The following is a 56900-nucleotide window of genomic DNA, read 5'->3' as shown; positions in this document are numbered from 1 at the left end:
GGTGATCTTGGCGACCTTGTCATTGGTGCAGAGCTCATTGCCCACGCCCGAGCTGTCGGTGCCGGGGATGACGTTGAACACGCCCGCCGGGATGCCAGCGCGTTCGCCCAGTACGGCCATGGCCAGTGCCGACAGAGGTGTCAACGTTGCGGGACGGGCCACAAAGGTACAGCCCACGGCCAGTGCAGGGCCAACCTTACGGGCGATCATGGCGTTGGGGAAATTCCACGGGGTGATCGAGCCCACCACGCCAACGGGCTGTTTCAGCACCACGATGCGCTTGTCCCGCTGGTGGCCGGGGATAACGTCGCCGTAGACACGCTTGGCCTCTTCCGAGAACCATTCGATGAAGGACGCACCATAGAGGATTTCGCCGCGCGCTTCGGCCCAGGGCTTGCCCATTTCGGCGGTCAGGATGGTGGCCAGATCATCGGCGTTTTCCACCATCAGATCGAACCATTTGCGCAGGATTGCGGCGCGCTCCTTACCGGTTTGCGCGGCCCATTCTTTCTTGGCCGCGTAAGCCGCGTCGATGGTCTGCGCGGTGCCCTCGATGCTGACATCGGTCACGTTGGCGATCAGATCGCCAGTCGCGGGGTTGTACACGGGAAACGTCGCCTCGCCCTCGACCCACTCACCATTGATATAGGCGTGGGTTTCCAGAAGGCTGGGATCTTTCAGCTCCAGCTTGGTCACTTTGGTATCCAGCATGTTCAGGCTCCTTTGACAGCGTCGATCGAGGCTTCGAGGATATCCATCGCCTCGGCGAAGATCTCGTCCTGCACCGTCAGCGGCGCGAGGAAACGGATTACGTTCCCATATACGCCACACGTCAGCAGGATCAATCCGCGCTTGAGCGCCTCGGCACGCACGGCGTTGGCCATCTCGGGGTTCGGAGCGCTGCCGTCGGCGGTGTTGAACTCAGCCGCGATCATGAAGCCGGGGCCACGAATGTCGACAATCTCGGGCGTGTGGGCGCGGATCGATTCCAGACGCTGTTTCAGGCGCGAGCCCATTTCATTGGCGCGGGCGCACAGGTCTTCTTCTTCGATCACATCCATCACCGCATGGGCCGCGGCGATGCCCAGAGGGTTGCCGCCATAGGTGCCGCCCAGACCGCCGGGTTGGGCGGCGTCCATCAAATCGGCGCGACCGGTGACGGCGGCCAGCGGTAGACCGCCTGCCAGACCTTTGGCCATGGTGGTGATGTCGGCGGCGACGTCATAGGCGTCCATAGCAAACAGATTGCCGGTGCGGGCAAAGCCCGTCTGCACTTCGTCGGCGATCAGCACGATGCCGTGTTCGTCGCACAGCGCGCGCAGGCCGCGCATCAGTTCGGCTGGCGCAGGGTAGAAGCCACCTTCACCCTGAACCGGCTCGATGATGATTGCGGCAACGCGGCCCGGGTCCAGATCGGCCTTGAACAGCTTGGTCAGCGCGCCCAGCGAATCTTCGGTCGAGGTGCCGTGCAGCTCAACCGGGAAGGGCACGTGGTAGGTGTCGGGCATCATCGCGCCGAAGCCGGCTTTATAGGGCTGCACCTTGCCAGTCAGCGACATGCCCATAAACGTCCGGCCATGGAAACCACCGCCAAAGGCGATCACGGCGGGGCGGCCCGTAGCGGCGCGGGCAATCTTGACGGCATTTTCCACCGCTTCGGCACCGGTGGTCACAAAGACGGTCTTCTTGGTGAAATCACCCGGGACCTTCTCGTTCAGACGCTCGGCCAGACGGATGTAGTTTTCATAGGGCAGAACCTGATGGCAGGTATGGGTAAAGTTCGCGGCCTGTGTCTGCACTGCCTCCATCACCTTGGGGTGGCAATGCCCGGTGTTCACAACGGCGATGCCTGCGGCGAAATCGATATAGCGCTTGCCTTCGACATCCCACACCTCGGAGTTTGCGGCGCGGTCCACATAGACCTGCGTCTGCATTCCCACGCCCTGCGCGATCGAGGTGTTGCGGCGTTCAGCAATCTGAGCATTCAGCATCTTGCGTCCTTTCGGGTTATCGGGCGTGCGCGCCCGCAAATCTGACCGCGCGAATGTAATGCGCACAGTCTCAGGCGAAAGCCTGTTTCTTGTGAATCGTAACCCCTTGATTTACGGTCCCGGCACCCCTCAAGTGATGCGGATAGTGAACATGAAGAACGCCAATCAGGATGATCTGACCCTTGGATTGCGCCTGCGCACCCTGCGTGAGCGCGCGGGCCTGTCGCAGCGGGCGCTGGCGAAGAAGTCGGATGTGCCGAACTCGACCATCTCGCTGATCGAGTCGGGCAAGATGAACCCCTCGGTCGGGGCGTTGCGGAGGATTTTGCAGGGCATTCCGATCAGTATGTCCGATTTCTTTTCCTTCGAAATCGAAAGCGAACAGACCGTGTTCTACGCCGCCGAAGAGCTGACCGAGATCGGCAAGGGCGGTCTGTCGCTTCGGCAGGTGGGCTCGAATCTCTACGGTCGTTCGATGATGATTCTGCAGGAGACTTATGATCTGGGCGCGGATACGGGCCGAGTCATGTATGGGCACGAGGCCGAAGAGGGCGGTATCGTGATTTCGGGCCGCGTCGAGGTCACGGTGGGCGATCAGCGCAAGGTGCTGGGGCCGGGGGATGCCTATTACTTTGACAGCCGCACACCGCACCGCTTCCGGCAGGTGGGCCCGGAAAAATGCCGGATCGTCAGCGCCTGTACACCCCCGACTTTCTGACCTTCAGCACAGAAATCTCAGCACTATGCATCATAGTGTTGCAATATCCGCCGAGTTGATCCACAGTATGATGCATAGTGCGGGAGATTCCCCGCATGTTCCAACGGGTGCCCCCCGCCCAATTCGGAGATTTGAGTAATGAAAAAGAAGCCTGCCACCCTGCCCCGCGGCTATCGCACCTGCACAGCATCGCTTGCCGTTGCCGACGTACCTGCGGCGCTGAAATTCTATGAAAGCGCCTTTGACGCCAAGATTCAGGACTATGACGCGGAAGAAGCCCCCGGGTTTGCCGCCATCAAGATCGGCAACTCGATGCTGTTCGTCACCGCCGGCTGGGGCGCGCATGTCCCCACCGTTCCCGGCACCGTCATCCCCGTTGGCCATCACATGTATGTTGAAGATGCGGATACAGCGCTGGCGACCGCTCTGGAAAATGGCGCAACCCTGATTGCTGACGCAAACGACACCTACTGGGGTGAACGTTGCGCGACCGTGGCCGATCCGTTCGGCCACATCTGGACGCTGGCGACGCGCACCGAGAACCTGAAATCCGAAGACATCAGCGAGCGCCGCAAAGCGCTGTTCCGCGCGATTCAGGATCAGGATGCCGAAGCCGTCGTCGAAACCGCAGAGCCCGTCGAAGAAACCGAGGCTGCTTGAGGCCGGACGAGGTTGGACAACGGACGGATCGTGAGGTACCGGAGTGGGTGTGTTCTTTAACAGGCTAATCATGAACGATGCACCCCTTCCCACTTTCACGATCCGCCAGAACGATCTGGCCATCCTCGCCGCCGAAAACCGGATTGGTGACTACCCGGTCGCCGTGCGCACCGCGCGCGAGGTGGTCAGCGGTGGTTTTGCCAACCAGTCGGCGCACCCCAACACCTGGACAGTCTATTTTCTGGTCGATGGCCAATGGGCGCTGGTGGAATCCACGCGTGGGCTGCGGCGGGAATGGTCCAGCCTGGACCGATTGGAGAAATGGCTGCGCAGTTGCGGCTTCCGATTCTTCTGGGTGCGTAACGATATCGACTTTGTCGAAACGCCCGGCGAAGAGCTTGCCGAGGACGAGGCCGGATAAATCAACTGCCCGCTGACAGCGGGCTTGCACTAATACGCGGTTTTATGTTCCGATGAAGAACGCCGGACCACCACGGCAGTCGCAATCGGCAAGAAAAAAGAGAAGAAACGAAAAATGACCCCCTTTGCGATAACCGGAATCCAGATGCATGTCGGCGCGCTGCAGTCGAATGTTGAGGCGATGCTGCATCGGATCGATGTTATGATGGCGCGGTTCCCCTGGACCCAGATGGCGCTGTTCAGCGAACTGGCCCCTTACGGCCCGCTCGACCGGTTTGCCCAGCCCTTCCCCAACGACGACCTGTCGCGCTTTCAGGATGCCGCGCGGCGCTATGGTATCTGGCTGATCCCCGGCTCGATGTTCGAAAAGCACGAAGACGGGCGGATTTTCAACACCTCGGTGGTGATCAATCCCGATGGTGAGATCGTCTCGAAATACTCGAAGATGTTCCCGTTCAAGCCGTATGAGCAGAGCATCGCGTCCGGAACGGAATTCTGCATCTTTGACGTGCCGGATGTGGGTCGGTTCGGTCTGTCGATCTGCTATGACATCTGGTTCCCCGAAACCACACGCCACCTGACCAGCCAAGGGGTCGAGGTTCTGCTGCACCCGGTTCTGACCGGCACGACCGACCGCGAGGCCGAGTTGTCGATTGCCAAGGCCACCGCCGCGCAGTTCCAGTGTTACGTATTCGACGTAAACGGGCTGGCTGCCGGTGGCGTGGGCCGTTCGGTGGTGGTCGATCCGTCGGCCACCGTGCTGCACCAGTCGGCCGGGCAAGAGGATATCTTCCCCATCGAGATTGACCTTGATCAGGTCCGCCGCCAGCGTGAAGTCGGGATGAAAGGTCTGGGTCAGGTCCTCAAAAGCTTCCGCGACCGCGAGGCGGATTTCCCGGTTTACGACCGGACCAGTGGGGCGGATGCTTATTTGCGTACGCTGGGCCCGCTGCGCATTCCGCAAAAAGGCGACATTGCGGGCGTCGCCGCGTCCGACCCCAGAACGGCGCTGGGATACACCGAAGCCGCCGCGTCAAAGCCCGACAATCTGTATCTCTACAAAGGGCGTTCAGGCACAGACTGATACCGGTGCAGCTTTTTGGTATCGGCAGAAAGGAAAATCTTCATGCACGGCATTTCCGATGGCGAAAAGCTCCATTCCATCTCGGATTACTACAGCGCCTCACAACTGAGGGCAGACCGATGGAGCGCGCTGCGAGAAACGGCCGAGTCGCTGGATCAGGGCGGTCGCGATAAAGACCGCGACCGCGCCCGGAATTTGCTGCAGGCGCTTGCGCCGATCGAGATGTATTTTGCCTTTCCCGGCGGATCGGCTTTCGACTATCTGCGCCGTTTGCTGGATCATGGTAACTTCGCTGATTTCTCGACCGCTGTGCGGCGGGTCTCGCGGGCACTGACCTCGGGGGCCTATCGCCGCCGCTCGATCCCTTTGATCGCGGATGAAACCGAAGGCGATGAATTCGAGGATGAGGCGGCGCAAAGCCATGAAGCCCGCGCGCTGGGGCGACCGTATTTCGAGGTGATGATCGTCGACAATGTCAACGAGCATCAGGAACGGTTCCTGCAATCCAGCCTGCAACGGATGCGCCGCAGCGAAGACCCGTTCATCTATGAGACGGTCGTGGTGCCCAGCGTCGAAGACGCGCTGATCGGGGTTCTGTTCAACCAGAACGTTCAGGCCGTCATTGTTCGCCCGGGCCTCAGTCTGAAATCCAAGAATGAAACCAACGTGTTGGGGCGCTATATCAGCCTTTATGGCGAAGGGGCCGATCTGGATGCGCTGTCGCCCTCGGAATACGGGCCGGAAACCTGCCGCCGCATCGGCAAGCTGCGCCCGGAACTGGATGCCTATCTGATCACCGACCGATCTGCCGAGGATATCGCGGGCCTTGATCTGGGTCTGTGCCGGCGGGTGTTCTACAATCAGGAAGACTTTCTGGAACTGCACCTGAACATCCTGCGCGGGGTGCAGCGGCGGTATAAGACGCCGTTCTTCACGGCGCTGAAAGAATATTCCAAACAACCCACCGGCGTGTTCCATGCGATGCCGATCAGCCGCGGCAAGTCCATCAGCCGCAGTCACTGGATTCAGGACATGGGGGCGTTCTACGGCTCGAACATCTTCATGGCCGAAACTTCGGCCACGTCTGGCGGGCTGGATTCACTGTTGGAGCCGCGCGGCCCGATCAAAGAGGCGCAAGAGGCCGCCGCACGCGCCTTCGGTTCGCGGCAGACATTCTTTGCCACCAACGGCACCTCGACCTGCAACAAGATCGTGGTGCAGGCGCTGGTACGCCCCGGTGACATCGTGCTGGTCGACCGTGACTGCCATAAGTCGCACCATTACGGCATGGTGCTGGCCGGGGCGAGCGTGGTCTATATGGACAGCTATCCGCTGCATGATTACTCGATGTACGGCGCGGTGCCGATCCGCGAGATCAAGCACAAGCTGCTGGCCCTGAAGGCCGAAGGCAAGCTGGACCGGGTGCGCATGGTGCTGCTGACCAACTGTACCTTTGACGGCATCGTCTACAACGTGCAACGGGTGATGCAGGAATGTCTGGCGATCAAGAAAGACCTGGTATTCCTGTGGGATGAGGCATGGTTCGGCTATGCCCGTTTCGCACCCAATACCCGCGTGCGCACCGCGATGCGCTCGGCCAACATCCTGCGCGATGAGCTTCGCACCGACACCCATGCCCTGGCCTATGCCAACCAGCAGAAGGAACTGGAGGGCGCGGATGACGAGACCCTGCTGAACACCCGCCTGATTGCCCCACCGGATGCGCGGGTTCGGGTCTATGCCACGCAATCGACCCATAAAACGCTGACCGCGCTGCGGCAGGGCTCGATGATCCACGTCAACGACCAGCAGTTCAAAGGCGCGGTCGAAGAGGCCTTTCACGAGGCCTACATGACCCATACCTCGACCTCGCCGAACTATCAGATCATCGCCTCGCTGGATGTGGGCCGCCGACAGGTCGAGATCGAAGGGTATGAGTTCGTTCAGCGGCAGGTCGAAAGTGCGATGGCAATCCGCCGGGCGGTGACAACGCATCCATTGCTGAAGAAATACTTCAAGCTGGTCACGGCGGGCGACATGATCCCCGAGGAATATCGCGAAAGCGGCATGACCAGCTATTTTGACCCCGATCAGGGCTGGGCCGATGTTTGGGATTGCTGGGCCAAGGATGAATTTGTTCTGGATGCCACCCGCATCACCCTGCATGTGGGCGCGACGGGCTGGGACGGCGATACGTTCAAGACCAAGATCCTGATGGATAAATACGGCATCCAGATCAACAAGACCTCGCGCAATACCGTGCTGTTCATGACCAATATCGGCACCACGCGCAGCTCGGTCGCCTATCTCATCGAAGTCCTGGTCGAGATCGCCAAGGAACTGGACGACCTGATGGAGGACGCGTCCAGGATGGAAAAGCGCGCCTTCGAGAAACGCGTCAAAAATCTGAGCGAACACGTCCCGCCGCTACCAGATTTCAGCCGCTTCCACGATGCGTTCCGCTGTGTTGACGGCACCGAGGCGGGTGACATCCGCACTGCGTTCTTTCTGTCCTATGACGAGGACAACTGTGACTATGTCGAGCCCGACAAGGATATGCTGGACCGGCTGGAGGCGGGCGAGGAAATGGTCTCGGCCACCTTCGTGATCCCCTATCCGCCGGGCTTTCCCATTCTGGTGCCGGGGCAGGTGATCAGCCCCGAGATTCTCAAATTCATGCAGGAACTGGACGTGTCGGAAATTCACGGGTTCCGTGCCGATCTGGGCCTGCGTATCTTTACCGAAGACGCTTTGAAATCAGTCAAGAAAACATAAGGGACTGGGAGGAACACATGCCAAAGAAGGTGCTGCAAAATATTTCGGAAATCCGCCGGTATTTCCACACCAACAAGGACCCGATCTATTTTGTATCGGCGACCAATTTCAACCTGTTGGGGCTGGATGAATGGGTGATGAATTTCACCTATATCTGCTACATGGATTGCTTTGACGGGCGGCATCCCAACGTGTTCGTTCCTTCCGAGATGCCGCACGACGAATTCCAGTCGATTGAGGACATCAACAATTATCTGCTGCAGCACAAAGAGGTCATCGACCTAATTAAACGGCGCGGCGGCAAGCCCAAGTTTGTCTTCCTGATGTTCGATGAGACGACCGAGAAACTGGTCAAGGAATTGGGCGGTCAGCTGTGGTTCCCCAAAGCCAAGCTGCGCACCAAATGCGACAACAAGATCGAAACCGTGCGCATCGGCAACAAGGCGGGCGTGCCGTCGGTGCCCAACGCCCTGAGCGTCGTCAAAAGCTATGATCACTTGCAGAAAATCTGCGACAAGGCCGGGCTGGGCCACGATCTGGTGCTGCAATCGGCCTTTGGCGACAGCGGCCACACCACGTTCTTCATCAAGTCCGAGGCTGATTTCAACAAGCACAAGGATGAGATCGTCGGCGAAGGCGAGATCAAGATCATGAAGCGGATCGATTGTCGTGGTGCGGCGATCGAGGCCTGTGCCACGTCCGAAGGCACGATCGTGGGCCCGCTGATGACCGAGCTTGTCGGCTTTAAGGAACTCACGCCCTATCGCGGCGGCTGGTGCGGGAACGAAATCTTCTCGACCGCCTTCCCGCCCAAGGCTCGCGAACAGGCGCGGCAATTGACCTTCCAGTTCGGCGAGGAACTCCGAAAATCCGGCTATCGCGGCTATTTCGAACTCGATTTCCTGATCGACAAGAAGACCGGAGAGCTTTGGCTGGGCGAATTGAACCCCCGCATCACCGGGGCCAGTTCGATGACCAACCACGCCGCTTTTGCCCACGCGGATGCACCGTTGTTCCTGTTCCACCTGCTGGAGTTCTCGAAGAAACCCTTCCAACTGGATGTCGAGGAACTCAATGCCCGCTGGGCCGACCCGGACATGATCGACAGCTGGTCGCAGATGGTGATCAAGCACACCGATGACAGCGTCGACCGCATCACGCAGGCGCCGCAATCGGGCATCTACAAGATGCTGGAAGATGGCCGCGTCGTGTTCGACCGGTTCGATTATCACCGCCGCGCGGTGGGCGAGAACGAGGCGTTCTTCCTGCGTATCTCGAATGTCGGTGATTACCGCTATGAAGGGGCCGATCTGGGTATTCTGGTGACCCGAGGCCGGTCGATGACCAAAGGCTTCAAGCTGACCGAAAACTCGAAAAAGTGGATCCACGGTATCACCTCTGCCTACGCGGCCGAACCGCTGCCCGCGGCGCAACCGATGGAAGACCCCGCGTTCAAAATCATGTAGAAAGCCCCATGGCGCTTGTTTTTCGCTCAATTGACGAGGAGCAGCCCGGCCCCAAGCTGGCCGGGCTGTTTGCCGAATACTGGCCCGCCTACCGTAAGTGGTGGGCGAAAGAGGGGTATTCGGCCCGCCCCACCTATCGCGAATGCCTGCGGGCGCTGGAACGGCACATGCCCGAGATCGTGCCGCTGTATGACGAGGTGGTCGAACTGGTCGGCGGCAGCGACAGTCAGGCGCGGTTTCTCAGCTTCTATTGCCCGCCGAAATACCTGTCGGGCTGCAGTCAGGCGATCTGGCGCGGCAAGACGCCGTTTCTGGTGCGCAACTATGACTATCACCCGAAAACCTTCGATGCGGCGATGCTGAAAACCCGCTGGGACGGGCGCGGTGTAATCGGAATGAGCGACGGCATTCTGGGCCTGCTCGACGGCATCAACGATGCCGGTCTGGCCGTATCCCTGACCTTCGGTGGACGGCGCGAGGTGGGCGACGGGTTCGGCGTGCCCTTGATCCTGCGCTATGTGCTGCAGACCTGCGAGACCACGGCAGAGGCCGTCGATGCGCTCTGCCGCATCCCCTGCCACATGAGTTACAATGTCACCGTTCTGGACGCCAAATATAACCACAGCACGGTATATCTTGCCCCCGACCGCCACCCGCAAATCTCGGACGTACCGGTGGCGACGAACCATCAGGGCCATGTGGAATGGTCCAAACATGCACGTTTCACCGCGACCGTTGAACGCGAACGGTTCCTGCTGAACCGCCTGAACCAGCACCCCGAAAGCGAAAAGCGCTTTATCGACGCCTTCCTGCGCCCGCCGCTCTATTCCACAGCGTTCAAATCGGGTTTCGGCACGCTTTACACTGCCGTCTACCGGCCCGCCAAAAAGCAGCTGCAACTGTTTTGGCCCGGTTCATCATGGGTGCTGTCGCTGGGTGAGTTCACTGAAAGTGAAAGGGTCATTCTACTTCCGGACGCCACTCCGCAAAGTGTTTAGCACGAAATCTGATTTTTGCGTTTCATCGGCACTTGGACTGAAGGTCTCTCGGGGTTGGAATGCGGTTCCAACACAGTCAGCACTCAGGTATGCGCTCTTGGACAGAGAATTCCGTGGGATTCTCGGGTTGGCGAAATCCTTTGTCCAGCAGACCCAGCTTCAATTCGACGGTGTTAAGACTGGGTCGACAGGCACCGCGCTGACCATTGATAAAAGACGCACCGATACGCGAAGCGGTCCCGAACTATTCTTGTTTCAGTTGGGCATGTTAATGGGGGCCAGAACTTCCTCCACGACAGTGGCAAAGTGGGCCGCGCCTACCGGCAGGACTCTATAGTTGAAATCAAAGCGTGGGTTGTGCAGTGGCACGACCGTCTCTCCAGGTTTGTTGGTGCCGATACAGGTAAAGCAACCCCGACGTGCTTGCGCCAGAAAAGCGAAATCCTCGCCACCCTTCGCCGGTGGACGTTTCATCATCACATTGTCCTCGCAACAACGGTGATGACGGCGTGCAAACCGAAATCAGTCGGTGTGCTTGCGTGAAACTGTGGGACCGAAATCACGTCACTTTCCAACGGATCAATGCGACGTGAGAGGATCGTCCGGAGCGACAAGGCAACCTGCGTCCCCGCAAGCAGCGGTCAACGGCGTGGCGCGGACGCGGCGTGCCCGCCCTTGCCCGTTACCTTGATCGAAAACCGACGTGTCTGCGACAGGTATTTCATCGCACCCAGCGGCGTAGCGGTATCTCCGTCATGGCCGCAGCCATGCATGACGCCGGGTACCGTCGAGGCCCATGGCGTCTCTCCCTGGCCTTCCTTTGGCAGCGCGTCCATGTCGGCCCGCAAGGCTACCGCGCGGTTGCCATCGCCGGCGCGCAGAGTTGCGACAATGCCGGTCTCGGTCAGACGTTCGAACGGGCTGCCCCATTCCGTCAGGCGCCGGGCGACGAAGTCCGTGGTTTCGAACTCCTTGTACGCAAGTTCGGGGTTGGCATGGAGACGCCGACGCCAGCTGGTCATCTCATTGGCAAAAGCCGGAATTTCGGCAGGAGGAGGCATAAGAAAACCCCAAGCTTTGAAAAAGCTCCGCCCTTTGCCCGCGCTCAAAATCAGAGGGCAGAAAATGTATCTGGGATTAATCGTCCTGAATGGCTGCAAGCGCCTTGTTCGTCCGGGTTTTTCTGACCCGCATGATGATCATGATCCCCGTCAGGATCAGGATTGTCAGCGAAATCGGGCGTTGGAAAATGATCCAGAGGCCGTGCTTAGCGCGCCAGCCGAAGCTAATTGGCGTTGATAGCGGAGTTGCCGCCATGTCCGTTCAGCTCGAAGATGCTTCTGACGCCATAACGAATGAGGCCATCCACGATTTCTGAAACACCGCCGCTAATGTCTGAGCGGACAAGGCGATTCCCGCAGTCGTATTCTGAAAATAGGCAGTATGACCAAAGGGCAGCGCTGGCACGTTAACGCAACCTGTTTGCTCAGCCAGATGTTTTGCCAGCGCATCTTCCAGTCGGTAGTCTCCCATAGGTGTAAACAACCGAGCGGTTCGGTCGGACCGACCGGGATCAGAAAGGGCTTACCAGCCGCGAAGGCAGCGCATGCATTCAAACTAGTGGATGCCGCAAGCTCGGTCATTGCGCGGTCTCCGCGGTCACGGCGTATTGCGCGACAGATCATCAGCTCCGGACAAAATGCCCAACATGACTCCGGCCTTTATGTCCGCTCGACGTTGGGTACTTGTGTTTCCTTTCGCTGTTGCCGCTTTGACGAGGTCTGCGGTTTCGGCACGGGGTACGCAGATTATTGCGCTATCGTTCGCCATGATCAGATCGCCTGCATGTACCACTACACCACCGTAGCTCACTGGCAGGTTAAGGCTGCCAGAGGGTCCGGTCCGGCGTGTGGTGATGGGTGAAACGCCAAAGGACCACACCGGAAAATCGTGTTTGCGGATTTCGTCGGGATCACAAATCGGGCCATCGACAATGGCACTCGCTGATGAAGTTGCGGAGCTCGGTGAAGGCGCAATTTTCCGAACCAGCTTTAATCGGTCCGAGATTGACACGCAGTCTGGCCGTCACGAGGCAGAGGCGGAAGTCGCGAAACTGGCTGATGGCCCCGTCAGTTGCAGATGCGGGCTATTTGCCGGCGGACAGCAGGACCTTGGCCAATGTGCCCTTCTGAGGTGCAAAGGTATACTCATCATCGTTGCAAGCATCCGCCGCCAGCTATGTGAACCGGCATTCGTGGAACGCCTTGGGCTCAACATTGCTGACTTCAACACCATCGTCGTCAGGTCCCGCGGCCATTTCCGGGCTGGATTCGACGAGTTTTTCACGCCGGACCGTGGTGTCGAAATCGACGGCCCGGGCCTGACCTCACCCCAGTTGTCCCAAAAAGATTTCGAAAAGACCCCACTCCCGATCCATCCGATTGATCCGAGTGTCGAGTGGTCGGCGCAATCAATCGGTTCTGTCTCTGGTGAGAGGAAAAGATTGGCAGGGTTGATCTTTTGCGTCTGAGTTTCGCTTACCCTGCAAAATTGATGAACTCTTTTATCCACGGACACTTCACACAGAAAAACAGCCCGTTCTTGGAAGCGACCCTAGAGCAAATCTTGTCAACATCGTATGTGACGAGCGATCGACTATCCCGCCCGCTCTGTCACCCCGGCCCACCAGGAATCGCAAATTCCGGGCGTCAAACGTGCCGCGAGACCTAATCCGATGAGTTCGGTTTGCACCGGTTGGGAAATCTCACTAACCGCCAGTTCTGACCCGACGATTTGAATCAGGAACCCGGCACCATGCTTGCCGCGAACGTGGCCTTTCAAACGATAAAGCGCCTCCGGTCGACAGTTCAGTACGTGCAACAGTTCCGCTTGCTCAAAGGACTTAGGCCCACTGAATGACCATTTTACATAGGCCGGATGCGTGATTTCGGTTTCGTCTGCAAGGTCTTGTCCTGTCAGCAGAAGCTGCTCGATCCCAATTTGGTCGCTTGCCATAACTTGCGCATCAGGTTTCAAAACCGACATTTCGGTGCGAAGGTCAGCGCTTAACGGCGATTTGCTGACGGCAATCATCTGAGCGCAGGCGATCTGATGTTTGTACTGAGCCGCGATCAGCGGATCGCGTCTCAGAGCTTTGAATTGAAGGCCATCCACAACCGTGACGATTCCAGCATGTATCAGATCGGGCTCAGCATGAGCGACGTTTGCGATACGGGCAGGATCAGCAATGCCGCTGGCTTCGATAATCATGTGGTCTGGTCGGGGGCACCGATCCAAAACATCGCCGACGGCAAGGAACAGGTCCGCGCCCATGGTGCAGCACACGCAACCATTGGACAGCTCCAACGTGTCTTCCGTGGCCGAGACCAGCAATTTGGCGTCAATGTTGATGGCGCCAAAGTCGTTGACCAAAACCAGAATACGCAACCCATGGTTCGATCCCAGAATCCGGTTTATCAGGGTCGTTTTCCCAGCGCCGAGATATCCGCCGATCACTGTCAGAGGCAAACGGTTCATAGGCGATGAACCTCGCCGCCCAGAACAGTGCCCAGAACCTGGATATCTTTCAACTCGCTCGGATGTACAGCCAAAGGATCATCCTTCAGGATCGCAAAATCTGCGCGTTTTCCCGTTTGAATCGAGCCGATCTCGTTATCCATTTTCAAGGTTTGCGCGGCCCCTAGCGTGATTGCATAAAGCGCTTCTTCAACGGTGATGCGCTGTGTCGGACCCAAAGTTTCTCCGCTCATGGTCTGACGGTTGACAGCGCACCATGCGGCGAACAGAGGACCCATCGGCGTGACCGGCGCGTCAGAGTGAATTGCGGTGACAACCCCTGCATCCAGACAGTCCCGCACGGCGTCCATCGCGCGGGCCCGATCCGGACCAATGGTCAACGCGGCATGCTGATCGCCGAAATACCAGATATGGTTGGCGAAGATGTTGCACGCGACACCCAGTTCGGCAGCACGGCGAAACATGGCCTCATCCATCATCTGACAGTGTTGCAACACATGACGCGCGCCGGGCCATGGGTATTTGCGCGCGGCGGCTTCCAAGGCGTCAAGCGTCACCTCCGCGGCCTCGTCCCCGTTCACATGGATATGCATTTGCAACCCGCGCTTTTGCATCTCTTCGCAAAGCTGGAAGATCTGGTCGGGGGCGGTGTTCCACAATCCGTTTGGCTGACCTCCGATGTAACCGGGCGCGCGCACGCGCGCTGTCCAGCCTTGTATCGAACCATCGGTCATCAGCTTGACCGCACCCAACCGCAACTTGTCAGTCGAGCGTTTGCGCATCGCAATCGCCTGATCCGCGATATCAACCGGAGCGCCCCCCATTGCACCCAACGCAGGGACCAGACGGGCAGGAAACGAGGCGCTATTGGTCGCGGCAATCAGGCGGGTGACGTCGTCTTCCGTGAGGGTGGCAAATAGATCCGTAACAGTGGTTACACCCGCGCGTTTGCACACCTCTCCATAGGATCGAATGGCTGCATCCGTTTGCGTCAGCGCTCGAAAATCGATGCCCGTGCGCCGCATGATCGGGAACATGGCGGCCATCTCCTGCAGCTCGCCGGTTGGCTGGCCGTCCGCGCCCTTGATCACGCCCTCAACATTTGTCTCCGCGCTGTATCCGGCCAAGGCCAAAGCCGCGCTGTTCGCACAGAGCAGATGAAAATTCGAGAACAGGATCGCAATGGGCCGGTCTGTGCTGACTTGATCCAGATGATGCCGGCTCAAGCGCTCAGTCGTCAGAAAGATCGGATCAAAGCCCCACCCCACCAAGGGCTGATCCGGTGCCAGAGTTGCTTCGATTGCCCTCAGACGTTCGATCACCTGCTCAATGCCGGTCATGCCCCGGTGCAGGTGCCCTTGCGGGTCGATCCTGTCTTGGTAACCGCAATAAGCATAGTCCCACATCGCACCGGCCATCATATGCGCATGGCCTTCAACAAATCCGGGCATCACTACAGCGTCGGACAGATCGATATGAGCGTCAGCCCCGCCCCACGGTTCCGCGCAATCGGAGCCTCCAACAGCCAAAACGCGCCCGTCCCGTACCGCGACATGGGTCGCATGGGGAAGGTTGCGGTCCATCGTCACGACCGATTTCGCATGAAAAAGAAGCGTTTCGCCCATATGCCTCTCCTGCCGTTTCCAAACAGCTATCCAAGCTTGGTGGCTTGGAAAAATAGAATTAGTATCAGAGTATCATACAAAAAATACAGGATAGGCCGTGCGCTTTACCCTCAAACAGCTTCAGTATTTCGACGCGGCTTTGCGTACCGGATCAATCGCCCGTGCATCGGTCGAGATGAATATTTCGCAGTCTTCGATCACCGCCGCCATTGATATGATCGAAAGCACCACCCAGACCGAACTGCTGCGGCGTATGCCCGCCAAGGGTATCGTCCCGACCGATAAGGGCATCGAAATCGGCGCGCGCATCCGGGTGTTTCTGGAACAAGCGCGCATCTTCGAATCCGATCTTTTGACCCTAACGGGCGATCCGGCAGGAACTTTGCGGCTGGGTTGTTATGCCCCCACGGCACCTTACGTATTGCCACCGATCCTGAAACGCATCTCGCACGACTTCCCGAATATCCGCGTCGAGATCAAAGAGGGCGATATGCTCAGCATTGCCGAGATGCTCAATAGCGGCGTTGTCGATCTGGCCCTGACATATCGCCGTGCAGCGCCCAAGGCCCAACCCTTTTTGCCGATGTTCAAGGCTGCACCCATAGCGATGATCCCGGATGTTTCGCATCTTGCCCAAAAGGCGCAGGTCACGCTGTCCGATCTGGCCGATTTACCTATGATCCTTTTGGACCTGCCCGGCGCTCCGGACTATTTCGAGGCACTTTTTACCGCAGAGGGGCTGCGGCCCCGCGTCGCCCACACCACCAAAAGTTCATCGGTGCTGCGCGGAATGGTTGCTGCAGATCTCGGCTATGCCATTCTCAACATCTGCGGTCCGCTGGATCGCAAGGGGCAGAACGGATATGTCGCAAGGCCGATTTCAGGGGAACAGGACGCCCCGTTTTATGGGGTCGCATATACGGGCGCAGGCAAACGGTCGGCCCTTGTGCGCAAAGTACTGGAAACCTGCAAGGAAATCTCGGATCGGGGTGGGTTTGACCATTTGTTGACCTCACCCGCGATGCCTGCGGCGCAATAACCCAAAAAATGTTAGAATACCCTAAGAAAACAATTGTTTTCTGCATCAATAAGGTTTGGTTAGCGTCTGCCTGACCCACTCACGGGACTGCAGGGCCTGAAAACCTTGTGCTTGTCCGGATTCGGTGCGCTGGGATTTGCAGAATTCAACCGACCCGTACTAGGCTTGCGGAAACACGATAAAACCGGGGCAGCGCACGGCACGATCAGACAACAAGAACGCACCAACAAGGAGGACTTCATGAAAATTTGGAATTTGAAAACCGCGACAGCGTCAGTGCTGGCATTCGCGATAAGCGCGACAACCGCACTGGCCGCCGATATTACGATGAATGTGGGCTTTGGCGCACCCGAAGAGTCTCTGTACGGTCGGTTTGGCAAGATTTTTCAGGAAAAAGTGGCCGAGCACACGGACGGCGCGATTGAGGTCAAGCTGCGCTGCTGCAACCAGATTTCCAGCGAGGATGAGGCGTTCAAGGCCATGCAGTTGGGCACGGTCGATGGGTTCTTTATCACGGCCAACAATGTGTCACCTCATTGGCCACTGATGGATGTGACGGTGCTGCCCTATATCTTCCAGAATGCCGAACATCTGGACCGGGTGTTGAACGGCGATGTGGGTCAGCAGATGAAAGACCAGTTGCAGGCCGACACCAGCGTGCATCTGCTGGCCTTTGGTCCGGCGCTGTATCGCGATTTCTACAATTCGGTGCGCCCGGTGAACACAATGGCCGACATGGAAGGTTTGAAAATCCGCGTGCCCAAGAATGAGGTGATGATCGCCACGTTCGAAGCTTTTGGTGCAAACCCCGTGCCGCTGGCGTGGTCGGAAACCCCAACCGCGCTGCAAACCGGTACAGTCGATGGCGGCGACAATGGCACCTCTTTCATTCGCGACATGAAATTCTTTGAGTTCGAGCCGCATCTGGTCATCCTCGAACATTTTGTGGCCTTCGCACCGCTTTTTGCGTCAGACAATTTCATGAAGAAGTTGAATGACGAACAGCGCGCTCAGATTCTGGCTGCCGCCGAAGCGGCAGGTGCCGAATTTGCTGCTCAGGTCGCGAGTGAGACCGAAGAGGTTCGCGCATGGCTGGTCGAAGAAGGCGGCATGGCGCGCACCGATCCGGACCGCACTGACTTTATTGCCGCCGCCCAAGGCGTGCAGCAGGAGTTCGCGGAAAAACGCGGCGAAGACTTCATCGCTTTGGTGAACGCCATTCAGGCGGCCGCCCAATAAACCAAACCGGGCGCCACAAGGCGCCCTTTTTCGGCCCGGTAAGCGGACGAGGGACAATTATGGCTGCACTCAAGTGGCTCGAACGGCATTTCGAGGAACTGATCTGCTGCACCTGTCTGGCGGTGATCGCCGTGGCGGTCTTTGCGCAGGTGGTGGCGCGCTATGTGTTTCAGGTTGCCTTGCACTGGACCGAGGAAACCGCGGCCATGTGCATGGTCTGGGCGGTCTATATGGGCGCATCGCTCTGTGTGCGCGAGCGGTTCCACATCCGCATCATGGTGGCGGTACAGGCCCTGCCCACCGGCTTTGGCAAGATCGTCATTTTCATCGCCGACATTTTCTGGGCTTTCTTCTGCCTGTTCATGCTGCGGATCAGCTGGGATTATCTGGCCGTCTTCTGGCGCTTTCCCGAAACCAGCCCCAGCCTGGGCATCAACCAGTTCTACCCCCAAACCATTCTGGTAATCGGCTACGCGCTGATGCTGATCCGTCTGGCGCAAACCTATGTCAACTGGTGGCGTGACGGGCGAAACGGCCTGCCGGGTATGCTGGCCGAGGAATGGGAAGCGACTACCAAGGATCAGGAGCATCAGATATGAGTGCTCTGATGGCTCTCGCCATCGCCTTTGTCCTACTGACGGTCATTGGCGTGCCACTGTTTGTGTCGGTCGGTCTGACCACAGCACTGGCGCTGTATCTGATTGATATCCCCTACACGCTGATGGCGCAGACCGGCTATGGCAGCCTGACGCCCTTTCCCCTGCTGACCATTCCGCTGTTCGTGCTGGCGGGGCGATTGATGGAGGTGGGCGGCATGGCCACCCGCATGATCTCAATCGCGACCAACCTTGTGGGGGCCTATCGCGGGTCAATGGGATTGGTGACGGTGTTCGCCTGCATGTTGTTTGCCGCGCTTTCGGGCTCGGGCCCTGCTACCACGGCGGCGATTGGCTCGGTCACGGTTCCGGCCATGAAACGCGAAGGCTATGACGTGCCCTTCGCCGCCGCCATCACCGCCAGCGCGGGCGCATTGGGCAGCCTGATCCCGCCCTCGAACCTGCTGATCATTTACGGACTGGTGTCCGAAACCTCGATCCCGCGCCTGTTTCTAGCTGGATTGATCCCCGGGCTGATGGTCACGATCCTGCTGATGATCACCACTTACATCGTCGCCCGTCAGCGCGGCTACGGAGGCGACGGCGAGCGGTTCTCATGGGGTCCTTTCCTGCGTGCGGCGTGGGACGGCAAATGGTCCATCGGCGCGCCGGTTCTGATCCTTGGCGGCATCTACGGCGGGGCCTTCACCCCGACCGAGGCCGCAGGTGTGGCCGTGTTCTATTCGCTGTTCGTGGGTTTCTTCATTTACCGCGAACTGACGATCAAAAAGCTGATCGAGGCGCTGCGGTTTACCTCTCTGCTGACTGGCATCCTGATCCTGCTGACACCCACGCTGGCCTTCGGACAACTGACCGCGTTCTATGACGTGCCAACGGCCGTGCAAGACGGCATAACCTCGATCACCGAGAACAAATTCCTCGTGCTGTTGCTGATCGGCGTGTTCTACATCTTCATCGGCACATTCATGGAGTCACTGGCCCAAATCGTCCTGTTCACCGCCGTATTCCTGCCGCTGGTCAGCTCTCTGGGCGTTGATCCGGTGATGTTCGGCATCTTCACCGTCATCACCTGCGAGATCGGGTTCCTGACGCCGCCCTTAGGTGCAAACCTCACCGTTGCGGCCCGGATATCCGGCATCTCGATAGAACGCATATCCGTCGCGGTGCTACCGTTCATTCTGGCCTATGTCATCGGTATGGTGATCCTGATATTCTTCCCCGACCTCACCACCTTCCTGCCCGACTGGCTGTACGGAGAAGCGAAATAGGAGGCGCCCCATGTTCGATCTTGTTTTGAAAGGCGGCACCATCGTCGATGGCACGGGACAGGACGGCTATGTGGGCGACGTGGCGGTCACAGGTGAACAAATCGCCGCCGTGGTTCCTGCCGGAGAGCTTCCGGCGCAAAAGGCTGCGCAAGAGATCGACGTCTCGGGTCTGGTGGTGGCTCCGGGGTTCATCGACATGCACACCCATTCCGATTTCACCCTGATCGCGGATGGGCGCGCGGAAAGCCAGGTGCATCAGGGCGTGACAACCGAGGTGATCGGCCAATGCGGTATCAGCTGCGCGCCGGTCAACTCGCCCGGCGACATCAGCCGCGTCGCACCATGGTACACTGATCAGGCAAAGCATGACACATGGCTGGGCTTCGGCGACTATTTGGACGTGCTGGACGCCACGGATCTGGGCGTGAACGTGATGGCCTTTGTCGGCCACGGCACGGTGCATCGCGCAGTGCTGGGCGACCAGCTGCATCCGGGTGAAGCCGAAGAGGTTGCCGAAATGGCCCGGTTGGTCGATCAGTGCATGGACGAAGGCGCAGGCGGTTTTTCCTCGGGTCTGGAATACTTCCCCGGCAGCCTCGCAGCGCCCGAACATCTGGTGCCGATGTGCGAGGTTGCGGCCAAGTACAAACGCCTCTATGCCACCCATGTGCGCAACCGCGACACGCATTACGATCTGGGCTTTGCCGAAGCCATCGCCACCGCACGCCAATCGGGCGCAAAGCTGCAGATCAGTCATATCCAGCCCAAATTCGGCGCGCCGGATTATGCGATGGATCATACGCTTGAGATGATCGAGCTGGCGCGTCGCCACGACGTAGACATCGCCTTTGACGTCATCCCGCATGATTGGAACCACACGCTGATGGCGGCGATCCTGCCGAAATGGGCGCAGGCCGGATCGGTCGATGATGTGCTGAAACGGCTGGCCGACCCAGAGTGTCGGGAGAAGATCAAAGCCAATCCGCAGCCGATGTGGCTGATCGTCAAGGCCGAGAAGTGGTCGGACATCATCCTGCTGAACGCCACCGTCAACAAGGACATCGTCGGTGCCGACTTTGCCGAGATCGGACGGATGCGCAACTGCCATCCCTATGACGCGGTGCTGGATATCCTGCTGGAGGAAGGTGAGAACCTGATGGCCTGCATGTGGTCCTCCAAATCCTTCCGCAACTCGGATGTGGAACTGTGTCTGGACCAACCGGAATGTGCCGTTATTTCTGACACGGTCGCAATCGCAAATGAGGGCATTCTGAAAGACCACATCGGCTCTTTGTCGGGCTATGGTTGGGCAGCTCGGTTCTTGCAATTCTATGTGCGCGACAAAGCCGTGCTAACGCTCGAACAAGGTGTGGCCAAGCTGACCTCGATACCGGCCCAGCGGCTGGGCCTAAAAAACCGCGGGTATCTGGCCAAAGGACAAAAGGCTGACATTTGCGTGTTCGACCAGACCAACATCGCCAGCAACGCAACGGCTAGGAACCCAAGAAAGTATGCATCTGGTATCGCTCATGTTCTTGTAAATGGACAAATGGCGATGAGGAACGGTCGGCGAACGTCTAACAACTCAGGTCAGGTTTTGCGTGATTTCAGCGTAACATCGTAATCCTGCTCACCAGGTGATGTGGTCATGGTCACGCCAATGAGATTACATCCGCTGCCGGCCAGCCCTCTATCCGGGCTCCAAGCGGCGGTCAGCCCGTCTCCGATTATGTGGCATGGAGGGACAGGCTTAAGGCTCAGGCACTGTGCCGCAAACACGGGATCCGTGATGCCACGTTCTAACAATACAAGGCGAAGTTTAGCGGCATGAACGTGTCGGATGCGAAGACGTTGCGTGCGCAGGAATGAGGCACAAGCGCCAATGGTTCGAACGCCGCGCCGAATGGGCACAACCGTCTGAAACGGATGTTGGCGGAAGCCATGCTGAATAACGCCGCACTCAAGGTTCTTGCGACAAAAAACTATTGGCGCCCGATGTCAAAAATCGAGCTGTGTCGGGTGTTATGGATCGACACGGCCTGTCTGAACGTCCCTTGCCCGGCAACACATGCAAAGCATGTGTGAGAGGGGGCGTGTGAGCAGCGCGAAGGTGATGGAAGAGATCAAGGTCACCGACATTCTGACCAAGGACGGAACTGTCACGGGCGTTATCACCAATCAGGGCACAATTAATGCCGAGATCGTGGTGAATTGCGGTGGCCAGTGGGCGTGACAATTGGGCAAGATGTGCGGTGTCAATGTGCAGCTACACTCGGCTGACGGTATTACGTCGTGACCGAGCAGATTGAGGGCGTGCATCCCGCCCTGCCCGTTCTGCATGTCCCTGACGGCTATATCTATTTCAAAGAAGAAACTGGTGGTCCGGTCATGGGTGGCTTTGAGCCGAACGCCAACGGGTGAATTACTTTGCACCGAAAGCGAAAAGCCCGAAATCCAGTACAGCTTTGGCCGCCGGAACTGGCACGATGCGGTGGCTGCCGAACACAAGAACACGCGCGAGGGCGTGTCGGTTTTCGACCAAAGCTCATTCGCCAAGCTGCTGGTGCAGGGCCGTGATGCATGCGCGCAGTTGAACCGCATCTGTGCGGCGAATGTGGACGTGTCGGTGGGGCAGACGGCCAATACCGGGTTGTTGAACGAACGCGGTGGGTATGAGCCCGACCTGACTGTGCTGCGCCTTGAAAAAGGCTCGGCGCCTGGAGCCGCGAACTGACGCCGCTTAAGGCTGGGCTGAGTTTTGCGATGGATTTCGATAAGCCCGACGGCTTCATGGGCCAGGCGGCGCTGCTGGCGGCGAAAGACGATCCCGATCACCTGAAAACCCGCATCGTGCAACTGGTGCTGGACGATGACGCAGCTCAGCTTTGGGGCGGCGAGGCTGTTCTATGCAACGGCCGCGAGATTGGAGAGGTCCGCTCGGCCGCTTTTGGTCACACGCTTGGCCCGACGGCAACCTTGTGTCAGGTGGACGCACCCGAGCGTGTGACGGAGGATTTTAACCGCAACAATTCGTTCGAGATCGACATTGCGGGCACGAGATATGCTGCAAACGCCCACTTACGCACGCCCTATGATGCCAAGAGGAGCGGCGAAAAGCCGACGGATAAACACGGGTGCCGGATCAGCAAAACTGAAAGGACAAACGTGTTCATGCGGTGCCAAAAATCATACTCAAATAGACAGATCCTTCGCAGAGTTGTGAACGCTGAAGCTTTCAGACTTACCAAGTGAATAGGCGATTTGAGTAATCCGTCGAAAGGTTGCTCAGATCGAGCCCGCTTCAACCATATAGTTGTTCGCCGAACACATGGCTGCATCGTCCGATGCAAGGAAGACCACCATGCGGGCCACATAGACCGGGTCTATCAAGTCAGGCAGACACTGGCGCGCACGGTGGTTCTCCAACGCGTCGGGTGTTGCCCAAAGCGTTTTCTGACGTTCGGTCATGATCCAGCCCGGAACGACGGTGTTGACACGGATGCGGTGTTGCCCAAGGTCGCGTGCCATCGTGCGGGTCAGGCCGTGAACGGCGGCCTTGGCTGTTGTGTAGGCGGGGAAACCGCCTCCGGCCTCCCACCAGGAATTGGACCCCATATTGATGATCGAGCCTCCGTCCCCTTCGATCATGGCCGGGGCCACCGCCTGAATGGCGAAGAACATGTGCCGCAGGTTCGTATTCGCCCGATCATCCCAATACTCCGGGGTAACATCGGTCCAGTCGTGGCGATCGTCGCGGGCAGCGTTGTTGACCAGAACCTGTGCCGGACCGATTTTGTCTGCCAGCTTTGCAAAACGATCGCGGAGTGCATCAATGTCGCGCAGGTCGCAGGTTTCGAAATGCACCGCTCCGCCGACAGTATCGACCAGGTTTTTGCTGGCTTGCTCGTCCATATCGACAAAGCCCACCTGACAGCCCTGCGCGGCAAATGCGGAAACGATCTCAGCGCCGATGCCAGACGCACCGCCGGTTACAAAGACGGTTTTATTCGCAAGGCTGGGATAGGTCGCGAAATTCGGATTTTGGGGGCTGACCATGGCGTAGATATCCTTCCAGAGGGCTGAATGATTAATTGTGGGTTTCAGATAACCTGTTTCAGACGGCGCCGCATAGGGGCCTTTTCGGGGCTGACACCTGTCAAAAGCTCGACACCATACCGCCCCTGTTCGATCAGCATATCCAATCCCTTGATTGTCTGGCATCCAGCGGAATTTGCGCGTTTCAACAACGGCTTTTTGGGCGGGTTGGGCACCATATCCACCACCAACGCGGATGCGGGAAGGCTGTCATAATCCAACGGCACAACCGCGTCGGGGTTCGGGTACATGCCAATCGAGGTCGCGTTGACGAAGACGTCGCAATCGCCCGGTAACCGGATTTGATCACCCAAGGGTTCAACGAAGTCGGGAGTCCATTCGTTTGCGCCAGCAACTCATCGGATTGAAGCAACTCCAACAGCGCTTCTCCGCGTGCCCTATCGCGGTTCACTACTGTGAGATGTCGGATACCCGCCAGCACCAGTTCGACTGCTATGGCGCTAGCCGCGCCCCCTGCCCCAAGCATGACGACGTTCAACCCCTTAGTGGATTGAACACCCTCCAGTGCCCGCACCAGCCCGCGCCCGTCCGTGTTTTCGCCGATCAACGAGGCGGACGGAACGATCTCGTCCGGATGATCTATCACAGCGATTTTTTGCGGCATGGTGCAGTTGAACCCGGCAAAGCCGATGGCACGAAGTCCCTGAACCGCCGCTTCCAGACCGTCCTCAGCGACTTCCAGCGTGAGATAGCGCCAAGCCAAGCCGCGGTGATCAGACGCCGCGTGCACCATGGGTTCGCTGGGATTGTCCCAAACCGGCTTACCCATGACGCTCACCAGATCTGTCTTGAATTTCATGATGTTCTACGCCTGTCCGTCCGGGGCAATCAGTTGCTGCGGCTTCGTGATTTGATGTAGGTGTCGAAGGCTACGGCGGCCACGATGATGATGCCAATCACGATCTGCTGCCAAAAGGGTTTGACGTTCAGCATGACTAGGCCATTGAGAAGCACGCCGATCAGCAACGCGCTGGCTGCGGTTCCCAGAACAGACCCGATGCCGCCAAACAGGCTGATGCCGCCAATGACGACCGAGGCGATAACGCGAAGTTCAAAGCCGACGCCTGCCACGGCTTCGGCGGAATTCAGGCGGGCAGACAGAACAAACCCTGCCAGCCCGGCGCAGTATCCGGTGATCGTGTAGACACTTGCAATCACGAATTTGACGTTGATGCCCGACAGTGGCGCAGCCTCGGGGTTGGCCCCTACAGCGTAAATGCTGCGGCCATAACGGGTGTAGTTCAGGACGTACCATGCCAGAGCTGTTCCGCAGACAAACAGGACTACCGGAACAGGGACATGCCGCCAAGAATCACGACAAACGCCGGCACATTGAACACCGTTGTGGTGACGCCCTGCAAAAGCCCGGCCATTGTCCCCACAAGTACGGCCGCCGCAAAGGCCCAGAACCACCAGATCGCCTCTTGTTCCCCGCGGCCCAGAGAAAAAGACTCGGTCTGCCCCCCGTCGCCAGCGCCGCACCGACGATACCCGCCGCCGCAAAGGTGGAGCCGACGGACAGGTCAATGCCAGCCTAAATTTGGCCTTTTGCATACAAAAGTGGTTTTTCAAGTTAAGTGTGGTTTGGCTGAGGCGCTTTCCGGTCCAATGTACGCGAAGATCAGGGGCAGGTTGTCTGACGCGATTGCGACCAGCCGAATTCCCGATGGAACCCGTCTGACCGAGTCAATCGTGGCCGATCATTTTGGAGTCAGCCGTCAGACCGCGCGGAACGCGTTGCATGAACTTCGTGTCCTCGGTCAGGTTCGCGTGCGGCCAGGGAAACGCGGGTTTTTTATTGCGGGTCCCCAAGCTGCGTCCAAGCCAGAGATACCTGAAACAGACCAGAAGCATCCCCTTTCGAACATAAAAAAGCGGAAACGCGACACCAAGTTGATGGAGCGTTATGACACTATAAAATCCGAGTTGCTGGCAGCTGCAAGTACCGGCGAATTCAGGATTGTACCCTCTAACCTGACCGAACAGCATCAAATAAGCAGAACCGTTCTGAATGACATTCAGTTTCGCCTGATCGCAGACAATATTGTGCGGTTGGAAGGGCAAAGATGGATTCTGAACCGGTTCGACAAAGAGACATTTGGCGAGCAATTCGCCGTTCGTAAACTCTTGGAACCGTATGCCTTAAATGAAGGATTCGATCGCATCGACAGGTCCTTTGTTCAAGACCGCCTCGAACGGGTCGCTACAGCAAGCGCGCAGACCGAACACTATTCATCCCACCAACTGGAAGCGGACCTTCATGATCGGGTACTTTCATTTTGCGGCAACAAATTTCTTATGGCCATGCTGCGCAAATGCAGATTGGTTCACATTTTTAACAGCTATTATTACCCTCGGTACCATCCAGAGACCCTCTTTGCCAAAGAGCATCAGATAATTTTACAAGCGATCTTATCTGGTCATCGGGAAGCGGCCTGTACTGCGCTCGTCGATCATCTTGAAATATCCCAACAAACCACAATGGAACGTCTGAGCCGTTTTTCCGCAGATAACGCAGATTCAGATTTAAGTTATCTCAAACCAGTCTGAAACCAAGGCGAACCAGCGGGGGTGGCTCCATCTCGCGACGATCCTGAACGACATCAACCGTTTGCTGTTGGCGCAGCGGTGATGATTGAAAAGTGCCGCTTTTTGCGTAATTCCAAGCCACAAATAAAGCTCGTACATATAGACCGCGACGCAATATCTAAGGCACTGGTCGTGCCGAGGCTTTGACTCGCTTGCCCCGGCTCACAAGGCTTGGCGAAAACGTGATTTTGCTTGCTTCTGCAGATCGTCCAACCTTTCGCCGGATGCTACGCAAGGTCGTTTTGCGAAAACAACGATGTTCAGGCGCGCTCTTGCTCCGACAATAGGTAGGTTTATGGAGACAGTTGATATGAAAGCTTCGTTGATGATGCGCAAAAGCAGTGCATTTGGGTGCCTTCTGTTGTTGGCGTCGTTTCTGAAACTGACCGTTGTGTACTCGGAGCCGTTGCAAGCGCAAACGGCAAAGCAGTTGCCTGAATACGTGATAGAAGAGTTTGGCCACCCACCAGATCTTCCGACTGACCCGCTGAGCACCGCAATGCAATTTGCGCTTCGGGTTGCGTTCGTTGACAGTGTTGCACTCTCGACATGGGGTGAAAACCAAAGGCTGGCACTGGCCGAAGTCGCATCATCCGGTGACCCTCGGTTGGCGTGGATCATCAGCGATTTGATGCGATTTGTACCCTCGCAGCAATTAAACGCTGAATTGACAAATGCCGCCGCTACGCTGTTGGGTAAAGAGATCGGGCTTGAAAACAGCTGGGGTGTTGTCACCGACCACCTTATTGCCTGGGACATTCCGGAACCGCCCGACTATCTTTCCTTCAAACGGTCGATTTTCACCAGTATCGTTCCTGGATGGGAACCTATTTTTGCCGAAGGCGATGTAGATTGGAGGATGGTGTCCTGGGGAGGGGTGCTGATCGATGACCGTCCTTATGACAAAACCGATGACGGGTGCAATTGTATCCCTGCCGCTGACAACCCTCAGACCAGCAGTGCTGAAGATGCAACCTGGTTGAAAGACGACGACATCGTTTTTGGCATTTCCATAAACGGCGAACATAGGGCGTATCCACGCCGTATCATGGAAGTCCGCGAGATGGTGAACGACACTCTGGGTGGTCGTGACCTTGGCATTCCGTATTGTACTTTGTGCGGGGCCGCGCAGGCCTATTTTACCGACGGTTTGCCTGAAGGGATCGAGCGTCCGATTTTGCGGACTTCGGGGTTGCTTAACCGGTCCAACAAAGTGATGTACGACCTGAACACCTACTCTGTGTTTGACACGTTTTTGGGCCATGCTGTTACCGGACCCTTGTCCGAGAAAGGTCTGCAGCTCGATCAAGCTACAGTGGTCACTACGGATTGGGGCACGTGGAAACAGGAATATCCGGATACCACGGTGTTGCTTGAGCGTTATGCGCTGGGTCGCGATCCGGATTTCCGCAACGGTCGAGACGCAAACGGCCCCATCTTTCCGATCGGCGATGTCGACCCACGTTTGCCGGTTCATGAAGATATCATTGGTGTTGTTACGGCTTCGGGCAAACCCGTTGCGTTTCAAAGAAGCGCCGCGCTTTTGGCTTTGAAACGCGGCGACGAGATCGTTGTCGAAAACGTTCAGCTGGAACTTGTCGCCGGCGGGATAAGAGCCGTGGGCCAGGACGGGTCGGACCTTGGCAGCCACCAAGCGTTTTGGTTTGCCTGGTCTCAATTCCATCCCGATACAGAGTTGTGGCAACACTGAAAGGTGTTCTGGTCAGCCTTCTGAGATGCGGTCATCTTCAACCGGGGCATGTGTTATTCAGGGGTTCGCAGTCCACGAACCAACTCAGCGCTTTCAGTCCCCCAAGTCTTGAAGCGCCTATACCCCTTTTACATCATCGCCCCGCTGCCCGGCAGCCGTTGCGAAGCAAACGTTCAAACAAGGAAGCTCTGCACGCCTCATGAAGACTGGCGAAGACCTTCGTCGCAGCAGCTCTCTTCCGGCTCTTGGACAACATGACTTTCGGGGTCTTGCCGTGTTTGTCGACCTCTCGGCAAAGATAAACCCACGTGCCTTTCAGTGTCGCATAGGTTTCATTGATGCGTCACGAACGGCATTTGTGACGCTTTATATTCTGCGCTTTTGCAGCAATGAGGCCTGGACACCGCGACAGGGATTACATCCTCCGAAGACTGAGTGTTAATGAACGAGATAGCGAACCGGCCGCCGATGCCCGGAAATCCGATTTGTTTTCAATACACACTGGCGTTATCGTTGTTTTCTCCTGCTTGTTTGGTGAGGTTGCGCCATTCAGACACTGTGTTCGACGCCGCACTGGCCAACAGGCGCGCATCGCCGGAAACTGTTGTCATGTTGTAGCCCCAGCTTATGGCGCGTGCCGCGTATGCAGCGGACCCGCAATGAATGCCGGCGGCAATCTTGTGTTGCCTACAGGTTTCGGCGATTTGCTGGATAAGCGCGATCATTTCGGCCTCTTCTCGATCCAGACCGGGTTGCAGACGCCCTTGTTGGGTACCCAGCGTAAGATCCGCCGGGCCGACATAAATTCCGTCTAGACCCGGTGTCGAGGCGATGTCTTCCAGGTTGCGCATACCGTCGGCAGTTTCGATCATGGCGAACGCCAGGACATGCTGATTGGCATCAACGCCATAGCCCGGCATTGCAACCGACGCCCGTGTCGGGCCAAAGCTGCGCTGGCCCTCCGGCGGATACCGCGTGTACGAGACGAATTCTTCGGCCTCAGTGCGATTGTTGATCATGGGGCAGATAATACCCATCGCACCTGCGTCCAGCGCTTTCATAATGGAACCTGCATCGCGCCATGGAACCCGAACCAAGAGCGTCGCATCCGAAGCGCGCATAGTCTGAAGCATTGGTAACGCCGCGGGGTAGTCAAGCGCCCCGTGCTGCATGTCGATTGTCAGGCTGTCATAACCCTGTGCCGCCATAATCTCTGCCGTAACGGTGCTACCGATTGAGCACCAACCGTTGACCGTAGGGAGTCCGGCGTCCCATTTCTTTTTGATATTCGTCGTCTGCATCGGGCTCTCCTGTATCAATCGCAACACGTGTAATAAGACGCATCTTGCTTAGTCGTTGTTTCAGTCACGAACTTGACGAGGTCCGCTGGTAACAAAGATGTCGGGATGTTCTCATAACATACAAGCCGCAAAAAAACGGCTTATCAACAATGTCCTGCCCGAAGTCGCACCGAGATTCGCTCCTACCGGGTAGGTGGCAGCAATCACACCTGTTCTCCTGATCCGCTCGGAAAAGGACATCAACACGGCCTGGCTCTATGTGGTTGAACTGCAGCCGATGCAGTTTGGGGCGGAGCTCGTCCATCGAACCTGGGGACAAATTGGCACAAACAGGCAAGCTATATGGGTGACGTATGATAACGAAGCTCAAGCCGGAAAGGCGCTCCTAATACTCGAAAGGCAAAAACATCGTCGAGGGTATGTTCCGACCTGTAACCAGACTCGACACCATGCGTTTATTGCTGCAGGGTTTCCCAAAACAAAGGGATGCATTTGACCCGCAAGACACCTGAAAACCTGCGTTCGGCGCGCTGGTTTGCCCCAGACGATCTGCGCTCCATGGGCCATCGTTCGCGTGCGCTCCAGATGGGATTGAGCGGTGAAGACTGGGAAGGCAAACCCGTTGTCGCAATTGTCAACACTTGGTCTGACCTGTCGCCCTGCCACCACCACCTGCGCGATCGTGCCGAATGGGTAAAGCGTGGCGTTTTGCAGGCAGGAGGCATGCCAGTGGAACTGCCGGTCATGGATTTTGCCGAGCAGTTTTTGAAACCAACGTCTATGCTTTACCGAAATCTCGGTGCAATGGAAGTAGAAGAGACGCTGCGCTCGCATCCTGTGGATGGAGCGGTTCTGATGGGCGGTTGCGACAAGTCTACACCGGCCTTGATCATGGGCGCCGTCAGCATGGGTCTGCCTTTCATTTTCCTGCCCGCTGGTGCCATGCTGCGCGGCAACTATGCGGGGGAGAAGTTGGGGTCGGGCACCGACACCTGGAAGTACTGGGACGAGCGACGCGCGGGAAATATCACAAAAGATGAATGGCAGGGTGTCGAGGGTGGCATCGCCCGCAGCTATGGCACCTGTATGACAATGGGAACCGCAGCCACCATGATGTCCATCGCTGACGGTTGGGGGCTCACCCTGCCCGGCGCATCTTCCATCCCGGCGCCAGATGCAAATCACAAACGCATGGCCGCTGCCTGCGGTCGGCGCGTTGTCGAGATGGTCTGGGAAGATCTGACCCCCGACAAGATCATGACGCCAGCGAGCACCCGAAACGCCGTCACGGTAGCAATGGCCACCGGTTGCTCGACCAATGCCATCATTCATCTGATTGCGATGGCGCGGCGGGCAGGCGTTCCGCTAACCTTGGAAGACCTGGACGAAATCGGGCGCTCGACACCGGTGATCGCCAATATTCGCCCTTCCGGGTCGGATTACCTGATGGAAGATTTCTACTATGCGGGCGGGTTGCCCGCATTAATGCAAGAATTGCGCGACAAGCTGGATCTGTCCGTCACGACGGTGACAGGGCAAAGCTTGGAAAAGGACATCGAGGGCGCGCGTACCTATCATCCCGACGTCATCCGCCCCCTGTCCAACCCGGTTTACCACGAGGGTTCGCTGGCCGTGCTGAAGGGCAACCTTGCACCAGACGGCGCTGTCATCAAACCGGCCGCCATGGACCCCAAATTCATGACCCATTCCGGCCCAGCTATTGTTGCAGACAGCTATCCCGAGCTGAAGAAGATCATAGAAGACCCGCACTATCCGATCACCGCAAATCACGTGTTGATCTTGCGCAACGCCGGGCCGCAAGGTGGCCCCGGCATGCCCGAATGGGGGATGATCCCGATGCCCCAAGCGCTGTTGGCACAGGGCCATCGCGATATGGTGCGCCTTTCGGACGCCCGAATGTCGGGCACGTCCTACGGCGCCTGCATCCTGCATGTCGCGCCCGAAGCTTTCGTGGGCGGTCCGCTTGCACTTGTCGAGGACGGCGACATCATAGAACTGGATGTGCCAAACCGTTCGTTGAACCTGAAAGTTCCCGACGAAGAACTAGCCCGCCGTCGCGCCGTTTGGGCTCCGCCAGAACCACGATATGAACGCGGTTACGGCTGGGTGTTTTCACGCCATATAGAACAGGCGGACAAGGGCTGTGATTTCGACTTTCTCCGGCACGATTTCGGCAGTCCTGTGCCAGAACCTGAAATCTTTTAGCGGCGCAATTGTACGTCAGCCTAAGTTTAACAATGACGCGCGGTTGGCAAGAAGCCGTCACAGCGAAAGCGCGGTGCCGCGAGGATCACATCGCTCCGAATCCGGTTTCCGACTCCCCTACAACCAACATCGTCGAGGTTTCAGCAACTTCAGGCAGGTTTTGCACTGTAGTTGTGATGAACAGGCGCAGGGCGTCGATATCCTGAAACCAGGCTTTAAGGATATAGTCTGCCGCTCCGGTGACCATCAGACACTCCGAGACCTCGGGGCTTTGTTTGACAGTCTGTTGAAAAACCGCGTGGCCGTCTGGTTTGTGTTTGGCCAGCTTCACGGAGATCAGAACGCAGATCGGCATTCCCAGACTTTCGGGCGAAATGTCTGCGCGATAGCCTCGAATTATACCAGCCTGTTCCAGCTTTCTGACACGGCGGGCGCAGGGTGTGGGCGATAACCCAACGATTTCGGCAAGGTCGCTTATGGGAAGACGTCCATCGCGCCGGAGTTCAGCCAGAATTCGCTTGTCGATTTCATCAGAGTCGAGCATTGCCATTATTCCCTAGTTTAGGATTAGTTTTTAGCGTTAATCACCAATTTAGACAGGGTTGGAAGCAAAGAACGCCGGGATTGTGCGCGCGTTTACGGCTAACCTGCGGTTAAACCAGACAGGAGGCTTGATATGGGGTCGGAAAGCGCGTTGGACGCTGAAGGTGACCGGATTGTCGAATCCGCGTCCTTCGCCAGTTGGTTATCCGAGACGAATGAAATAACCCGCGCCTTTCTGGCCGCCGGCCAAATACCCGGTTTGCTCAACATCGCAGGTGGACTGCCCGAACCGACTACGTATCCCGGTCGCCAGATCGCAGCCCTCGCCCAAAAGGTTATCCAGAACCACCCGACCGAGACACTGGGATACGGCCCGATCGAAGGTCTTCCAGACTTGCGTGCGATCGTCGCGCATCGATTTTCAACCGAGAACTTCGAACTGACCGCCGCAAACGTTTTGATAACGACAAGCGGAATGCAAGCGCTCGATCTGCTGGGGAAAGTGTTGCTGGACGAAGGGGATCTGGTTGCGGGCCAGTTTCCAACCTATCTCGGAGCCCTTGATGCTTGGCGTCCCCGCCGCCCGCGCTTTCGAAACATGGATCTGAATGCTGAAGGATTTGATCCGTTTCAGGCCATGAGCGGTGCAAAGTTCGCCTATACCGTGCCCAATTTCTCAAACCCGACCGGGCGGTTGGTGGGACTGGAAGTGCGGAAGAACTTGCTGAGCGCATCTCACGGAACCGGTGCATGGCTCGTAGAGGACGACCCCTATGGCAGCCTTTGCTATGATGGCGATATGCCCCCGAACGTGCTTGATCTGGCTCTTCGGGCCGGGAATTTGTCCAACATCGTTTACCTGGGTACGATGTCAAAACTGATCGCCCCGGGCCTGCGTGTGGGTTGGGTGATCGCCAGGCCCGAGATGATTGCCGCTCTGACGCTTGCCAAGCAGGGATCGGACATGTGCACAAGCGGTATCACACAGCGCATCACACTTGAAATCCTGAAGTCCAACTTGATCGAGTCAAGCCAAACGCAAGTCCTCGACATCTATCGCAGGCGCCGCGATGCCCTTTGTGAAGCGCTGAAAACCCACCTGGCAGAGTGGTTTGAATGGGACGTGCCTACGGGCGGTATGTTTGTCTGGGCGCGCGCGCGGGACGAAAATATCAACACGGACCGCCTGTTCGAGATTGCGTTGGAAGAGAAAGTCTGCATCTCACCAAGCAGTGTTTTTGATGCCCACGGGGAAAACCGGCAGGGACTCCGTCTGAATTTCACGTTGAACGACGAGGCCAATCTGACCGAGGCCGTTCAACGATTGGCTAAAGCGGTCCAGCGCCAACTGACCGAGAAAGGGTAAAGAATGCCGATTACCATCCATCCAGAAAATGCCCCCGTAAGTCAGGACCAAATCCTGGCGTGGCAGGGTGTGCCCGCAAGTATAGTCGCCGACTTGCAGCCATCCTGTCTGATCGATCCGGCGATCCGGGCGCAGACCTTGGGAACCGGGCCGCTTCATCTGCTGGGGCGAGCCCGGACTGTCTCGGTTTCGCCGCCGGATTTCGGGGCCGTCATTCATGTGCTGGATCATACAAAGCCCGGCGACGTGGTGGTGATCGCCGCCAATGGCGAAACCGAATTCGCCATGATCGGCGAAATTCTGGGTGGGCATCTGAGGGGACTCGGCTGCAAAGGCGTGATCGTCGACGGGGCCGTGCGCGACATTGACATGCTGGGCTCATGGCCGGATTTCCCCGTCTTCGCCCGCAGCGTCACGCCCCGGGGGCCCACCAGCGCCAGCGCCGGAGAAGTCAACGCATCCGTATCTTTCGGCGGATGCAAGATAGCTTCGGGTGACTTGATCCTGGGCGACCGCGACGGGCTTGTTGCCGTCTCTCCGGATACAGCGCGTGATTGCCTTGCAGATGCGAAAGACAAAATAGCCCAGGAAGCTGAATGGATCGCCGGTCTGAAAGCAGGCCAGCGCGCCACGGACGTGTTTGGGCTGTGACTGTAAGGGCCATTCCGAAGCGGCGATAGTTGTGATCGCGCCGCGGCGATGGAGACAATCCAGGGAATTTGCTCTCTGACAGGTTGCAACGGCCACCAGAACGTACATTTGGGCGGTGTGGGCCGCGATGAAGGCCCCGCCACAGACGGCTTCATCGGGGGCTTCGGTGACTTTTGTTATCGGAAGGGTCTAACCAGCGACCTCGGTGATGGATACCGGGACGCCCCGGCGCAACTCAAAACCGGGAACCGGGACGCAGGTGTAACAGCGGGCACGTTGCGCGGTGTTCAAGGCCATGATGATCGGGTCCTGCGCAACGCGGCGACTGCGGTACACAGTTTCCGTTCGCCCATTTTACGCCGCCGAAAATGCACAACGCGAGGGACAAAGCCGTTAACCCGACACCCAATGATGTTCTGCTTGAATTCGTCGCGGTGTTATTGGCACACCAGAAAGCAAACGTTTGACGAGTGATTACGAGCGCCCGCGTCGAATCGTGATTTGTGAGTTTTCAAGAGTCAGGACTTTGTTCTTGATACGAAAGTTCGATCTGGCTGGCTGCGTCGCAGCGATGGGAAGTCTCGAACAACGGCCGGTTCAGTAGCTTGCAAGAGGTATCCGCGAGCAGGCCAATGTCAAAGCTGTCGATCTGTCGCTCCATGATGAGCTATTAGGGTCTGCTGCAACACGTTCTGCCGCCTCAGCACAGCAAACTAAAACACGTTTCGCAACCGATTTCGTGCTCGTCTTCATTCGCGAGCATCTCACACTTTCCAAGCTGGATTGCTAAGAAATTCAGGCAGTTGACCCTGCACCAAAAAGCATGTCGCCGGAATTCGAGCGGCTTTGCCCTTGTCTTCCGAACCAGATTTTGGCTGCACAGAAGAATGTGCGATGCGCAGCACCCCTTATAACTCTCTCTTATACATCCTTTCGGCAGAAAAATAAGATTTCGAACCGATCTCGTCCCACGTAGTTGTATGTGGAGCGGATTCGCAAAAGAGGTTTACCGAGCCAATGCACCTGAACTCTGAAATCATAAGTAATGGAATAGCATACCCGGCGCTTACTGTGACTGAGGGTGACAGCCCTCTGATGCTGTCATTTCCACATTCCGGCGACGTTTACCCGGATGATTTCGGTCATCGCAGCGACCTGACCTATGCGGATGTCGATCATCCGTCCGACAAATACATGGACGAAATCTTTGCCGAAGGGCACAATCTGGGTCTGACCACGATCAAGGCGAACTTTCCCCGCGCCTATGTGGATGTGAACCGGCATCAGCACGACATCGACGCCAACATGCTGGATGACCCCGACAACTGGTACGGGCGGTTTCTGCCCGGCTCGGTCGCCGCGGGGGCCACATTGTTCTGGTCCAAGGCCTACGACAAGCCGATCTATGATCGCAAGCTGACTTTGGCTGAAATCAAGGGCCGCCTGGCGCGTTACTTTATTCCCTATCACCAGACGATGACGTCGCTGGTGGAAGGGCTGCACGCGAAGCATGACGAAGTCTATATCGTTGATTGCCATTCGATGACCCGCTTTGATGGCGAAGCCCGCGGCGGCAAAGAACGTCCGCAGGTGGATATCGGCAACCGGTCGGGTGGCTCCTGCGCGCCTGATCTGACCGAGGAGATGGCCCGCCTGTTCCGCGAACGCGGCTACGAGGTCGGTATCAACAAACGTTTTGTCGGCGGTGAAATCACGGTGCGGTATGGATGGCCTGAAATTGGCCAGCATATTCTGCAGGTTGAACTGCGCCGCGACCTCTACATGAACGAAGCAACCCGCGAGCGGAACGAGAACTTTGACAAGGTTCAGGCCGACTGCGCCGAGATCCTGCGGGAATACAAAGCTTACGTCGAAAATCGGGGGCAAAAACCTGCCCGAGCAGCAATCTGAGAAAACAGGAAGGGATAGCCATGAAACAGACAATCTCTGCACTGGCGCTGGCCGCCACCCTCGCCTTGCCCGGAGTGGCAAGCGCCGAAACCCTGCGCATGGGCTTTGCATCCGCGCCGCGCTCGATCGATCCGTACCCATTTGGCGGCACGCCCACCGCATCGCTCAAAGAGCATGTGTTCGAGGCCATGGTTGCAGCGGATGACAGCCCCCTTCTGGCGACGGGATGGGAATGGACCAGCCCAACCACTCTGGAAGTCAAGCTGCGCGACGGCGTCACATTCCACAATGGTGAGCCGCTGACCGCGCGGGATGTGGTCTATTCCGCCTGCCGGATGATGCATCTGATCGACGGCAAGCGTAACCTGCTGACCAGTTCGATGGGGCCGATTGCAGACGTGGTCGCGGTTGATGACCAGACCGTGAAATTCGAGATGAGCGCGCCCTATCCGCTTTGGATCCAGAAGATGAAGTTCCTGTCGATCCTGCCCGCTTCGGGTGCGGATATCCCTGAGGGACCGATCAAATACGATGCCGAGGGCGACTGCGGTATCACGGCTTACCCGACCCGTGCCGATTTCGAGAACGGCGACGCGGCGATTGGCACAGGGCCTTACAAGATCTCTCGGTTTGACAAATCGGGCGAGGCCGATCTGGTCAAGAACGACAATTATTGGGGCGAAGCTCCGGAATGGGATGAGGTGGAAATCCGCACCATCGGGAATGCTGGCGCACGCCTTGCCGGTCTGCTGGCAGGTGATTTCGATATCATCGAGAACCCAACCACCGAAGACCTGCCCGGGTTGGAAGCCAATGACGAGCTGGCCTATACCGCCGTGCCGTCCTGGCGCTCTATCTTCCTTGTTCTGGACGTGAACCCCGAAGGGGCCGGTGGCGTAACCGCAGAAGACGGCAGCGCCCCGCTGGCGGACCCCCGCGTGCGCAAGGCGATGTCGATGGCGATCAACCGTCAGGCCATTGCCGACCGTCTGTTTGGCGGCGAAGCCACCGTGGCCAACCAGTTCGCGCCGAAATACCGCACGGGTGCACCGGAATTGCCGGAACTGGAATACGACCCCGAGAAAGCCAAGGAATTGCTGGCCGAAGCGGGCTATCCCAACGGCTTCACCATCGACTTCTTCGCCCCGTCAGACCGCTATGCAAACGGTGCCCGCGTCGCGCAGGCCGTCACGCAGTACCTGTCGCGGATTGGCATCACGGTGAACCTGAAGACGCAGCCCTGGTCGGTCTTTGCCGGTCAACGGTCGAATGGCGAGCTTGGCGTGTTCCTCTATGGCTGGGGCCACCCGCAGGGGCCTGCTCAGATGATCTCGTTCGCGTTTGCGTCGAGAGACAAGGATCTGGGTCTTGGGGCGTCTAACTACTCCAGCTACCAAAGCGACGCGTTTGACGCGGCAATGAAAGCCTGGGCGGTGGAAATCGACGATGCCAAGGCCAATGAGCATGTCGCGGAGGCGATGAAGGTTGTGGTCGAGGATATGCCGGGCATCCCGCTCTACTACCAGCACACAATCTGGGCACACCGTGCCGATCTGGAGGTCACGGGGCGGCAGGATGAGCGTACCAGCGCAACGACTGTAAGCCGTAAATAAGCACAAACCGCCGGGGGTTTCTGGCCCCCGGTTCAAGGTCTGAAAGGGAGGGGCGAGAAATGCTCAATTTCATCCTGAGGCGAACCGGACAGAGCGCTATCCTCGTCCTGATCATGTCGGCTCTGGTCTTTATCGGCATGTATGTGGTGTCTGATCCGATTGCCGTTCTGGCAGGCGAGGATTTCACCGACGAAGACCGGATCGCACTGGCCCGGGAACTGGGTGTCGACCGACCGCTGGTGATGCAGTATTTCAGTTTTCTGGGCAACGTGGTGCAAGGTGATTTCGGAACCTCGTTTGTCTACAACCGCCCCGTCATGGACCTGATCCTGGAGCGCCTTCCGGCCACGCTTGAGGTCGCATTCATGGCCATGTTCATCGGCCTTGTCGTGGGTATTCCGCTTGGCGTCTATTCCGGCCTGAACCAGAAAAAACCGGCGACCAAGGTGACCAGCTTCATGACCACCGTCGGCTATTCGGTTCCGAACTTCTGGCAGGGTGTATTGCTGATCATGTTGTTTTCGGTGTGGCTGCAGGTGTTGCCCGCATCAGGGCGCGGCGAGACGACCGAGATCTTTAGCGCCGACTGGTCCTTGTTCAATCTCGACGGCCTGTCGCACATGATCCTGCCCGCCTTGAACCTGGCGATCTATACGATCTGTATGCAGACTCGGCTGGCGCGATCCGGCACGCAAGAGGTGATGTATCAGGACTATATGACTTTCGCCCGGGCCAAAGGCATCAGCCGCGACCGGATCATCCGCCGTCACCTTGTGCGCAACATCCTGATCCCCATCGTGACGATCACCGGCCTTCAGCTTGGCAGCCTGATCGCATTTGCCACAGTGACCGAGACCGTTTTCTCGTGGCCCGGCATCGGCAAGCTGCTTCTGGACAGTATCCACAATTCGGATCGTCCGGTGGTTGTCGCCTATCTGATCCTGATCACGCTGATGTTCGTGACCATCAACTTCGTTGTCGACGTGCTTTACGCACTGCTTGACCCGCGTATCCGCTACACCTGAGGAGATGTCTGATGTCGACCACTTCTACCACTGTTGATGCGGGCGTCCTGGCGGACCGCAAATCCGAAGAACCCACCTTTTCCGAAAAGTTCTGGAAGATCTTTCGCGGGCATCCCGCGGCACTGATCGGGCTTGTGGGTATCGTTGTCTTCATCCTGCTGGCCATCTTCGCCCCGCTGATCGCCCCGCAAGACCCTTACGACCAGATGCGGCTTGATATTCTGGATGGTCTGTTGCCGCCCGGATCACGACTGGGAGACGGGACACTCAGCCTGCTGGGCACCGATGCGCTGGGTCGGGACATCTTCTCGGCCGTACTATTTGGCTTGCGGATTTCCATGATCGTGGCGCTGGTCGCCGTCCTTGTCGGCTCCGCCATCGGGGTGTTCATGGGGTTGCTGGCCGCCATGAAAGGCGGCTGGGTTGAAACCGCGATCATGCGCCTTGTGGACCTCAAGATGAGCTTTCCGGGCATCCTGCTGGCGCTGATGGTGCTGGCCGTCTTCGGAACTGGTATCGACAAAGTCATCATCGCGCTCATCATCGGAGCCTGGGCCACCGAAGCACGCCTTGTCCGCGGCGTCGCCCTGTCCGAGCTGAAGAAAGAATATATCGACTCGGCGCGACTGGCGGGCCTCAGCGACGGGCGGATCATGTGGCGCTATCTGTTCCCCAACTCGATCTCGCCGGTTCTTGTGGTCCTGCCGATGTCGATCTCGGGCGCCATCGGCGCCGAGGCAACGCTGTCCTTCCTGGGTGTCGGCGTACCGATTACCGAACCGTCGCTGGGCCTGCTGATTGCCAATGGCAACGATTATATCCTGTCGGGCAAATGGTGGATCAGCATCTTCCCCGGTGTCGTGCTTGTTTCGCTGGTGCTTTGTATCAACGTGGTGGCCGACAGGTTGCGCGACCATTCCAACCCCTATCTGCGCGGAAAGGACTAAGCCATGAGCGATCAATCCCTGATCAAGGTCGAAAACCTGACCATCGAATACCCCATGGCCGACGGTGAAGTGTTCCGTGCCATCGACAATTTCTCGATGGAAGTGAACCGTGGCCAGATCGTTGGCGTGGTTGGCGAAAGCGGCGCGGGCAAGTCAACAATCGGCAAGGCGACGCTGGGGCTTCTGGATGAAAACGCCATCATCGACACGGGCTCGGTCATGCTCGAAGAGACGATGGTGTCGCATCTGGAAGAGCATATGTACGCCAAGGTGCGCGGCAATAAGGTCGGCTATATCTACCAGAACCCGATGACGGCCCTGAACCCGGTGCTGACCATCGGAGAGCAGATCATCGAAGCGATAGAGGCCAACACTGACAAACGCGGCAAGGCGGCGCGCGCGTATGCCATTGACCTGCTGAAACAGGCCGAGGTGCCATTGCCGGATGAACGTCTGGACAAATACCCGCACCAGCTATCGGGTGGTTTGTGTCAACGGATTGTCTTTGCCATCGCGATTTGCGCCAAGCCGGACCTTATCATCGCCGATGAGCCGACAACCGCGCTGGACGTGACAGTGCAAAAGGCGGTTCTGGACACGCTGGTTCGGCTGACGCGGCAGGAAAACATCGCCATCATTCTCATCACCCACGACATGGGCGTGGTGGCTGAAATGTGCGATCACGTCTACGTCCTGCGCCACGGCAAGCTGGTCGAATCCGGGCCCACCGAGCAGGTGTTGCAGCGCCCAACGCAGGACTACAGCCGCGAATTGATGGCGGCGATCCCAAGGATCGACCACAAGATCGAACGCTTTGCGGTGCCGGGCGGTCTGGGAAATGCGGCCGACCGGGAACGGGCCATCAGCTATCTGATGGGGCGCAAGACTGACAGTGGTAAAGAAGGCGAGCCGCTGCTGAAGATCCGCAACCTGTCCAAGACCTTCCTGAACAAGGCGACCGCCCTCAAGGCCGCGTCCGAGTTCAAGGCTGTCGCGGATGTCAGCTTTGATGTCTATCCCGGCGAAACCCTGGGCATTGTCGGCGAATCCGGGTCCGGCAAATCCACGATTGGCAGGATGATCCTGGGCTTGCACACACCCGACCCCGGGCACGAGATCATCTATCGTGGCCGCAACATCGCGGACCTGAAAACGCGCGAGGAAAAGCTGGAACACCGCAAGTCATTGCAGTGTATTTTCCAAGACCCTTACTCGTCGCTGAATCCCCGCATGAGCGCAGGCGAGAACATCACCTATCCGCTCAAGGCGCATGGTGCGCTGAATGCGTCTGATGCGTTGCAGTTGGCCGGTGATCTGATGGAACTCGTCGGCCTTCCCCGCGCCTCGGCCCGGAAGATGCCGCACGCTTTCTCGGGCGGTGAACGCCAGCGGATCGGCATTGCACGCGCCTTGTCCTTCCGGCCGGACTTCATCTTCTGCGACGAACCGACCTCGGCGTTGGACGTGACCGTGCAGGCGGAACTTCTGAACCTGATGAAGGACCTACAGGATCAGCTGGGTCTGACTTTGCTGTTCGTCAGCCACGATCTGGCCGTGGTGCGTCAGATGTGCGACCGGGTGATGGTGATGAAATCGGGCCATGTTGTCGAAAGCGGACCCTGCGACAAGGTTCTGGTCGAACCGGAAGACCCCTATACCCAAGGGCTTCTGGCGGCCATGCCCCGCTTCAGCTTCAATCTGGCGTCATAAGCGCCGTTATTGTACCTGCTCGGGCGGCGGTGTTACCGTCGCCCAACAGCACAGAACTATAAGTAATCCAATGAGCCCACGTCCAAGCCGAATCCGTCGTCTGAAACATATCGAAGCCTTCTCGGCCGTGATCTCGACCGGATCGATTTCGGCCGCGGCGCGGCAGCTGGGTGTGTCACAACCGGCCGTCAGCCAGCTTGTCAAAGCGCTGGAAGACGCAATCGGTGCCCCGTTATTTGTCCGGCGGAACGGCGCGATCTATCCCACGCATCGGGCAGAGGCTCTGAGGGAAGATTCCATAGCCCTTCTTGCGCAGCTTGAACGCTTTCAAGCACAGCTGAGCCACCAGCGGACCGGGCTGCTGTCAACGGTGCGTATCTCGGCCAGCATGAGTATCGTGAACGAGTTGCTGCCGCTTCTGTTCAGCAACCTGACCGTCACGCATCCCGAGATGAAGTTCTATGTCAGTTCTGTCCCGCTAAGCTCAATGCTCGTGTCGCTTTTGCAAGGTCATATCGATTTTGCGCTTCACAGCCGGACCATTGACCATCCCGGATTGAACAACGAAAAGCTCAATGAATTTCGGCAAGTAGCGGTTATGGCAGAAGACCATCCGCTAGCCAGCAAGGAACACATCACGCTTCAGGATCTCGACGGATGCCGCTTTATCAGTTCAACCAAAAGCGATCCGTCTTATCATGATCTGAACGAGCTCTGCCGCCAGGCAAATGTCTCGATGAACCCAGTGTTCCAGTCACCATTTGCGAGCCTTACAGTCCAAATGGTGCAGCCGATGAAAGCAGTGGCTTTCAGCAGTGAATTGACTGCCCGTCTGATCGCCGCCCGAACCCACGGCATCGTCATTCGAACGGTCGAGGGGGTTGAGATGACAACGCCCACATATCTGGCCTGTGCGGACTGGCAGGACGGGACCGAAACACAGCAATTCCTGCGCGAAGGTATTGCCGAGCTTATCGATACTCTGTTTGAAGATCAGAGCCTTCTGGGCACCTAACCCTCGGCCTTGGGGTTTGACCCCAATCGCCACGACAAGGACCGGGCTTGGCACACGCCCGGTCCTTTTTTATCATAACATATTTGAGACAACTTCGCTGAGCGTTTCGGCCACGGCCAACAGTTCTCCGATGCCCTGCGCCATCAGTTCCAGCGGGTAGCCCTTCGATCCGGCATGGGTGTGGATCGAGGTCAGCCAGGGGATACTCGATCATCCCGGCGACCCGTTACAGTTCCTGTTCATTGTCCAGGTTGAACGCAATCGAGTGCTTTAGGCACTGGCGCAGATCGTCCATCGTCTTGGCCGGAGAGTCGAAGATGATCTTGCGAACGTCAAAACCTGCGGACTGGGCCATCGAAAGCTCTCCGGGGCTGGGGGGAAAATGGCTCGGCGATGTCGGGGCCTCTACCCCTTTGTGTAAGGCCAACACTCAAAACGGCCCCTGCTTTGCCGGGGCGTCAACGCTGGCTCTTTTTGACAGTCGGCTGTTTCTGACTATGCAGTCTTACGCAAACTTATGGGCGTGCTGAGAAAACCTGCCATCCAAACGACGCTGATTGGCGTGTCGTCCCGTTCGTCACATGATGCCAATGCGGGTTCTGCAGCGTCACCTATGCGATCGATGCGTTTCAGGATCAGATCGCGATTGATGTCCGGGTTGAAATCCGGGTGCTGCTGAATGGCCAAAAAATGCTGACCGATCGTAAAGCCACTGACTGGACAGAAATCGCTGCTCAGAAAGATCTCCGACCCTTCTGGCGCGGTGGCCACCTGATCCTGGTGCATCGCGTGCAGCATGATGTCGTCACCTGGTGCGGCAAAGCCGGTGTCGCGTGTCACGGACACAGGCATCAAGCCGACGCCCCAACCCTTGGGACTGCGCTCTACCGCGCCGCCAAGCGCATGGGCGATGGCCTGATGCCCATAGCAGATGCCGATCATTCTGATCTTCTGATCGTCCACTGCGCGAATGAAATCAAACAATCGGTCCTGCCAATCCAGCTTCTCGAACACCGAGTATTTTCCACCGGTGATGATATAGGCGTCAAAATCGCCTGGCCGGGGCAGCTTGTCCTTGACTGCGCTGACCACTGTCCAGTTCGCCTCGGGCAGATGTGGCTCAAGCGCATTTCTGAACCTCTGAGGCGATGGCAGATGCTTGGGCTTTTCGCCGGGTTCGGTATGTCCGATGTGAAGAATGCAGATATCCATGATGTCCTCCGGGGCGTGTTTCATATCCCTTAGGATGAATTGCAGCGACATAATACGTTATTGATTTGCCTTATCCCGCTATAAGCATTTCCCATAACTATCACTTATATAAACTTCTGAATTAGTAATAAGATTTCGAACTTTGAAGACCTAAGCCATAAGCTGGTCAGTCGGATTCGAAAATGAGGTTTGTACATCAATCCACACACAACCAGATCGCGTGGGCACTGATCTGACTTGAACGGCGGTGACATTCGCACCAGCACAGCGACGTTTTCGCCTCGACCGACTGAGCCCGACTTCACCCTGCGCGCAAACGCTGAACAGCCCAAGGCCTGCCCTTAGTCAAAGCGCGTATCGAACAAAAAAACTCTGGAACTCAGAGAGAGAATGAGAGGACCATGATGAACAAAACGCTGTATACACTGGCGCCCGTAATGCTGGCGGCCAGTGTCACGACCGCAGCAGCCGAGATCAAGTTCAGCGGCTACGGGCGATTCGGTATCGGTTACCTTGAGGACCGTTCGACCACCAACGACAATATCTCCGACACCATCCTTGTTTCCCGCTTCCGCTTGAACCTGGACGGTAACGCTCAAACCGATGGCGGGATCGAGTTCTCGGCCCGTGTCCGTCTGCAGGCCGATGAAAGCATAAGTACTGGTGAAGCCGGAGAGGCAGGCCTGAACGGCGCGCGCTTTTCGATGATCTACGAAGGCCTGCGGGTCGACGTGGGCAACGTCGGTGGTGCCATCGAGAACATGCCCAACCGGTCCGGGAACCAACCCGGTCTGGAGAGCTTTGTTGATCAAAGATCCGGTGATAACTACGAAATCTTGGGCTACACCTCCACCGGCACAGGCGAAAACGCTGTCTTCTTCAAATATGTATTCGACAATTTCGCAATCGGTGCATCCTATGACCAGAACACAACAGACAACGGCAATGTGTCGTTGGGTGGTGCTGATCAATGGGACGTGAGCGTTGAATACAGCTTCGACAATGTCACTGTTGCCCTTGCTTATGGTGAAACCGACGGGCCAGCTGACGGCATTGACCCCAGCCTGTTGATTTTCACACTTGGGGCCGATCTTGGAAACTTTTCGGGTACTTTGCTTCTGGCGCGGGATGACGACACTGAGGTGAACTCTCTGGGTGAGGAAACAGACGGTACGGCCTATGGTGCGTCGCTTGCCTATAATCTGGGTGCCGCGACCACAATTCTCGCTTCGTATGGTGACGGAACCGCAGATGGCGATACCCGGGAATACGGGGTCGGTGCGATCTATGATCTGGGTGCGGGTGTAACACTGCGTGGCGGTGTTGGCAGCATCAAGGAAGGTTCTGCTGATAGTCAGATCCGCGCAGACTTTGGTGTGCGGTTCAACTTCTAAATCAACCTGCAGAGCTGGTTCTCGTGCCAGCTCTGTAACCAAGACAGGGGAAGGAAACGTGTAAAGTTCCCCGCATAAGGTTGGGCCAGCTTCAACACGTGCGACATAGCGGGCGAATTACTGCCACAAAAACATGCGCAAGATCTCCTAAGCGTCGCCGCCGGCTCAACTTTGGCGCAATCACAGAAAATAACGCTTCGGCTTCGACCTTGCCCGACACCTCGAAAAACTTTCGTCAGAAAGATTCCGACCTGAATTTCCACAAAAGAGTATGACCTGTTAGTGCCTTCCTGACTGACCTAACCGGTAATTTGTTCCTCTTTCAGGAACTGATGCCGTAGCACCGAAACGTTCACTGCTCGTCCTGACAGAAGCCATTGAATCAACCTCCACGTCACGCGGTAGCCGACCGAGAAGCCTTGAACCCCCGCACCCAGCGTCTCGACCACTCCGATCCCTTCAACTCCGGGCATATGAGGCAGATCAGGCATCGTCCCCTCGGGCATCTCACTGCGGCGGATGATCGTGTCGAAAAAGTTGACCGCCCGGCTTTGTTGCGGACCAGGATTTCCCCGGCATCGGGGGTCGGGGTCGCCCGGTTGGTTGTGCCTAAAACGTCCGGTTTGCCGGTCTGCGTGATCTCAATGGCGAAAGGCATGAGCTGTCTCCTTCTGTTGCGCAGAAGGTAGAGGCCGCATCATCGAATGATAATGGCTGATATCGGGGGATATGATCCCAAAAACAGGATAATGATTTGTAACGACCTTGCTCTGTCTACTGTCGTCGCCAACCATCTCAGCTTTTCCTAGGATGAGGACCGACTGGGCATACCACTCAGCCGGGTCAGTCGAAGGATTGCCGAGCTGGAAGATCATCTGGGCACCAAATTGTTCGAGCGGACAACCCGCCAGGTTCGCCTGACGGAAGAGGGCCGCCTTCTGGACCGAAGTCAGGACCCGATTGAGGCGCTGCAAGGTATCGCTTTATCGAGGATACCAGACGCCAGAACATCCGAATTGCGGCCCCTCCGCTGGCTGCACGCACGACCATTGGCCCTCGGCTGTTGGATTTCGCGGAACAAAACCCGGATGTGGCGCTTGAGATGACAACCACCAACATCATGCTGGACTTCTTTCGCGACAATATTGATCTGGCCTTTCGGGTCGGTCCGCTGACGGAATCCAGCCTTGTCGCTAAACGGCTCTGGTCGGTCCCCTATTGCTTTTGTACGGGACGGAGCCTCATTCGGGAGCGTGCGTTGGACAGGCCGATATCTAGACCAGACTTTCTTGCTTTGCCTGCCCTGGCAGCTGGTCAGCCGTGGGTGCCAGAGAGCGGAGAAATGCTGCACCCGAAACACATAGCGCACAGTTTAACGGACCTTGATGTCATTGCTCAGGCCGCCCGTCGCAACCTGGGTGTCGCGATGTTGCCATTGGATATGGTAGACAGTGACTTGCAGCGGCTGCAGGTCACGGACGCCGCACCATTGACGCGGGATATGTTCGTTGACTATCCCAGTCGCCGCCTTTTGCCCGCGCGGGTTAGGAAGCTGATCGATTTCATGACACCCGGCTAAACTTACCAATCAATTGCGACGCCATCTCGAAAAAATCCTCCGGTCGGACCGCTCTGAGGCAAGGTTGCTGCCCAGACAACGCCTTTGGCGCCCTCTGGAACCGGACGTCCCCCGCCGCCCATATCCGTGGCCACCCAGCCGGGGCACACAGCGTTGACAAGAATGCCGTCAGGTTTCATCGCGGCAGCGGTCTTGATGGTCAACGCGTTCAAAGCTGCTTTGGAAACGCCATAGCCCGGCGTACCGGCGGACATGCCGGTCAGCGACCCTGCGCCGGACGACACGTTGACGATCCGGGCATCCTTGCCTCGTTGCAACAGCGGCACCGCCGCGATTGTGGTCTCCCAAGGACCAAAAAGGTTCGTATCAAACGCCCGGCGCAGCCGGTTAATATCGGCGAGGTGGACCTGTTGGTCGGTGTCATAGTCCACGCCCGCATTGTTCACCAGAACATCAAGGCGACCAAAGGCTAGTTCAATCTGCCCGAACGCCACAGCGACTGAGCTAGGATCGGAGACATCCAAACGCACGGCTTGCGCTCCATTGCCGATCTCATTCGCAGCAGCCTGCCCTTTTGCCAGATCGCGCGCACCCATCAGAACCTTCATCCCGTGGTCCTGAGCCAATTGGCGGGAAACTTCTTTGCCGATACCGCGATTGGCTCCGGTCACGAGTGCGATGCGCTGACGGGTCATGGTTCTTCCCTCAATTTGCCTAGGCAGCGCGTTGCCCAGCCAAAGCCACAAGCCCACGGTCACCGGATTCCCAGAGTGCCGTCATGGTCATCGACGTGACAACCCAGCGGTTGTCTGATTTCTCAAGCTCATAGTCATAGCGGCCACCCAGCACCCACAAGCCGTCATCAAGACGATGGGTCGCTGTGAAATCGGCCTGTGCCGTGGCGGATGTATCGGACAACGAGGTGATCGTGTGATTGGTCACCATATGGTGCGTCGCGTCGAAACCGGGCAAGAAAGCGGACCACCCCGCCACAAGCTCATCGGCGGGTTGCGTGACCGGGTCGCCGCCCCAGAGGCTGGTATAATCCGTCGTGACAGTATCGGAAAACGCGCCGCGCACGCGGGTCCAGTCGTGGCGATCAGCGCCTGCCGCGATGTCGGTGATGGCGGTCGAGATATTTGCCTGCTGCTCGGCAAACGCTGCGGTTCCGATCATTGAGACAGCCGCAAGGGTTGATGTGAGTTTTCTATGCATGAGGGTGTTCCTGATAGATGAGAGTGGACGCCGAACAGTTACTCGGCGTCCAGACAGGGCTCAGTTGCTCGAACCGGCGCGGAAGTGGTCAGCGACGGTATCTGCCGCGCGGGTGACATCCTCGGGGTTGTCGTAGAAGTCGAATTGCGTGACATCTTCCAGCCATTGCGCTGTCGCATCGCCAGCAAATCCGGCAAGGAAGGTCTGCACGCCCTGAGGAATTGCCGCGCTTTCCGAGTGCACAATGGCCAGCGGCTTATCCAAACGCTGCGGGTTGTCGGCAGGGTGATAGGTCAGCCAGCCTTCCCAGCCCGCATTGTTCCATTTGTCGTCATATTCCGGGATACCGCCTCGGTCGGCCTCATAGTAGTATCCGCCGATTGGCATCAGCACACCCTCGGCACCCTCGGGGCCTGCGGCCGGAATGATCTGACCACCAGCGGCCTCGGCTGCGTGGGAGACTTCAATCAGCCCGGCAACGCCGTCTGCGCCGCCATAAACCGCCTCGACGATCTCGGCGTTCTGCAACCATGGTGCAACCAGACCCAGCCGCTGAACCAGCGGGTTGCCAGACACAGCATCGACCATGTACCCGGCCGAGGCACAGATCCCCAGACCGTTGATGTGATCGGCGTCCACTTCGGGCAGGGTCGCGACGAAGTCGATTGCGGCTTTGATGTCGGATGTCTTGGATTCTGGACTTTCAACAAAGCGCACGTTTTTCGGCAGATCGCCTGATTTGCCCCAGCCACGGAAATCAAAGGTGAAGGCAGCAAAGCCGCGCACGGCCATTTCTCGGGCATAGTTTGCGGGCATCTGTTCCTGAACCGAGGTCCAGGCCCCGGTCACGACGACCGTCGGCAGCGGTTCGGCTCCGCGTTCTTCCGGCAGGTACAACGTGCCGGAAAGCGTCGCACCTTCGTTCTCAAAGGTCACGGTACGGGTTTCAACCTGCGCAACAGCGGCTGTTGATGCCATCAGCGCAGCGGCGGTGGTCAGAGCGACGGTGTTCATAGCGGTATCTCCCAAAATCTGTATGGAAGGGCACAAGCCCGATGACACCTGAGATACGCTGTCAGCGGTGCGGATACTTGCACCGGACTGCCGCGTTTTTGAAAGATTCTGCTTCAGACAGCATGCGCGGCACGAAACGCGCGCGGGGTCTGCCCTACCACCTGTTTGAAAGTGCGCGTAAAATGCGCCTGGTCCGAGAACCCACAGGCCAAAGCGATATCACCCAAAGGGCGCGCGGGGTTCTCCATCATTTTCATAGCCTGCTCGACCCGATAAGCCATGACATATTGCATAGGGGTCGAGCCCAGCGTCTCCTTGAAAACCCGCGCGAAATGCGAGGGGCTCATGCCCGCCTCGGACGCCAGTTGATCGACGGTGATCGTTTGATCCAAACGGTCCTGCACATAGGCCAGCACCCGTTGATAGTGCTGAGAGGTAAAGCGCGAGGACAGCTCAACCTCTTCGGCGCGGCGTTTGCCGTATTTCTGTAGCAGCTTGACCAGAAACACCCGGCTCATGGCTTCAAACATCACGGCTGAGGACATGTCATCCGTTGCCAACGCATCGCGCAGAATGACGCCTGCAGCACACAGGTCAGGATCGGAAAACTGCGGCTGGTCTTGAAACTGTTCCGGCGCCAGCAGCATGCCAAGTTCGGACTGTGCAAAGTGCCGAACTTTGTCCGGATGCAGGGTGATCACAATCACGTCGGACTGTCCGTACCACCGCCACCCCGACCGCATGCCGGCCGGCGTCACAATGACTTCATCTTTGCAAAAGGTGAAATCCCGCAGCGTGCCGTCCCGCCAGTTTTGCACCCGATGTCCCTTTTCCTGCAGGTTCAGCAGGACATGGTGTTCAGAGAACACCTCTTCTGGCATCCGGTCAGGTTCGGCCCGAAAATACCGCACCGACATCAGTCCCGCCGCCGAGGGGCGCTGCATCGCATCGCTGTTCAGCAAAGGTTCTGACGGGTAGATATCGGCGTATCTTAGGGGCAATGAGTGGCTCCGACTTGCAATACTCGATATGTGAAGTCTGCGCGTGCAAGGTCAAACAGGGTGCCGGCGTTTGATGTGGTCGATGAATAACCTCAAGGGCATCATAGATTTATACTCGCGCGGGAAATACATAAAAATACCTGGGGTAGCAGCCAAATGGTCGTCCAGAACCGGTTGCAAATCTCAAGCGGCGGAATACGCGGCGCAAAAACTCTTGAGGATCGGGCCAAAATAGAGGTGTTATGCAAACCCCGGCATCGCCAGTTTCAACATGTCCCGCGCGGCGTGCCCTGTCTTCCGGCAAAGGGGGACGCAAAACCGAAAAATAGGTTGTTCGAACACCTCCAAAGAATGCTGCATGTACTGCTCCATCAACAACCTTTGATTACCTAAGCAGTTTTGACGATCCCCCTCCATTCGAATGCGGAGTAGATACATGGATCGTGTCGACGGCAGCCTTGACGCCCTGCGCCGAATCCTGCGCGCCACCGAGATGTCCGGCCGGGAACTGGCGCAGTCCGCCGGGCCGACCGCGGTCCAGCTTCGTGTATTGCAGGGGATTGGCGAGGCCGGGCGAACAACGGCCAAGGCAATTTCAATGCGCATGCATATCAGCCAGTCCACTGTCACCGTACTTGTGGACAAGCTGGTCTCGGGTGGCATGGTCGTGCGCGAGAAGTCCCTGACCGACCGACGGCAGACCAACATCCTGATCAAGGGTCGAGGGCGGCAAACCATTAAGGACGCCCCAGATCCGCTGCAACGGCTTTATGTGCAGCGATTCAAGCAGATGGAGGACTGGGAGCAGGCGATGCTTGTTGCCGCGCTCGAAAGAGTTGCAACGATGCTGGACGTCGAAGATTTTCAGGCCGACGCAATCCTGACAACCGGCGATTCGAACAGGCCGGAGTATTAAAAGGGCCGAAATGACCGGCCCGGTTTTTAGACTTACCTGAGGCTTTGTCCTAGAACGTCTTTGACAGCCTGAACGGTGCCGAAAACCACCTGATCTGCCTCTTCACGGGTCAGGCAGAAGGGGGGCGCAAACCCCAGGATGTCGCCTTGCGGCATGGCGCGGGCGATAATCTTGCTTTGCTCCAACAGCTTGGCCGACACCTGCGGGCCGATTTTGTCGGCTGCGTCAAAGAAGATGCGGCTGTCCTTGTCTTTCACGAACTCGACCGCGCAAAGCATTCCCTCGCCACGCACGTCGCCAACATGGGCGTGGTCGGCTAGCGCTTCGGCCATGGTCTGGTTCAGATAGGTTCCTACTTCACCGGCGTTTGAGACCAGATTCAGTTCGTCGATCAGTCTCAGGTTGGCGACGCCTGCCGCGGCCCCAATGGGATGTGCCGAATATGTCCAGCCATGGCCAATCGGGCCGTTGTCGTCCGTGCCTTGTTCCAGCACCTTCCAGACTTTATCCGACACTATCGAGCCAGACAGCGGCGCATAGGCCGAGGTCAGCCCCTTGGCGATGGTGATGATGTCGGGTTCGATCCCGTAATGCGCGCTGCCGAACATGGTGCCGAGCCGCCCAAAGCCTGTGACGACCTCATCGGCCACCAGCAAGATGTCGTGCTTTTTCAGCACGGCCTGAATGGCTTCCCAGTAACCGGCTGGAGGAGGCACGATGCCGCCGGTGCCCAGCACCGGTTCACCGATGAACGCCGCGATAGTGTCGGCACTTTCACGTTCGATCAGCGCGTCCAGTTCGGCGGCGCAATGGGCGACAAACTGATCTTCGGTCTGATCCAGATTGTCACGGCGGTAGTAGTAGGGCGCCTCGGTATGGATCACCTGTTCGACCGGCAGGTCGAATTTCTTATGGAACAGTTCCAACCCTGTCAGCGAACCAGTCACCAGACCCGACCCGTGATAGCCGCGCCAGCGCGAGATGATCTTCTTCTTCTCGGGGCGGCCCAGGATATTGTTGTAATACCAGATCAGCTTGACGTTGGTTTCGTTCGCGTCCGAGCCGCCAAGGCCAAAATAAACTTTGGACATGTTCGCCGGAGCGCGATCCAGGATCATTTTTGACAGGGTGATCGAGGCTTCGGTGCCGTGACCCACGTAGGCGTGATAATAGGCCAGTTCCCTGGCTTGCTCAGCAATGGCCTCGGCAATCTCCTGACGGCCATATCCGACGTTCACGCAATAGAGGCCCGCGAATGCGTCGAGCAATTTGTTGCCGTCGCGGTCTTCGATAAAAACTCCGCTCGCGGTCTTAATCACGCGGTTCGGGCTTTCACCGCGGGCGTGCCAGGCCAGATGGGTGGACGGGTGGAAAAAGTTCTCGCGATCCCACTGGTCGAGTTGGTCGTTCTTCAGCATTTGGTTTCCTTTCTCATCCCTCGTGGAATCACGCCCAGTCACGGCAGACGTATTTGATTTCGGCGAACTCTTCCATGCCCAGACGCGCGCCCTCGCGGCCCAGACCGAATTGCTTGGTACCCCCAGCACCGTTGCCTGATCACAGCCTGAGGCGTGTAAGGCGTGAACGCGCGATCATGCTTTTTTTGAGCAGGCGCAATTCCAAGGCCTGTTCGGCAACCACCTCCTTCAGATCACGGGCTTCCCGTCTCAGATCCTTCACTTCGGTGGACGTTGCCGCGCGAGCCGTGTCGCCTGCCAGACGTGTCTTGCCGGCTTCCAGAAATTCCCTGGGCCAGCTGTCATACAGGCTCTGCGCGATGCCCTCTCGACGGCACAGCTCTGCAATGCTGTCCTCACCCTTAAGGCCGTCCAGCACGATCCTGATCTTCTCTTCTGCGGAACACTGTTTGACGGCCGCACGGCGAATGTCCTTTACGACCTTCTCACCGTGGCTCTGCTTGGTTCCGGTCACGAGCTACGTTTGATCCACTGGATCAAACGCCTAACGCTTTGACCTGTCTCATCTTATGGAATGGACGCCCCTTGCACCCGAGCTGATAGTTTTCGGCAAACGTAGCAAACAGAAGGAGTTCACAGAATGCATTTACTTGCGATTGATTTGGGCAAACAGTCGTTTCACATCCACGGGATCACCAATGAGGGCGAGGTGATCTCGAAGAAGGTGACCAGATCAAAACTCGAAGCCGCCGTTCAGGAACTTTCCCCGGAAACCGTCGCCATGGAGGCTTGCGCCAGCGCTCATCATTGGGGCCGACGGTTCCAGGCCGAGGGGTATTCCGTGCGCCTCATTCATCCGCGGTTCGTCATGCCGTTTGTCAAAAGCTCCAAGAACGACGCTGTTGATGCCGAGGCGATCCATGAAGCCGCGCTGCGCCCGACTATGCGATTTGTCCCGGTGAAGACGACGGAGCAACAGGATTTGCAGATGCTGCACCGAACACGTGATCGTCTCATCACACAACGGACCGGATTGATTAATCAATTTCGTGGCCTTCTGGGGGAGTATGGCGTTGTCATTCCAGTCGGTGCCTTTCGGTTCCGAAAGGATATCAGGAATGCCGTCGCTGAGGCCAAGTTGTCGGTTCTGGCAACAGAGAACTTCAGCGCGCTCATCGCAGAATTCGAAGCGTTGGACACACGCGTCGCCGAGCTCGACAGTAAGCTGATCGCGATCTGCCGAACCGATGAGCGGTGTAAACGTCTGGCAACCCTTCCCGGCGTCGGGCCGGTGATCGCCACCGCCTTGATCGCTGCCGTTGATGACGGACGACACTTCTCGTCTGGCCGGGCACTCGCGGCATGGATCGGGCTGGTTCCCAGACAATATACAACGGGAGGCAAACCTCGGCTTGGTGGCATAGGCCAACGAGGCAACCAATACTTGCGGTGCCAGCTCATCCACGGTGCCCGGTCCGTCCTGATCAGGATCGCCGATCGCGACGATCAACGCGCGAGATGGGCGCAGGACTTGCTGGCACGCGCAGGTCACAACAAAACGCTCGTGGCAATCGCCAACAAGACAGCGCGCATTGCCTGGGCGGTATTGCGGAGCGGGGAAGGCTACAAAGCAGCGTAGCAGGTAGCGCGGAAAGCTTCGGCTTCCAGGAATGCGAGGTGATATGACGATGGTGTAACGGCAGGGGCCGCCAATTCACAGCCTGTAAGGAGTGGTGGCCAAGACAGGCCGGTCATCTTGGAAGGCACTGAAACCCTCGGATCCCATCGAGGCCAGGGGCCAAGGTGCTTCAATCAAAGGCCGGATAGATTCACGCATCCAATGCCGTTGATGCTATCGTTAAAAACACCTTGCGCAGGGGACGTCCATAGATCCACTCCTTGGCGGTTACGATGCGCCAGAAACCCTCTCTTATCACATCGACTTAAACTGCCACAGTGGCACCGACATTGGACAGAGGCGGTCATACATGGCGGAAACCCTAACTTTGTGTCATACGTCGATACTCAGTATCGACACTATGCACGTGGTGCAGACAACAAATAATTGACGCCGTGTATCGATAAGAAGGTACAGAGTATTGATGCATGCAGAACAAGCACGAATGGCAAGAGCGGCGCTCAAGGTGGGTGTTCGTAAAATAGCGGATATAGCCTGGGTAACCCCGACCACAATTGCTAACTTTGAGAACGGGTCCGATCTAAAGCAATCAACAGTAGAGGCATTGAGGAACATCTATCAGTCACTCGGGGTGCAATTCCTACATGACGGCGCCACATCTAACAGCACTGGTGCCGTATTGGTAAGGATGGGTAACCAGTGAAGATATCCCGCCACCCCAAGCGGGGCACGATAGTCACGGCTTGTTTTGACACAGCAAACTTCTAGGAGCCCATCATGGCATTATTGGCTTTTGACCACGTGAACATTCGCACCACCAACCTGGAGGAAATGGTTAACTGGTACGGTGAAGTTCTTGGCTTGCATCCGGGCAAGCGACCAGATTTCGGTTTCCCGGGCGCTTGGCTCTATTTGAATGTCACTGCAGTGGTGCATTTGGTCGAAGTGAGTGAACAGCCTGAAATTGGTGGAAACCCTTCACTGGAACATTTCGCCTTTCAGGCTGAGGACTTCGACGCTTTTGTTAAGAAACTTGAAGATAAGGGTGTTGCCCACACGATTGATCCCGTGCCCGGGACGCCCATTGTGCAGGTCAATTTTCGAGACATCGACGGCAACCACATTCATGTTGATTTCGTAGTTGAAAACGGCGCGGCATCTTAGCTGCACGCAGCAAGTGCACTAGGCATGACGCCGTGTTGTCACGTGCTGCGTGCAGATATCCTCTTGTTTCAGCCGTATAGCTATGAGCCTCCAACCTAGCCTTTCGGAAACCGCGTTAGTTGCTTTGCGGGGACCATCCTTACGGACAGGGTCCCATTTTCGTTTTCGCAAACATATATCAGGTGAGGCTTTCTTTCAGACCCACCTGCCCGAATAAAATCAATCGCATACTCACCGCCAGACTCAGAGCAAGCAGCCTTCCAATCTGCGATAGCTTGCTCCTCTGTCATTGACCAGCAAAGGCTGGGCACGCAGATTAGCATCAAAGAGAGAAATTTTTCCATAATCGTTACCTTTATTGACACAAAACATCTGGGTGGCTCAGGTCCGCTGGACCGCATAGAAACCGGGAAATGACAGTCAACTTGCCAGTCTTGTCACTGCGTCCGATGCTCGCGCGACAAATAGTTTGGAAAGCTTTTTTTCTGGCTTGGGATTGTTTTTACCTGACGACGAAACCAAAAGCTGTTCAGCTTGGTAAATACAAATTGCGCGCTGGAATATTTTCTCGGCCAAAGGTGATGGATAACAGCCTTGCTCACAATAATCCAACTCTTGAGAGATTCCCTCAAGAGCTTCTGAGGGAAGGCTTCTTAACACGACACTAAGAGCGGAAGTTAAACCTAAATGCCCCTGATCCAAGCCTTGCTGAAAGGACTCGCTTGACACCGAGCAGGTGGGCACAAAAAACTCATTACTCACTACACGTCACCTTTACACCTGACACACACGCCGAAAACAAGACGACGCAAACCAACTATATTTCTATGTTTCGATGAGGATTGCGGCGAATGCGTGGCCGAAGTTGGAAGGCGGTCAAATTGTCAATAAAATTTACGTGAATTGGCAATTTCAAGGAACAGACTCGGAGGCCAGTAGGATTCGCTCGCGCCCCCAAAGCCCATTCTTGAGAGCCGCCGCACACGGCTAAGAGCCATGCGCGCGTGTGGTACGCACATAACCCAGTTTCAACGGTCTAACCGCGCCAAAACCGCTAAAGCTGCTAAGCGGGCCGCCGCAGAGTATTAGTGCGGTTCAGAATTAATATTTTGGTCACGATTAACGCACCATGAATGATACATTTTCAGCTTGTTCAACTTGGTTCAGGCAAACATTGGCCACAAGAATGACATTACTATTTCAAGTTCTAGGTGAGCGCTATGGAGCTATGCAACGGCAACGAACTGAACAACGAACATAACAAGTGGTCAGAGTGGACGATGCGCCCCCAAAAGCGCGAAGCCAAGCTGACTGACTATGCTTCCGGATTCGTCATTGCCTTTGCAACCTTTGTTGTCTGCGGCGCTCCGCATTATTTGATTACCCTCACGTCCTGATCCTATAGACATCCCGTCCAATCCCGGTACCTGCACGCTTTGTGCCAAATTCCACTTTTTATGAAAGTGTGAGTCTGAAGGGTCGCGCCATCCCCATAATGGCGCGGTCCTTCATTGTATTGAAGAATCATGGCTGCCAGTTCGCCGATTTCGGCAGCATTGTTAACAGAAGGTTAACAGTCCATTTCACAGCCCTTAAACGACCACATGCATTAATGGTCACGTGTCGCGCATGCGCCGAAAACAAGTATCCAGAGTTTGGTGAGGATCACGGGATGTTTGACTATGCTTTGACTATAGCAACAGCTTCAATTTGGATCACAGTCGGTTTCATTGCCAGCAGCGCGTTAATCTAGGCTCAGGACTCATAGCCAGTAAATCACGAGGGTAGCCAATGAGATTGCCGAGAGGAAGACCTTTGGGCATCTGTCATAACGGGTTGCAACACGCCGCCAATCCTTGAGCCTTTCGAGCATATTTTCGATACGGTTCCGTCGTTTATATCGGCGCTTGTCATATCGCACGGTCGCCTTGCGTTGCAGTCGACATCTGGCAGGCTGCTCATCAATGCACGTGCGCCTATGTAATCACTGACCTGCCGGGCGGTGACAAACTGGTTCAGCGGACGCCCTCGGCTGTCACAGATCGCGTGCAGCTTTGTGTTCAAACCGCCTTTGGTTCGACCCCTTTCGGCAGCACCCTTCGGATGCGCCTGCCGGGCAGTGAATCAGGCGTCCACGTCCCCTTTTTTGGCCGCAAGGCTGGACGCCATGCGATGGGCTTTGAGATA

General features: G+C 57.3%; 60 protein-coding genes and 3 pseudogenes (1 of these 63 running past the window's edge). 36 read left to right on the top strand and 27 right to left on the bottom strand.

Features of this window, described 5'->3' with window-relative positions:
- Together ACR0K4_RS12590 and ACR0K4_RS12585 are read right to left on the bottom strand one after the other, a co-directional pair.
- On the bottom strand, positions 1-711 hold the beginning of the coding sequence (locus tag ACR0K4_RS12590; RefSeq protein WP_480854244.1) for an NAD-dependent succinate-semialdehyde dehydrogenase. 765 nt of this gene lie to the left of the window's left edge; only the first 711 of its 1476 coding nucleotides appear in the window; it begins with the start codon at positions 709-711; the stop codon falls past the left edge of the window.
- 2 nt (positions 712-713) lie between these two features.
- On the bottom strand, positions 714-1991 hold the full coding sequence (locus tag ACR0K4_RS12585) for a 4-aminobutyrate--2-oxoglutarate transaminase (protein WP_480854243.1): 1278 nt from the start codon (positions 1989-1991) through the stop codon (positions 714-716).
- 151 nt (positions 1992-2142) lie between these two features.
- Between ACR0K4_RS12585 and ACR0K4_RS12580 the strand changes: the two genes are divergently transcribed.
- The 7 genes from ACR0K4_RS12580 to ACR0K4_RS12550 all read left to right on the top strand — a co-directional run bounded on the left by ACR0K4_RS12580 (position 2143) and on the right by ACR0K4_RS12550 (position 10112).
- On the top strand, positions 2143-2709 hold the full coding sequence (locus ACR0K4_RS12580) for a cupin domain-containing protein (protein ID WP_480518736.1): 567 nt from the start codon (positions 2143-2145) through the stop codon (positions 2707-2709).
- A gap of 138 nt (positions 2710-2847) precedes the next feature.
- The gene (locus ACR0K4_RS12575; protein WP_480854241.1) at positions 2848-3369 is read left to right on the top strand and encodes a VOC family protein; all 522 of its coding nucleotides are present in this window, start codon (positions 2848-2850) and stop codon (positions 3367-3369) included.
- A 70-nt stretch (positions 3370-3439) separates the two neighbouring features.
- The gene (locus tag ACR0K4_RS12570) at positions 3440-3790 is read left to right on the top strand and encodes a hypothetical protein (protein ID WP_480518732.1); all 351 of its coding nucleotides are present in this window, start codon (positions 3440-3442) and stop codon (positions 3788-3790) included.
- Between the two features lie 114 nt (positions 3791-3904).
- Positions 3905-4873 (top strand): carbon-nitrogen hydrolase family protein, encoded by a 969-nt coding sequence (locus ACR0K4_RS12565; protein WP_480518730.1) that lies wholly within the window; start codon positions 3905-3907, stop codon positions 4871-4873.
- Positions 4874-4915: 42 nt separating this feature from the next.
- Complete coding sequence (locus ACR0K4_RS12560) at positions 4916-7648, top strand: aminotransferase class I/II-fold pyridoxal phosphate-dependent enzyme (protein WP_480854240.1); 2733 nt, start codon at positions 4916-4918, stop codon at positions 7646-7648.
- 17 nt (positions 7649-7665) lie between these two features.
- Positions 7666-9114: a biotin carboxylase gene (locus tag ACR0K4_RS12555; protein WP_480854239.1), complete on the top strand. Its 1449-nt coding sequence runs from the start codon at positions 7666-7668 to the stop codon at positions 9112-9114.
- Between the two features lie 8 nt (positions 9115-9122).
- Positions 9123-10112 carry a C45 family autoproteolytic acyltransferase/hydolase gene (locus ACR0K4_RS12550; RefSeq protein ID WP_480854238.1) on the top strand — a complete coding sequence of 330 codons (990 nt, stop codon included), beginning with the start codon at positions 9123-9125 and terminating at the stop codon, positions 10110-10112.
- 255 nt (positions 10113-10367) lie between these two features.
- On the opposite strand, the gene ACR0K4_RS12545 is transcribed toward ACR0K4_RS12550, so the two are convergent.
- The 4 genes from ACR0K4_RS12545 to ACR0K4_RS12530 form a co-directional block, all read right to left on the bottom strand.
- Positions 10368-10589, bottom strand: a complete 222-nt coding sequence (locus tag ACR0K4_RS12545; protein ID WP_480518723.1) for a hypothetical protein — start codon at positions 10587-10589, stop codon at positions 10368-10370.
- A 164-nt stretch (positions 10590-10753) separates the two neighbouring features.
- On the bottom strand, positions 10754-11173 hold the full coding sequence (locus ACR0K4_RS12540) for a M20/M25/M40 family metallo-hydrolase (protein ID WP_480854237.1): 420 nt from the start codon (positions 11171-11173) through the stop codon (positions 10754-10756).
- Between the two features lie 76 nt (positions 11174-11249).
- Complete coding sequence (locus tag ACR0K4_RS12535) at positions 11250-11429, bottom strand: hypothetical protein (protein WP_480854236.1); 180 nt, start codon at positions 11427-11429, stop codon at positions 11250-11252.
- Between the two features lie 342 nt (positions 11430-11771).
- Complete coding sequence (locus tag ACR0K4_RS12530; RefSeq protein WP_480854235.1) at positions 11772-12185, bottom strand: RraA family protein; 414 nt, start codon at positions 12183-12185, stop codon at positions 11772-11774.
- Here ACR0K4_RS12530 and ACR0K4_RS12525 point away from each other — a divergent pair.
- Positions 12106-12642: an MlrC C-terminal domain-containing protein gene (locus ACR0K4_RS12525; RefSeq protein WP_480854234.1), complete on the top strand. Its 537-nt coding sequence runs from the start codon at positions 12106-12108 to the stop codon at positions 12640-12642. The genes ACR0K4_RS12530 and ACR0K4_RS12525 overlap by 80 nt on opposite strands.
- 125 nt (positions 12643-12767) lie before the next feature.
- Here ACR0K4_RS12525 and ACR0K4_RS12520 read toward each other — a convergent pair whose 3' ends face one another.
- Entirely contained in the window at positions 12768-13649 is an 882-nt protein-coding gene (locus tag ACR0K4_RS12520; protein WP_480854233.1) for a CobW family GTP-binding protein, read from the bottom strand.
- Positions 13646-15274 (bottom strand): amidohydrolase, encoded by a 1629-nt coding sequence (locus ACR0K4_RS12515; protein WP_480854232.1) that lies wholly within the window; start codon positions 15272-15274, stop codon positions 13646-13648. The genes ACR0K4_RS12520 and ACR0K4_RS12515 overlap by 4 nt, the downstream gene beginning before the upstream one ends.
- Before the next feature lie 97 nt (positions 15275-15371).
- Here ACR0K4_RS12515 and ACR0K4_RS12510 point away from each other — a divergent pair, with 97 nt between their 5' ends.
- The 9 genes from ACR0K4_RS12510 to ACR0K4_RS12470 all read left to right on the top strand — a co-directional run bounded on the left by ACR0K4_RS12510 (position 15372) and on the right by ACR0K4_RS12470 (position 22689).
- A complete protein-coding gene (locus ACR0K4_RS12510; RefSeq protein WP_480854231.1) occupies positions 15372-16313 on the top strand; it encodes a LysR substrate-binding domain-containing protein in 942 nt (313 codons plus the stop codon).
- A 240-nt stretch (positions 16314-16553) separates the two neighbouring features.
- Positions 16554-17552: a TRAP transporter substrate-binding protein gene (locus ACR0K4_RS12505; protein WP_480854229.1), complete on the top strand. Its 999-nt coding sequence runs from the start codon at positions 16554-16556 to the stop codon at positions 17550-17552.
- A 59-nt stretch (positions 17553-17611) separates the two neighbouring features.
- A complete protein-coding gene (locus ACR0K4_RS12500; RefSeq protein ID WP_480518710.1) occupies positions 17612-18151 on the top strand; it encodes a TRAP transporter small permease in 540 nt (179 codons plus the stop codon).
- A complete protein-coding gene (locus ACR0K4_RS12495) occupies positions 18148-19437 on the top strand; it encodes a TRAP transporter large permease (protein WP_480854228.1) in 1290 nt (429 codons plus the stop codon). Before ACR0K4_RS12500 ends, ACR0K4_RS12495 begins: the two co-directional genes overlap by 4 nt.
- A gap of 10 nt (positions 19438-19447) precedes the next feature.
- Positions 19448-21061, top strand: a complete 1614-nt coding sequence (locus ACR0K4_RS12490) for an N-acyl-D-amino-acid deacylase family protein (RefSeq protein ID WP_480854227.1) — start codon at positions 19448-19450, stop codon at positions 21059-21061.
- A gap of 471 nt (positions 21062-21532) precedes the next feature.
- The gene (locus ACR0K4_RS12485) at positions 21533-21670 is read left to right on the top strand and encodes a hypothetical protein (protein WP_480518704.1); all 138 of its coding nucleotides are present in this window, start codon (positions 21533-21535) and stop codon (positions 21668-21670) included.
- 59 nt (positions 21671-21729) lie between these two features.
- Positions 21730-21858, top strand: a complete 129-nt coding sequence (locus tag ACR0K4_RS12480) for a hypothetical protein (RefSeq protein ID WP_480518702.1) — start codon at positions 21730-21732, stop codon at positions 21856-21858.
- On the top strand, positions 21836-22171 hold the full coding sequence (locus tag ACR0K4_RS12475) for a hypothetical protein (protein ID WP_480518700.1): 336 nt from the start codon (positions 21836-21838) through the stop codon (positions 22169-22171). Before ACR0K4_RS12480 ends, ACR0K4_RS12475 begins: the two co-directional genes overlap by 23 nt.
- Before the next feature lie 56 nt (positions 22172-22227).
- Positions 22228-22689, top strand: a complete 462-nt coding sequence (locus ACR0K4_RS12470) for a glycine cleavage T C-terminal barrel domain-containing protein (protein ID WP_480854226.1) — start codon at positions 22228-22230, stop codon at positions 22687-22689.
- A 33-nt stretch (positions 22690-22722) separates the two neighbouring features.
- On the opposite strand, the gene ACR0K4_RS12465 is transcribed toward ACR0K4_RS12470, so the two are convergent.
- From ACR0K4_RS12465 to ACR0K4_RS12450, 4 genes are read right to left on the bottom strand one after another with little or no spacing between them, the layout of a single operon-like run.
- Positions 22723-23493: an SDR family NAD(P)-dependent oxidoreductase gene (locus ACR0K4_RS12465; protein WP_480854224.1), complete on the bottom strand. Its 771-nt coding sequence runs from the start codon at positions 23491-23493 to the stop codon at positions 22723-22725.
- 44 nt (positions 23494-23537) lie between these two features.
- Complete coding sequence (locus tag ACR0K4_RS12460; RefSeq protein WP_480854222.1) at positions 23538-23633, bottom strand: hypothetical protein; 96 nt, start codon at positions 23631-23633, stop codon at positions 23538-23540.
- 44 nt (positions 23634-23677) lie between these two features.
- Entirely contained in the window at positions 23678-24352 is a 675-nt protein-coding gene (locus ACR0K4_RS12455; RefSeq protein WP_480854220.1) for a shikimate dehydrogenase family protein, read from the bottom strand.
- A 29-nt stretch (positions 24353-24381) separates the two neighbouring features.
- The gene (locus ACR0K4_RS12450) at positions 24382-24966 is read right to left on the bottom strand and encodes an ABC transporter permease (protein WP_480518690.1); all 585 of its coding nucleotides are present in this window, start codon (positions 24964-24966) and stop codon (positions 24382-24384) included.
- Positions 24967-25161: 195 nt separating this feature from the next.
- Between ACR0K4_RS12450 and ACR0K4_RS12445 the strand changes: the two genes are divergently transcribed.
- Positions 25162-26103: a GntR family transcriptional regulator gene (locus ACR0K4_RS12445; protein WP_480854219.1), complete on the top strand. Its 942-nt coding sequence runs from the start codon at positions 25162-25164 to the stop codon at positions 26101-26103.
- 349 nt (positions 26104-26452) lie between these two features.
- Positions 26453-27853 (top strand): DUF3179 domain-containing (seleno)protein, encoded by a 1401-nt coding sequence (locus ACR0K4_RS12440; protein ID WP_480518686.1) that lies wholly within the window; start codon positions 26453-26455, stop codon positions 27851-27853.
- A 133-nt stretch (positions 27854-27986) separates the two neighbouring features.
- Here the strand turns inward: ACR0K4_RS12440 and ACR0K4_RS12435 are convergent, their stop codons facing one another.
- Together ACR0K4_RS12435 and ACR0K4_RS12430 are read right to left on the bottom strand one after the other, a co-directional pair.
- Positions 27987-28193, bottom strand: coding sequence for a DDE-type integrase/transposase/recombinase (locus ACR0K4_RS12435; protein WP_480519098.1), 207 nt, complete (start codon positions 28191-28193; stop codon positions 27987-27989).
- A gap of 151 nt (positions 28194-28344) precedes the next feature.
- Positions 28345-29154: an HpcH/HpaI aldolase family protein gene (locus tag ACR0K4_RS12430; RefSeq protein WP_480854218.1), complete on the bottom strand. Its 810-nt coding sequence runs from the start codon at positions 29152-29154 to the stop codon at positions 28345-28347.
- A gap of 193 nt (positions 29155-29347) precedes the next feature.
- Between ACR0K4_RS12430 and ACR0K4_RS12425 the strand changes: the two genes are divergently transcribed.
- Positions 29348-29650, top strand: a complete 303-nt coding sequence (locus ACR0K4_RS12425) for a WGR domain-containing protein (protein ID WP_480854217.1) — start codon at positions 29348-29350, stop codon at positions 29648-29650.
- A complete protein-coding gene (araD, locus tag ACR0K4_RS12420) occupies positions 29641-31380 on the top strand; it encodes an L-arabinonate dehydratase (protein WP_480854216.1) in 1740 nt (579 codons plus the stop codon). The genes ACR0K4_RS12425 and araD overlap by 10 nt, the downstream gene beginning before the upstream one ends.
- Positions 31381-31465: 85 nt before the next feature.
- Here the strand turns inward: araD and ACR0K4_RS12415 are convergent, their stop codons facing one another.
- Positions 31466-31924: an Lrp/AsnC family transcriptional regulator gene (locus ACR0K4_RS12415; RefSeq protein ID WP_480854215.1), complete on the bottom strand. Its 459-nt coding sequence runs from the start codon at positions 31922-31924 to the stop codon at positions 31466-31468.
- Positions 31925-32056: 132 nt separating this feature from the next.
- Between ACR0K4_RS12415 and ACR0K4_RS12410 the strand changes: the two genes are divergently transcribed.
- The 8 genes from ACR0K4_RS12410 (at position 32057) to ACR0K4_RS12375 (ending at position 42161) form a co-directional block, all read left to right on the top strand.
- Entirely contained in the window at positions 32057-33289 is a 1233-nt protein-coding gene (locus ACR0K4_RS12410) for an aminotransferase-like domain-containing protein (RefSeq protein WP_480854214.1), read from the top strand.
- Positions 33290-33292: 3 nt separating this feature from the next.
- Complete coding sequence (locus ACR0K4_RS12405) at positions 33293-33940, top strand: RraA family protein (RefSeq protein WP_480854213.1); 648 nt, start codon at positions 33293-33295, stop codon at positions 33938-33940.
- A gap of 1095 nt (positions 33941-35035) precedes the next feature.
- A complete protein-coding gene (locus ACR0K4_RS12400) occupies positions 35036-35851 on the top strand; it encodes an N-formylglutamate amidohydrolase (protein ID WP_480854212.1) in 816 nt (271 codons plus the stop codon).
- A gap of 20 nt (positions 35852-35871) precedes the next feature.
- The gene (locus tag ACR0K4_RS12395) at positions 35872-37464 is read left to right on the top strand and encodes an ABC transporter substrate-binding protein (RefSeq protein ID WP_480854211.1); all 1593 of its coding nucleotides are present in this window, start codon (positions 35872-35874) and stop codon (positions 37462-37464) included.
- Between the two features lie 59 nt (positions 37465-37523).
- Positions 37524-38489: an ABC transporter permease gene (locus tag ACR0K4_RS12390; RefSeq protein ID WP_480734301.1), complete on the top strand. Its 966-nt coding sequence runs from the start codon at positions 37524-37526 to the stop codon at positions 38487-38489.
- 11 nt (positions 38490-38500) lie between these two features.
- Entirely contained in the window at positions 38501-39436 is a 936-nt protein-coding gene (locus tag ACR0K4_RS12385) for an ABC transporter permease (protein WP_480531456.1), read from the top strand.
- Between the two features lie 3 nt (positions 39437-39439).
- Positions 39440-41146: a dipeptide ABC transporter ATP-binding protein gene (locus tag ACR0K4_RS12380; RefSeq protein WP_480854210.1), complete on the top strand. Its 1707-nt coding sequence runs from the start codon at positions 39440-39442 to the stop codon at positions 41144-41146.
- A 70-nt stretch (positions 41147-41216) separates the two neighbouring features.
- Positions 41217-42161 (top strand): LysR family transcriptional regulator, encoded by a 945-nt coding sequence (locus tag ACR0K4_RS12375; RefSeq protein WP_480854209.1) that lies wholly within the window; start codon positions 41217-41219, stop codon positions 42159-42161.
- A 226-nt stretch (positions 42162-42387) separates the two neighbouring features.
- On the opposite strand, the gene ACR0K4_RS12370 is transcribed toward ACR0K4_RS12375, so the two are convergent.
- Positions 42388-42591, bottom strand: a complete 204-nt coding sequence (locus ACR0K4_RS12370; RefSeq protein ID WP_480854208.1) for a hypothetical protein — start codon at positions 42589-42591, stop codon at positions 42388-42390.
- A gap of 65 nt (positions 42592-42656) precedes the next feature.
- Positions 42657-43373 (bottom strand): type 1 glutamine amidotransferase, encoded by a 717-nt coding sequence (locus ACR0K4_RS12365; RefSeq protein WP_480854207.1) that lies wholly within the window; start codon positions 43371-43373, stop codon positions 42657-42659.
- A 401-nt stretch (positions 43374-43774) separates the two neighbouring features.
- Between ACR0K4_RS12365 and ACR0K4_RS12360 the strand changes: the two genes are divergently transcribed.
- Complete coding sequence (locus ACR0K4_RS12360; RefSeq protein ID WP_480518658.1) at positions 43775-44767, top strand: porin; 993 nt, start codon at positions 43775-43777, stop codon at positions 44765-44767.
- Positions 44768-45066: 299 nt separating this feature from the next.
- On the opposite strand, the pseudogene ACR0K4_RS12355 reads toward ACR0K4_RS12360, so the two are convergent.
- A pseudogene (locus ACR0K4_RS12355) lies at positions 45067-45300 on the bottom strand (alcohol dehydrogenase catalytic domain-containing protein); the annotation flags it as partial.
- A 108-nt stretch (positions 45301-45408) separates the two neighbouring features.
- On the bottom strand, positions 45409-45741 hold the full coding sequence (locus tag ACR0K4_RS12350) for a hypothetical protein (protein WP_480854206.1): 333 nt from the start codon (positions 45739-45741) through the stop codon (positions 45409-45411).
- On the opposite strand from ACR0K4_RS12350, the gene ACR0K4_RS12345 reads away from it, so the two are divergent.
- Complete coding sequence (locus ACR0K4_RS12345; protein ID WP_480519096.1) at positions 45622-45873, top strand: LysR family transcriptional regulator; 252 nt, start codon at positions 45622-45624, stop codon at positions 45871-45873. The genes ACR0K4_RS12350 and ACR0K4_RS12345 overlap by 120 nt on opposite strands.
- Positions 45777-46346, top strand: coding sequence for a LysR substrate-binding domain-containing protein (locus tag ACR0K4_RS12340; protein ID WP_480519094.1), 570 nt, complete (start codon positions 45777-45779; stop codon positions 46344-46346). The genes ACR0K4_RS12345 and ACR0K4_RS12340 overlap by 97 nt, the downstream gene beginning before the upstream one ends.
- A 2-nt stretch (positions 46347-46348) precedes the next feature.
- Here the strand turns inward: ACR0K4_RS12340 and ACR0K4_RS12335 are convergent, their stop codons facing one another.
- The 4 genes from ACR0K4_RS12335 to ACR0K4_RS12320 all read right to left on the bottom strand — a co-directional run bounded on the left by ACR0K4_RS12335 (position 46349) and on the right by ACR0K4_RS12320 (position 49576).
- Entirely contained in the window at positions 46349-47041 is a 693-nt protein-coding gene (locus tag ACR0K4_RS12335) for an SDR family oxidoreductase (RefSeq protein ID WP_480854205.1), read from the bottom strand.
- A 19-nt stretch (positions 47042-47060) separates the two neighbouring features.
- Complete coding sequence (locus ACR0K4_RS12330) at positions 47061-47561, bottom strand: nuclear transport factor 2 family protein (RefSeq protein ID WP_480518650.1); 501 nt, start codon at positions 47559-47561, stop codon at positions 47061-47063.
- Between the two features lie 60 nt (positions 47562-47621).
- The gene (locus ACR0K4_RS12325) at positions 47622-48575 is read right to left on the bottom strand and encodes an alpha/beta hydrolase (protein WP_480854204.1); all 954 of its coding nucleotides are present in this window, start codon (positions 48573-48575) and stop codon (positions 47622-47624) included.
- Between the two features lie 113 nt (positions 48576-48688).
- Positions 48689-49576, bottom strand: a complete 888-nt coding sequence (locus ACR0K4_RS12320; protein WP_480854203.1) for a helix-turn-helix domain-containing protein — start codon at positions 49574-49576, stop codon at positions 48689-48691.
- Positions 49577-50012: 436 nt separating this feature from the next.
- On the opposite strand from ACR0K4_RS12320, the gene ACR0K4_RS12315 reads away from it, so the two are divergent.
- On the top strand, positions 50013-50492 hold the full coding sequence (locus ACR0K4_RS12315) for a MarR family winged helix-turn-helix transcriptional regulator (RefSeq protein ID WP_480854202.1): 480 nt from the start codon (positions 50013-50015) through the stop codon (positions 50490-50492).
- 32 nt (positions 50493-50524) lie between these two features.
- Here the strand turns inward: ACR0K4_RS12315 and ACR0K4_RS12310 are convergent, their stop codons facing one another.
- Together ACR0K4_RS12310 and ACR0K4_RS12305 are read right to left on the bottom strand one after the other, a co-directional pair.
- Positions 50525-51910 carry an aminotransferase gene (locus tag ACR0K4_RS12310; RefSeq protein WP_480518640.1) on the bottom strand — a complete coding sequence of 462 codons (1386 nt, stop codon included), beginning with the start codon at positions 51908-51910 and terminating at the stop codon, positions 50525-50527.
- 181 nt (positions 51911-52091) lie between these two features.
- A pseudogene (locus ACR0K4_RS12305) lies at positions 52092-52424 on the bottom strand (transposase); the annotation flags it as partial.
- 126 nt (positions 52425-52550) lie between these two features.
- On the opposite strand from ACR0K4_RS12305, the gene ACR0K4_RS12300 reads away from it, so the two are divergent.
- Positions 52551-53549, top strand: a complete 999-nt coding sequence (locus ACR0K4_RS12300; RefSeq protein ID WP_480854201.1) for an IS110 family RNA-guided transposase — start codon at positions 52551-52553, stop codon at positions 53547-53549.
- Positions 53550-54326: 777 nt separating this feature from the next.
- Complete coding sequence (locus tag ACR0K4_RS12295; protein WP_480521782.1) at positions 54327-54713, top strand: VOC family protein; 387 nt, start codon at positions 54327-54329, stop codon at positions 54711-54713.
- Between the two features lie 420 nt (positions 54714-55133).
- Here the strand turns inward: ACR0K4_RS12295 and ACR0K4_RS12290 are convergent, their stop codons facing one another.
- Positions 55134-55475, bottom strand: a complete 342-nt coding sequence (locus tag ACR0K4_RS12290) for a hypothetical protein (RefSeq protein ID WP_480854200.1) — start codon at positions 55473-55475, stop codon at positions 55134-55136.
- A gap of 458 nt (positions 55476-55933) precedes the next feature.
- Here ACR0K4_RS12290 and ACR0K4_RS12285 point away from each other — a divergent pair, with 458 nt between their 5' ends.
- Entirely contained in the window at positions 55934-56110 is a 177-nt protein-coding gene (locus ACR0K4_RS12285) for a hypothetical protein (protein ID WP_480854199.1), read from the top strand.
- Between the two features lie 365 nt (positions 56111-56475).
- On the opposite strand, the pseudogene ACR0K4_RS12280 reads toward ACR0K4_RS12285, so the two are convergent.
- Positions 56476-56900 (bottom strand): annotated as a pseudogene (locus ACR0K4_RS12280) (transposase family protein); the annotation flags it as partial.

It is taken from the genome of Ruegeria sp. K11 (assembly GCF_056531905.1).
The sequence above is the reverse complement of the archived record's forward strand: the minus strand, read 5'-3'. Positions and strand labels throughout refer to the sequence as shown.

Bases quoted from the DNA above. Each gene is read 5' to 3' on its own strand.
- ACR0K4_RS12465 (WP_480854224.1), bottom strand. From the start codon at position 23,493: ATGGTCAGCCCCCAAAATCCGAATTTCGCGACCTATCCCAGCCTTGCG.
- ACR0K4_RS12520 (WP_480854233.1), bottom strand. From the start codon at position 13,649: ATGAACCGTTTGCCTCTGACAGTGATCGGCGGATATCTCGGCGCTGGG.
- ACR0K4_RS12360 (WP_480518658.1), top strand. From the start codon at position 43,775: ATGATGAACAAAACGCTGTATACACTGGCGCCCGTAATGCTGGCGGCC.
- ACR0K4_RS12430 (WP_480854218.1), bottom strand. From the start codon at position 29,154: ATGCAGACGACGAATATCAAAAAGAAATGGGACGCCGGACTCCCTACG.
- ACR0K4_RS12575 (WP_480854241.1), top strand. From the start codon at position 2,848: ATGAAAAAGAAGCCTGCCACCCTGCCCCGCGGCTATCGCACCTGCACA.
- ACR0K4_RS12560 (WP_480854240.1), top strand. From the start codon at position 4,916: ATGCACGGCATTTCCGATGGCGAAAAGCTCCATTCCATCTCGGATTAC.
- ACR0K4_RS12525 (WP_480854234.1), top strand. From the start codon at position 12,106: ATGGCACTCGCTGATGAAGTTGCGGAGCTCGGTGAAGGCGCAATTTTC.
- ACR0K4_RS12470 (WP_480854226.1), top strand. From the start codon at position 22,228: ATGGGCCAGGCGGCGCTGCTGGCGGCGAAAGACGATCCCGATCACCTG.
- ACR0K4_RS12515 (WP_480854232.1), bottom strand. From the start codon at position 15,274: ATGGGCGAAACGCTTCTTTTTCATGCGAAATCGGTCGTGACGATGGAC.
- ACR0K4_RS12455 (WP_480854220.1), bottom strand. From the start codon at position 24,352: ATGAAATTCAAGACAGATCTGGTGAGCGTCATGGGTAAGCCGGTTTGG.
- ACR0K4_RS12375 (WP_480854209.1), top strand. From the start codon at position 41,217: ATGAGCCCACGTCCAAGCCGAATCCGTCGTCTGAAACATATCGAAGCC.
- ACR0K4_RS12580 (WP_480518736.1), top strand. From the start codon at position 2,143: ATGAAGAACGCCAATCAGGATGATCTGACCCTTGGATTGCGCCTGCGC.
- ACR0K4_RS12400 (WP_480854212.1), top strand. From the start codon at position 35,036: ATGCTGTCATTTCCACATTCCGGCGACGTTTACCCGGATGATTTCGGT.
- araD (WP_480854216.1), top strand. From the start codon at position 29,641: ATGCATTTGACCCGCAAGACACCTGAAAACCTGCGTTCGGCGCGCTGG.
- ACR0K4_RS12380 (WP_480854210.1), top strand. From the start codon at position 39,440: ATGAGCGATCAATCCCTGATCAAGGTCGAAAACCTGACCATCGAATAC.
- ACR0K4_RS12545 (WP_480518723.1), bottom strand. From the start codon at position 10,589: ATGATGAAACGTCCACCGGCGAAGGGTGGCGAGGATTTCGCTTTTCTG.
- ACR0K4_RS12565 (WP_480518730.1), top strand. From the start codon at position 3,905: ATGACCCCCTTTGCGATAACCGGAATCCAGATGCATGTCGGCGCGCTG.
- ACR0K4_RS12315 (WP_480854202.1), top strand. From the start codon at position 50,013: ATGGATCGTGTCGACGGCAGCCTTGACGCCCTGCGCCGAATCCTGCGC.
- ACR0K4_RS12310 (WP_480518640.1), bottom strand. From the start codon at position 51,910: ATGCTGAAGAACGACCAACTCGACCAGTGGGATCGCGAGAACTTTTTC.
- ACR0K4_RS12335 (WP_480854205.1), bottom strand. From the start codon at position 47,041: ATGACCCGTCAGCGCATCGCACTCGTGACCGGAGCCAATCGCGGTATC.
- ACR0K4_RS12460 (WP_480854222.1), bottom strand. From the start codon at position 23,633: ATGCTGATCGAACAGGGGCGGTATGGTGTCGAGCTTTTGACAGGTGTC.
- ACR0K4_RS12285 (WP_480854199.1), top strand. From the start codon at position 55,934: ATGGAGCTATGCAACGGCAACGAACTGAACAACGAACATAACAAGTGG.
- ACR0K4_RS12410 (WP_480854214.1), top strand. From the start codon at position 32,057: ATGGGGTCGGAAAGCGCGTTGGACGCTGAAGGTGACCGGATTGTCGAA.
- ACR0K4_RS12365 (WP_480854207.1), bottom strand. From the start codon at position 43,373: ATGGATATCTGCATTCTTCACATCGGACATACCGAACCCGGCGAAAAG.
- ACR0K4_RS12555 (WP_480854239.1), top strand. From the start codon at position 7,666: ATGCCAAAGAAGGTGCTGCAAAATATTTCGGAAATCCGCCGGTATTTC.
- ACR0K4_RS12540 (WP_480854237.1), bottom strand. From the start codon at position 11,173: ATGCCTCCTCCTGCCGAAATTCCGGCTTTTGCCAATGAGATGACCAGC.
- ACR0K4_RS12330 (WP_480518650.1), bottom strand. From the start codon at position 47,561: ATGCATAGAAAACTCACATCAACCCTTGCGGCTGTCTCAATGATCGGA.
- ACR0K4_RS12445 (WP_480854219.1), top strand. From the start codon at position 25,162: ATGTACGCGAAGATCAGGGGCAGGTTGTCTGACGCGATTGCGACCAGC.
- ACR0K4_RS12505 (WP_480854229.1), top strand. From the start codon at position 16,554: ATGAAAATTTGGAATTTGAAAACCGCGACAGCGTCAGTGCTGGCATTC.
- ACR0K4_RS12390 (WP_480734301.1), top strand. From the start codon at position 37,524: ATGCTCAATTTCATCCTGAGGCGAACCGGACAGAGCGCTATCCTCGTC.
- ACR0K4_RS12415 (WP_480854215.1), bottom strand. From the start codon at position 31,924: ATGCTCGACTCTGATGAAATCGACAAGCGAATTCTGGCTGAACTCCGG.
- ACR0K4_RS12535 (WP_480854236.1), bottom strand. From the start codon at position 11,429: ATGGCGGCAACTCCGCTATCAACGCCAATTAGCTTCGGCTGGCGCGCT.
- ACR0K4_RS12585 (WP_480854243.1), bottom strand. From the start codon at position 1,991: ATGCTGAATGCTCAGATTGCTGAACGCCGCAACACCTCGATCGCGCAG.
- ACR0K4_RS12490 (WP_480854227.1), top strand. From the start codon at position 19,448: ATGTTCGATCTTGTTTTGAAAGGCGGCACCATCGTCGATGGCACGGGA.
- ACR0K4_RS12295 (WP_480521782.1), top strand. From the start codon at position 54,327: ATGGCATTATTGGCTTTTGACCACGTGAACATTCGCACCACCAACCTG.
- ACR0K4_RS12495 (WP_480854228.1), top strand. From the start codon at position 18,148: ATGAGTGCTCTGATGGCTCTCGCCATCGCCTTTGTCCTACTGACGGTC.
- ACR0K4_RS12500 (WP_480518710.1), top strand. From the start codon at position 17,612: ATGGCTGCACTCAAGTGGCTCGAACGGCATTTCGAGGAACTGATCTGC.
- ACR0K4_RS12300 (WP_480854201.1), top strand. From the start codon at position 52,551: ATGCATTTACTTGCGATTGATTTGGGCAAACAGTCGTTTCACATCCAC.
- ACR0K4_RS12440 (WP_480518686.1), top strand. From the start codon at position 26,453: ATGAAAGCTTCGTTGATGATGCGCAAAAGCAGTGCATTTGGGTGCCTT.
- ACR0K4_RS12385 (WP_480531456.1), top strand. From the start codon at position 38,501: ATGTCGACCACTTCTACCACTGTTGATGCGGGCGTCCTGGCGGACCGC.
- ACR0K4_RS12550 (WP_480854238.1), top strand. From the start codon at position 9,123: ATGGCGCTTGTTTTTCGCTCAATTGACGAGGAGCAGCCCGGCCCCAAG.
- ACR0K4_RS12395 (WP_480854211.1), top strand. From the start codon at position 35,872: ATGAAACAGACAATCTCTGCACTGGCGCTGGCCGCCACCCTCGCCTTG.
- ACR0K4_RS12405 (WP_480854213.1), top strand. From the start codon at position 33,293: ATGCCGATTACCATCCATCCAGAAAATGCCCCCGTAAGTCAGGACCAA.
- ACR0K4_RS12570 (WP_480518732.1), top strand. From the start codon at position 3,440: ATGAACGATGCACCCCTTCCCACTTTCACGATCCGCCAGAACGATCTG.
- ACR0K4_RS12325 (WP_480854204.1), bottom strand. From the start codon at position 48,575: ATGAACACCGTCGCTCTGACCACCGCCGCTGCGCTGATGGCATCAACA.